At 55.1% G+C, this 57,291-nt stretch carries 58 protein-coding genes (1 of these 58 only partly in view); 30 read left to right on the top strand and 28 right to left on the bottom strand.

Annotated features, from left to right (window positions below; translation table 11 throughout):
• From pstB to FD744_RS20175, 3 genes are all read left to right on the top strand, one after another.
• On the top strand, nt 1-588 hold the 3' portion of the coding sequence (pstB, locus tag FD744_RS20185; protein ID WP_034830029.1) for a phosphate ABC transporter ATP-binding protein PstB. 186 nt of this gene lie to the left of the window's left edge; 588 of the gene's 774 nt are visible here — the last part of the coding sequence; its start codon lies beyond the left edge, outside the window; the stop codon is at nt 586-588.
• A gap of 14 nt (nt 589-602) precedes the next feature.
• On the top strand, nt 603-1,337 hold the full coding sequence (gene phoU, locus FD744_RS20180; RefSeq protein WP_038643963.1) for a phosphate signaling complex protein PhoU: 735 nt from the start codon (nt 603-605) through the stop codon (nt 1,335-1,337).
• A 119-nt stretch (nt 1,338-1,456) separates the two neighbouring features.
• Nucleotides 1,457-2,695: an MFS transporter gene (locus FD744_RS20175; protein ID WP_097118423.1), complete on the top strand. Its 1,239-nt coding sequence runs from the start codon at nt 1,457-1,459 to the stop codon at nt 2,693-2,695.
• A 229-nt stretch (nt 2,696-2,924) separates the two neighbouring features.
• On the opposite strand, the gene yieH is transcribed toward FD744_RS20175, so the two are convergent.
• On the bottom strand, nt 2,925-3,584 hold the full coding sequence (yieH, locus tag FD744_RS20170; RefSeq protein WP_160833305.1) for a 6-phosphogluconate phosphatase: 660 nt from the start codon (nt 3,582-3,584) through the stop codon (nt 2,925-2,927).
• A gap of 150 nt (nt 3,585-3,734) precedes the next feature.
• On the opposite strand from yieH, the gene FD744_RS20165 reads away from it, so the two are divergent.
• Nucleotides 3,735-5,048 carry an NCS2 family permease gene (locus tag FD744_RS20165; RefSeq protein ID WP_034830020.1) on the top strand — a complete coding sequence of 438 codons (1,314 nt, stop codon included), beginning with the start codon at nt 3,735-3,737 and terminating at the stop codon, nt 5,046-5,048.
• Nucleotides 5,049-5,079: 31 nt separating this feature from the next.
• On the opposite strand, the gene FD744_RS20160 is transcribed toward FD744_RS20165, so the two are convergent.
• Entirely contained in the window at nt 5,080-5,829 is a 750-nt protein-coding gene (locus FD744_RS20160; RefSeq protein ID WP_034830018.1) for a 4'-phosphopantetheinyl transferase superfamily protein, read from the bottom strand.
• A gap of 291 nt (nt 5,830-6,120) precedes the next feature.
• On the opposite strand from FD744_RS20160, the gene FD744_RS20155 reads away from it, so the two are divergent.
• Nucleotides 6,121-6,630 carry a flavin reductase family protein gene (locus tag FD744_RS20155; protein ID WP_034830017.1) on the top strand — a complete coding sequence of 170 codons (510 nt, stop codon included), beginning with the start codon at nt 6,121-6,123 and terminating at the stop codon, nt 6,628-6,630.
• Between the two features lie 43 nt (nt 6,631-6,673).
• Here the strand turns inward: FD744_RS20155 and FD744_RS20150 are convergent, their stop codons facing one another.
• The 7 genes from FD744_RS20150 to FD744_RS25390 form a co-directional block, all read right to left on the bottom strand.
• Nucleotides 6,674-7,264, bottom strand: a complete 591-nt coding sequence (locus tag FD744_RS20150) for a malonic semialdehyde reductase (protein WP_058961702.1) — start codon at nt 7,262-7,264, stop codon at nt 6,674-6,676.
• Between the two features lie 175 nt (nt 7,265-7,439).
• Nucleotides 7,440-8,804, bottom strand: coding sequence for a tRNA uridine-5-carboxymethylaminomethyl(34) synthesis GTPase MnmE (gene mnmE, locus FD744_RS20145; protein ID WP_160869110.1), 1,365 nt, complete (start codon nt 8,802-8,804; stop codon nt 7,440-7,442).
• Between the two features lie 141 nt (nt 8,805-8,945).
• Nucleotides 8,946-10,592: a membrane protein insertase YidC gene (gene yidC / locus FD744_RS20140; protein WP_038643953.1), complete on the bottom strand. Its 1,647-nt coding sequence runs from the start codon at nt 10,590-10,592 to the stop codon at nt 8,946-8,948.
• A gap of 2 nt (nt 10,593-10,594) precedes the next feature.
• Nucleotides 10,595-10,852 carry a membrane protein insertion efficiency factor YidD gene (gene yidD, locus FD744_RS20135; protein WP_007893564.1) on the bottom strand — a complete coding sequence of 86 codons (258 nt, stop codon included), beginning with the start codon at nt 10,850-10,852 and terminating at the stop codon, nt 10,595-10,597.
• On the bottom strand, nt 10,816-11,175 hold the full coding sequence (rnpA, locus tag FD744_RS20130; protein WP_034830013.1) for a ribonuclease P protein component: 360 nt from the start codon (nt 11,173-11,175) through the stop codon (nt 10,816-10,818). The genes yidD and rnpA overlap by 37 nt, the downstream gene beginning before the upstream one ends.
• Nucleotides 11,176-11,189: 14 nt before the next feature.
• On the bottom strand, nt 11,190-11,330 hold the full coding sequence (rpmH, locus tag FD744_RS20125) for a 50S ribosomal protein L34 (RefSeq protein WP_000831330.1): 141 nt from the start codon (nt 11,328-11,330) through the stop codon (nt 11,190-11,192).
• 191 nt (nt 11,331-11,521) lie between these two features.
• Nucleotides 11,522-11,698 carry a hypothetical protein gene (locus FD744_RS25390; protein ID WP_166933364.1) on the bottom strand — a complete coding sequence of 59 codons (177 nt, stop codon included), beginning with the start codon at nt 11,696-11,698 and terminating at the stop codon, nt 11,522-11,524.
• A gap of 232 nt (nt 11,699-11,930) precedes the next feature.
• Here FD744_RS25390 and dnaA point away from each other — a divergent pair, with 232 nt between their 5' ends.
• The 15 genes from dnaA (at nt 11,931) to FD744_RS20050 (ending at nt 30,138) form a co-directional block, all read left to right on the top strand.
• Nucleotides 11,931-13,331 (top strand): chromosomal replication initiator protein DnaA, encoded by a 1,401-nt coding sequence (dnaA, locus tag FD744_RS20120; RefSeq protein WP_034830012.1) that lies wholly within the window; start codon nt 11,931-11,933, stop codon nt 13,329-13,331.
• Between the two features lie 5 nt (nt 13,332-13,336).
• Nucleotides 13,337-14,437 (top strand): DNA polymerase III subunit beta, encoded by a 1,101-nt coding sequence (dnaN, locus tag FD744_RS20115; protein WP_034830010.1) that lies wholly within the window; start codon nt 13,337-13,339, stop codon nt 14,435-14,437.
• A 179-nt stretch (nt 14,438-14,616) separates the two neighbouring features.
• The gene (recF, locus tag FD744_RS20110; RefSeq protein WP_034830004.1) at nt 14,617-15,702 is read left to right on the top strand and encodes a DNA replication/repair protein RecF; all 1,086 of its coding nucleotides are present in this window, start codon (nt 14,617-14,619) and stop codon (nt 15,700-15,702) included.
• A gap of 17 nt (nt 15,703-15,719) precedes the next feature.
• Nucleotides 15,720-18,128 carry a DNA topoisomerase (ATP-hydrolyzing) subunit B gene (gene gyrB, locus FD744_RS20105; RefSeq protein WP_034830003.1) on the top strand — a complete coding sequence of 803 codons (2,409 nt, stop codon included), beginning with the start codon at nt 15,720-15,722 and terminating at the stop codon, nt 18,126-18,128.
• A 199-nt stretch (nt 18,129-18,327) separates the two neighbouring features.
• Complete coding sequence (locus FD744_RS20100; RefSeq protein WP_160869109.1) at nt 18,328-19,524, top strand: PfkB family carbohydrate kinase; 1,197 nt, start codon at nt 18,328-18,330, stop codon at nt 19,522-19,524.
• A 44-nt stretch (nt 19,525-19,568) separates the two neighbouring features.
• Nucleotides 19,569-20,492, top strand: a complete 924-nt coding sequence (locus FD744_RS20095; protein ID WP_160869108.1) for a dihydrodipicolinate synthase family protein — start codon at nt 19,569-19,571, stop codon at nt 20,490-20,492.
• Between the two features lie 72 nt (nt 20,493-20,564).
• The gene (locus FD744_RS20090; RefSeq protein WP_160869107.1) at nt 20,565-21,059 is read left to right on the top strand and encodes a YhcH/YjgK/YiaL family protein; all 495 of its coding nucleotides are present in this window, start codon (nt 20,565-20,567) and stop codon (nt 21,057-21,059) included.
• Nucleotides 21,056-22,345 carry an MFS transporter gene (locus tag FD744_RS20085; RefSeq protein ID WP_058961707.1) on the top strand — a complete coding sequence of 430 codons (1,290 nt, stop codon included), beginning with the start codon at nt 21,056-21,058 and terminating at the stop codon, nt 22,343-22,345. The genes FD744_RS20090 and FD744_RS20085 overlap by 4 nt, the downstream gene beginning before the upstream one ends.
• An 88-nt stretch (nt 22,346-22,433) precedes the next feature.
• Entirely contained in the window at nt 22,434-23,243 is an 810-nt protein-coding gene (yidA, locus tag FD744_RS20080) for a sugar-phosphatase (protein ID WP_034830000.1), read from the top strand.
• Between the two features lie 453 nt (nt 23,244-23,696).
• Entirely contained in the window at nt 23,697-24,395 is a 699-nt protein-coding gene (locus FD744_RS20075; RefSeq protein WP_034829999.1) for a FadR/GntR family transcriptional regulator, read from the top strand.
• Complete coding sequence (locus tag FD744_RS20070) at nt 24,392-25,267, top strand: 2-dehydro-3-deoxygalactonokinase (protein WP_160869106.1); 876 nt, start codon at nt 24,392-24,394, stop codon at nt 25,265-25,267. Before FD744_RS20075 ends, FD744_RS20070 begins: the two co-directional genes overlap by 4 nt.
• On the top strand, nt 25,251-25,868 hold the full coding sequence (locus FD744_RS20065; protein ID WP_045833469.1) for a 2-dehydro-3-deoxy-6-phosphogalactonate aldolase: 618 nt from the start codon (nt 25,251-25,253) through the stop codon (nt 25,866-25,868). Before FD744_RS20070 ends, FD744_RS20065 begins: the two co-directional genes overlap by 17 nt.
• Nucleotides 25,865-27,013 carry a galactonate dehydratase gene (dgoD, locus tag FD744_RS20060; protein ID WP_160869105.1) on the top strand — a complete coding sequence of 383 codons (1,149 nt, stop codon included), beginning with the start codon at nt 25,865-25,867 and terminating at the stop codon, nt 27,011-27,013. Before FD744_RS20065 ends, dgoD begins: the two co-directional genes overlap by 4 nt.
• 297 nt (nt 27,014-27,310) lie before the next feature.
• Entirely contained in the window at nt 27,311-28,603 is a 1,293-nt protein-coding gene (locus FD744_RS20055; RefSeq protein ID WP_034829994.1) for an MFS transporter, read from the top strand.
• Nucleotides 28,604-28,875: 272 nt separating this feature from the next.
• A complete protein-coding gene (locus FD744_RS20050) occupies nt 28,876-30,138 on the top strand; it encodes a DUF3748 domain-containing protein (protein ID WP_160869104.1) in 1,263 nt (420 codons plus the stop codon).
• Here FD744_RS20050 and FD744_RS20045 read toward each other — a convergent pair.
• The gene (locus tag FD744_RS20045; protein ID WP_034829992.1) at nt 30,116-30,463 is read right to left on the bottom strand and encodes a YceK/YidQ family lipoprotein; all 348 of its coding nucleotides are present in this window, start codon (nt 30,461-30,463) and stop codon (nt 30,116-30,118) included. The two genes, FD744_RS20050 and FD744_RS20045, sit on opposite strands and share 23 nt — an antisense overlap.
• A gap of 277 nt (nt 30,464-30,740) precedes the next feature.
• Between FD744_RS20045 and ibpA the strand changes: the two genes are divergently transcribed.
• Nucleotides 30,741-31,157, top strand: a complete 417-nt coding sequence (ibpA, locus tag FD744_RS20040) for a small heat shock chaperone IbpA (protein ID WP_034830093.1) — start codon at nt 30,741-30,743, stop codon at nt 31,155-31,157.
• 56 nt (nt 31,158-31,213) lie between these two features.
• Here the strand turns inward: ibpA and FD744_RS20035 are convergent, their stop codons facing one another.
• Genes FD744_RS20035 through FD744_RS20010 form a run of 6 tightly spaced genes read right to left on the bottom strand, consistent with a single transcriptional unit; the run spans nt 31,214 to nt 36,936 of the window.
• Complete coding sequence (locus FD744_RS20035) at nt 31,214-32,119, bottom strand: EamA family transporter (protein WP_160869103.1); 906 nt, start codon at nt 32,117-32,119, stop codon at nt 31,214-31,216.
• 23 nt (nt 32,120-32,142) lie between these two features.
• Entirely contained in the window at nt 32,143-32,643 is a 501-nt protein-coding gene (locus FD744_RS20030) for a YbaK/EbsC family protein (protein WP_160833310.1), read from the bottom strand.
• 27 nt (nt 32,644-32,670) lie between these two features.
• The gene (locus FD744_RS20025) at nt 32,671-33,471 is read right to left on the bottom strand and encodes a 2OG-Fe(II) oxygenase (RefSeq protein WP_097118435.1); all 801 of its coding nucleotides are present in this window, start codon (nt 33,469-33,471) and stop codon (nt 32,671-32,673) included.
• 5 nt (nt 33,472-33,476) lie between these two features.
• Nucleotides 33,477-34,187, bottom strand: a complete 711-nt coding sequence (locus tag FD744_RS20020) for a class II glutamine amidotransferase (RefSeq protein WP_160869102.1) — start codon at nt 34,185-34,187, stop codon at nt 33,477-33,479.
• A complete protein-coding gene (locus FD744_RS20015; protein WP_097118437.1) occupies nt 34,175-35,452 on the bottom strand; it encodes an acetyl-CoA carboxylase biotin carboxylase subunit family protein in 1,278 nt (425 codons plus the stop codon). Before FD744_RS20015 ends, FD744_RS20020 begins: the two co-directional genes overlap by 13 nt.
• A 17-nt stretch (nt 35,453-35,469) precedes the next feature.
• Entirely contained in the window at nt 35,470-36,936 is a 1,467-nt protein-coding gene (locus tag FD744_RS20010) for a hypothetical protein (protein WP_160869101.1), read from the bottom strand.
• Between the two features lie 182 nt (nt 36,937-37,118).
• Here FD744_RS20010 and FD744_RS20005 point away from each other — a divergent pair, with 182 nt between their 5' ends.
• Complete coding sequence (locus tag FD744_RS20005; protein WP_160869100.1) at nt 37,119-38,570, top strand: PLP-dependent aminotransferase family protein; 1,452 nt, start codon at nt 37,119-37,121, stop codon at nt 38,568-38,570.
• A gap of 408 nt (nt 38,571-38,978) precedes the next feature.
• Here the strand turns inward: FD744_RS20005 and FD744_RS20000 are convergent, their stop codons facing one another.
• From FD744_RS20000 to FD744_RS19960, 9 genes are all read right to left on the bottom strand, one after another.
• Entirely contained in the window at nt 38,979-40,220 is a 1,242-nt protein-coding gene (locus FD744_RS20000; protein ID WP_058961170.1) for a valine--pyruvate transaminase, read from the bottom strand.
• An 82-nt stretch (nt 40,221-40,302) separates the two neighbouring features.
• On the bottom strand, nt 40,303-41,277 hold the full coding sequence (ghrB, locus tag FD744_RS19995; protein ID WP_160869123.1) for a glyoxylate/hydroxypyruvate reductase GhrB: 975 nt from the start codon (nt 41,275-41,277) through the stop codon (nt 40,303-40,305).
• Between the two features lie 66 nt (nt 41,278-41,343).
• Nucleotides 41,344-42,624, bottom strand: a complete 1,281-nt coding sequence (locus FD744_RS19990; protein WP_160869099.1) for an MFS transporter — start codon at nt 42,622-42,624, stop codon at nt 41,344-41,346.
• 141 nt (nt 42,625-42,765) lie between these two features.
• Nucleotides 42,766-43,707, bottom strand: coding sequence for a sugar kinase (locus tag FD744_RS19985; RefSeq protein ID WP_160869098.1), 942 nt, complete (start codon nt 43,705-43,707; stop codon nt 42,766-42,768).
• Between the two features lie 7 nt (nt 43,708-43,714).
• Entirely contained in the window at nt 43,715-44,464 is a 750-nt protein-coding gene (locus FD744_RS19980) for a sugar phosphate isomerase/epimerase (RefSeq protein WP_097118442.1), read from the bottom strand.
• Between the two features lie 155 nt (nt 44,465-44,619).
• Entirely contained in the window at nt 44,620-45,645 is a 1,026-nt protein-coding gene (locus tag FD744_RS19975) for a LacI family DNA-binding transcriptional regulator (protein WP_058961163.1), read from the bottom strand.
• Nucleotides 45,646-45,703: 58 nt separating this feature from the next.
• Complete coding sequence (locus FD744_RS19970) at nt 45,704-46,708, bottom strand: LacI family DNA-binding transcriptional regulator (RefSeq protein ID WP_160869097.1); 1,005 nt, start codon at nt 46,706-46,708, stop codon at nt 45,704-45,706.
• Nucleotides 46,709-46,869: 161 nt separating this feature from the next.
• Complete coding sequence (locus FD744_RS19965; RefSeq protein ID WP_034829973.1) at nt 46,870-47,532, bottom strand: OmpA family lipoprotein; 663 nt, start codon at nt 47,530-47,532, stop codon at nt 46,870-46,872.
• A 110-nt stretch (nt 47,533-47,642) separates the two neighbouring features.
• Nucleotides 47,643-48,203, bottom strand: a complete 561-nt coding sequence (locus tag FD744_RS19960; protein WP_034829972.1) for a DNA-3-methyladenine glycosylase I — start codon at nt 48,201-48,203, stop codon at nt 47,643-47,645.
• A 142-nt stretch (nt 48,204-48,345) separates the two neighbouring features.
• On the opposite strand from FD744_RS19960, the gene FD744_RS19955 reads away from it, so the two are divergent.
• From FD744_RS19955 to FD744_RS19940, 4 genes are all read left to right on the top strand, one after another.
• Nucleotides 48,346-49,038 carry an autotransporter domain-containing protein gene (locus FD744_RS19955; RefSeq protein WP_160869096.1) on the top strand — a complete coding sequence of 231 codons (693 nt, stop codon included), beginning with the start codon at nt 48,346-48,348 and terminating at the stop codon, nt 49,036-49,038.
• Between the two features lie 92 nt (nt 49,039-49,130).
• The gene (dnaT, locus tag FD744_RS19950; RefSeq protein WP_160869095.1) at nt 49,131-49,667 is read left to right on the top strand and encodes a primosomal protein DnaT; all 537 of its coding nucleotides are present in this window, start codon (nt 49,131-49,133) and stop codon (nt 49,665-49,667) included.
• Nucleotides 49,667-50,407, top strand: a complete 741-nt coding sequence (gene dnaC, locus FD744_RS19945) for a DNA replication protein DnaC (protein ID WP_034829969.1) — start codon at nt 49,667-49,669, stop codon at nt 50,405-50,407. Before dnaT ends, dnaC begins: the two co-directional genes overlap by 1 nt.
• 16 nt (nt 50,408-50,423) lie before the next feature.
• A complete protein-coding gene (locus tag FD744_RS19940; RefSeq protein WP_058961153.1) occupies nt 50,424-51,557 on the top strand; it encodes an ROK family protein in 1,134 nt (377 codons plus the stop codon).
• Nucleotides 51,558-51,573: 16 nt separating this feature from the next.
• On the opposite strand, the gene FD744_RS19935 is transcribed toward FD744_RS19940, so the two are convergent.
• On the bottom strand, nt 51,574-53,037 hold the full coding sequence (locus FD744_RS19935) for a sugar porter family MFS transporter (protein WP_097118449.1): 1,464 nt from the start codon (nt 53,035-53,037) through the stop codon (nt 51,574-51,576).
• Nucleotides 53,038-53,440: 403 nt separating this feature from the next.
• Here FD744_RS19935 and FD744_RS19930 point away from each other — a divergent pair, with 403 nt between their 5' ends.
• Both FD744_RS19930 and FD744_RS19925 read left to right on the top strand, forming a co-directional pair.
• Nucleotides 53,441-54,433, top strand: coding sequence for a LacI family DNA-binding transcriptional regulator (locus tag FD744_RS19930; protein WP_034829964.1), 993 nt, complete (start codon nt 53,441-53,443; stop codon nt 54,431-54,433).
• A gap of 67 nt (nt 54,434-54,500) precedes the next feature.
• Nucleotides 54,501-54,965, top strand: a complete 465-nt coding sequence (locus FD744_RS19925) for an Rrf2 family transcriptional regulator (RefSeq protein WP_160869094.1) — start codon at nt 54,501-54,503, stop codon at nt 54,963-54,965.
• Between the two features lie 2 nt (nt 54,966-54,967).
• Here the strand turns inward: FD744_RS19925 and FD744_RS19920 are convergent, their stop codons facing one another.
• Entirely contained in the window at nt 54,968-55,345 is a 378-nt protein-coding gene (locus tag FD744_RS19920) for a DUF1360 domain-containing protein (protein ID WP_202403611.1), read from the bottom strand.
• 192 nt (nt 55,346-55,537) lie between these two features.
• Here FD744_RS19920 and FD744_RS19915 point away from each other — a divergent pair, with 192 nt between their 5' ends.
• On the top strand, nt 55,538-55,936 hold the full coding sequence (locus tag FD744_RS19915; protein ID WP_038643912.1) for a helix-turn-helix domain-containing protein: 399 nt from the start codon (nt 55,538-55,540) through the stop codon (nt 55,934-55,936).
• Here the strand turns inward: FD744_RS19915 and FD744_RS19910 are convergent.
• A complete protein-coding gene (locus tag FD744_RS19910) occupies nt 55,890-56,741 on the bottom strand; it encodes an AraC family transcriptional regulator (RefSeq protein ID WP_160869093.1) in 852 nt (283 codons plus the stop codon). The genes FD744_RS19915 and FD744_RS19910 overlap by 47 nt on opposite strands.
• A 474-nt stretch (nt 56,742-57,215) precedes the next feature.
• On the opposite strand from FD744_RS19910, the gene FD744_RS25655 reads away from it, so the two are divergent.
• Nucleotides 57,216-57,291 (top strand): transposase (locus tag FD744_RS25655; protein ID WP_237449432.1); only part of this gene is annotated, 76 nt, incomplete at its 3' end.

Below are 57,291 nucleotides of genomic sequence, written 5' to 3'. Positions count from 1 at the left end.
TACCCTGAGCAGCGTGCTGAAGGTGACATTCTGCTGGATGGCGACAATATTCTGGCTTCCCATCAGGATATCGCCCTGCTGCGCGCACGCGTTGGCATGGTGTTCCAGAAGCCAACGCCGTTCCCGATGTCGATTTATGACAACATCGCGTTTGGCGTGCGTCTGTTTGAAAAGCTGTCACGTGCCGATATGGACGAGCGTGTGCAGTGGGCGCTGACCAAAGCCGCGCTGTGGAATGAAACCAAAGACAAGCTGCATCAGAGCGGTTACAGTCTCTCCGGCGGTCAGCAGCAGCGTCTGTGCATCGCACGCGGTATCGCGATTCGCCCGGAAGTGCTGTTGCTGGATGAGCCATGCTCAGCCCTCGACCCGATCTCTACCGGTCGTATTGAAGAGCTGATCACCGAGCTGAAGCAGGATTACACCGTGGTGATCGTGACGCACAACATGCAGCAGGCCGCGCGTTGTTCTGACCATACCGCTTTCATGTATCTGGGCGAGCTGATCGAATTCAGCGACACCGATACACTGTTTACCAAGCCCGCGCAGAAGCAGACCGAAGATTACATCACCGGTCGTTACGGCTGATTCAGGAGACGCACATGGACAATTTGAATCTGAACAAACACATCTCCGGTCAGTTCAACGCGGAGCTGGAACACATTCGCACCCAGGTGATGATCATGGGTGGCATGGTGGAGCAGCAGCTTACCGATGCCATTACCGCGATGCACAACCAGGATGGCGAGCTGGCACGTCGCGTCATCGACGGTGATCAGAAGGTCAACATGATGGAAGTGGAGATTGATGAAGCCTGCGTGCGCATCATCGCCAAACGTCAACCTACCGCCAGCGACTTGCGTCTGGTGATGGCAATCATCAAGACCATCTCTGAGCTGGAACGTATCGGTGACGTAGCTGAGAAAATCAGCCGCACGGCGCTGGAGAAGTTCAGCCAGCAGCACCTGCCTCTGCTGGTGAGCCTGGAGTCTCTGGGTCGCCACACCGTGCAGATGCTGCACGACGTGCTGGATGCCTTCGCGCGTATGGATCTGAATGAAGCCATTAAGATCTATCGTGAAGATAAGAAGGTCGACAAAGAGTACGAAGGCATTGTGCGTCAGCTGATGACCTACATGATGGAAGATCCACGCACCATCCCAAGTGTACTGACGGCGCTGTTCTGTGCCCGCGCTATCGAGCGTATCGGTGACCGTTGCCAGAACATCTGCGAAATTATCTTCTATTTCGTTAAAGGTCAGGATTTCCGTCACGTTGGCGGCGACAAGCTGGATGAACTGCTGTCAGGTGACGACGGCAGCAATAAACCCTCTTAATTGCCGTTTCGGCTGCCTGTTGCCACTGTGGCTGACAGGCAGCCATCTTCATTTCTGATTGGTCTCTGCGATTCCCTCTCTTTATACTTGGCGCACTTTTTTCTGCCAGGTGCTGTTAAATGTCTTCCCCAATAACGAAAAAAAACGCCGTGACGCCGGCAAAAGCGATGGTTGCTGCCATTAGTGGCTATGCGATGGACGGCTTCGATCTGTTAATTCTGGGCTTTATGTTACCGGCGATCAGCGTCTCGCTGGCGCTCGATCCCTCTCAGGCCGGTTCGCTGGTCACCTGGACGCTGATCGGCGCGGTGATCGGTGGCATTGTGTTTGGTCATCTCAGCGATCGCTATGGTCGTATCCGTATTCTTACCGTGACGATCCTGATGTTCTCAATCTTCACCGGGCTGTGCGCGGTGGCGCAGGGCTACTGGGATCTGTTGGCCTATCGCACGCTGGCGGGCGTGGGCTTAGGCGGTGAGTTTGGTATTGGCATGGCGCTGATTGCGGAAGCCTGGCCGAAGGAGAAGCGTAATCGCGCCTCGGCATGGGTCGGCATCGGCTGGCAGCTCGGTGTGCTGCTGGCGGCGTTTATTACTCCGCCGCTACTGAGTGTGATCGGCTGGCGCGGCATGTTCCTGGTGGGTTTACTGCCCGCGCTGGTGTCCTTCGTGATTCGTCGCAGTATGGGGGAGCCGGAGGGTTTCACACGCCATGTTGAGAAGACGCCACAGCTGTCATTCGCCGCGCGCATCAAATTGCTGTTTGCCGATCGCGCCACCAGCAAAGCCAGTCTCGGGATTTTCATCCTCTGCTCAGTGCAGAACTTCGGTTACTACGGTCTGATGATCTGGATGCCAAGTTACCTCTCATCCAGCTTTGGTTTTAGCCTGACCAAATCCGGCTTGTGGACGGCGGTGACCGTGGTCGGCATGACCTTTGGTATCTGGCTGTTTGGCGTATTGGCCGATCGCTTCGCGCGCTGGAAGATTTTCCTGCTGTACCAGTTTGGCGCGGTGGTGATGGTGGTGGTGTATGCGCAGCTGCGCGATCCTACTGTGATGTTGTTCACTGGTGCGATCATGGGGATGTTTGTGAATGGCATGATTGGCGGCTACGGTGCGCTGATCTCCGACACCTTCCCACCGCAGGCGCGTGCCACTGCGCAGAACGTACTGTTTAACCTCGGACGCGGTGTTGGCGGCTTTGGTCCGCTGGTGATTGGCCTGCTGGCGGCGCAAATCTCGTTTACCGCGGCGATCACGCTGCTGGCGCTGATTTACCTGCTGGATATTGTTGCCACCCTGTTCCTGCTGCCGAAGAAGCAGAGCAACGAGGATTCACTGGGCGCGATTGGCTAAGGCGTTTAGGTTACCTGGTGCGCATAAATGCGCACCCTATTAGATCTGCGAACAGATCAAAATCGCACATCGGCCTCTGTAGAGGCAGCACCAGGTTCCACCGGGCACAGAGGTAACAGATCAGACCGACCACAGAGGTAACACTTTTGGGGTCAGTCGATTTGCATCCTGCATTGCCCGGACATCGTGCGCCGGTTTCTGCAGGGGCGACATTCATGCCGCCCTGGGTTTAGACCAAATCCCAACCCCGTGCGCGCCACAGTGCGGGCAGTTGCGTCATATCATCAAAGCGCGTCACCAGCGGATGATCCAACTCCGGATTGTGCGCATCAGCGCAGTAGTAAAATACCGGAATGCCCGCCGCGATCCCCGCACGCGCACCGGCTTCTGAATCATCCACCAGAATGCACTTCTCAATCGGCACCTGCATTTGCTCCGCCGCGTGATACATCAACTCGGGATCGGGCTTCCAGTGGTTAATGTCATAACCGCTGTACAGCCGACCTTCGAGGTAGGGCAGCATGCCGGTTAAACCCAGCGAGTGCTGCATCTTCTTCACTGTCCCGTTCGAGACCACGCACATCGGCACTTTCACGCTTTCCACCAGCGCTTTGGCACCGGCAATCGGCTTCAGGTCGAGGTCAAACAGGCGGGCCACATCCGCGCGATACGCCGTTTCGAACTCGTCTAACGGCACCTCTTTCTGATGCTGCGCCAGTACATCCCGCACGATGTCATAGAGCTTTACCCCTTTGTACTGCTCAAACATCTGCTGCAAAGAGAGCTCAATACCGTATTGGGCAAAGGTGTTGACGTAGGATTGCGTACAGATCACTTCACTGTCGACCAGCGTACCGTCGCAATCGAAAAACACACATTCAACTGACATCGCACATCATCCTTTTATTAAACAACCAGCTGACACTCTAGCGCACTGAGCGCAGAAAGCGACCCCGGCAACCGTTTGCGAATAATCAGTGTTTTGCTGCGCTAAAATCTATAGGATACGCGGCGATAAATTTTTTTCCGGGACAGTTGAATGAACAATCAGGGCTTGTTGCAGCGCATCTTTAAGCTGCAGGAACACGGCACAACCGCGCGCACCGAAGTGATCGCCGGTTTCACGACTTTCCTGACGATGGTGTATATCGTCTTTGTAAACCCGCAAATTCTGGGCGCCGCAGGCATGGATACTCAGGCGGTGTTTGTCACCACCTGTCTGATAGCGGCCTTTGGTAGCATCCTGATGGGGCTGGTGGCGAACTTGCCGGTCGCGCTGGCACCGGCGATGGGGCTGAACGCCTTCTTCGCGTTTGTGGTGGTCGGCGCGATGGGTTACTCATGGCAGGTTGGTATGGGCGCGATCTTCTGGGGCGCACTGGGTCTGCTGATCCTCACGCTGCTGCGTGTGCGCTACTGGATGATTGCTAATATCCCGATGAGTCTGCGCGTCGGCATCACCGCCGGTATCGGCCTGTTTATCGCCATGATGGGCCTGAAAAACGCCGGTATCATCGTGCCGAATGCCGACACCATTGTGACGGTCGGGAACCTGACCTCGCATAGCGTACTGCTGGGGGCGCTGGGCTTCTTCATTATCGCGATTCTGGCCTCACGCAATATCCACGCGGCGGTGCTGGTATCGATTGTGGTCACTACGGCGATTGGCTTAGCCATTGGCGATGTGAAATTCAGCGGTGTGTTTGCCGCGCCGCCGGCAGTGACATCGGTGGTGGGTCAGGTCGATATTAAAGGGGCGTTCAACATCGGCATGGCGGGAGTGATCTTCTCCTTTATGCTGGTCAACCTGTTCGACTCTTCCGGCACGCTGATCGGTGTCACCGATAAGGCCGGATTGACCGATGAAAAGGGCACTTTCCCGCGTATGAAGCAGGCGCTGTATGTTGATAGCATCAGCTCGGTGACCGGTTCGCTCATCGGCACCTCTTCAGTGACGGCGTATATCGAAAGCTCTTCCGGCGTGGCGATTGGTGGCCGTACCGGCTTGATGGCGGTCATCACCGGGATTCTGTTCCTGCTGGTGATGTTCCTGTCACCCCTGGCCGCGATGGTGCCTTCTTATGCGGCTGCAGGTGCGCTGATCTATGTGGGAGTCTTGATGACGGCGTCACTGTCACGCGTGCGCTGGGACGATCTCACCGAAGCGGTCCCGGCGTTTGTCACGGCGGCGATGATGCCATTCAGCTTCTCGATCACCGAAGGTATCGCGCTGGGCTTCATCTCGTACTGTGTGATGAAGCTTGGCACAGGACGCTGGCGTGAAATCAGCCCGTGCGTGGTGATTGTTGCCCTGCTGTTTGTGCTAAAAATCGCGTTTATCGACGCGCACTAAAAACAACAGGCCGCGATTGCGGCCTGTTTTGTTAGAGATGTCCGATTTCCTGGGGTGTGGGAGTGAGGCTGGTCAGACGCAGCGAGCGCGGGCCAATATTCGGTTTGCTCATTTCAACGTCGCGCAATGGCTGCCATTGCTGTTGTGCATCAATCTCCCACAGGCATAAGCGCTCAGTGCCCGGAGAGAGCGCGCACGACCACACCAGCATCGGCTCGGCATCACAGACCGCCTGAATATCCGGAAACACGCTGGAGCGCAGACGGCCGGCAGCAGGGTGCAACTGCAGCGAACCGGCACCGTTCTCACTTTCACCGGTTAATTTGAGGATGCTCTGGCGCAGCGTCCAGATTTGCGTCACCGCTTCCATAAAATCCTGCTGCGCGTTGATCCACGCTTTCTCACCCGATGAGAGATCCTGCGTGAGCGTGTCCTGCGTCTGACGGCTGTGGGCGCGGACAATCTCCATATCCAACCCCGCACGTCCGCCTTCTTCCGCCAGCAGCACACCGACCATATTACCGGCGTACGCAATACTAAAGTCAGGGAGGTTAGGATCGGCAAAGCAAGGTCGTCCGCTGCTGGTGGTCACAAGCGGCGGGAGTTCACGAATGCCATAGACGCGCAGCATCAGCTGAGCCAGCAATTCGCGTGCGGCGAGAAAACGGCTACGGCGCTTGTCAGGGAAGCGCTCGGCGCTGTTAATCACATCCTGTGGAACCCGAAACAGCTCCGAAGAGAGCGGCGAGTTACCCATCCAACGTACAAAATGACTAGCCATCTGTCGCTCCGTGAAAATGGTCAGATAATCATCAGCGCTATTGTAGGAATTTTCTCAGTGGTTTGCATCCGGCATAACATCTAATGACCAAAAATCAGATAAGACCGAAGCGGCGGACATTCCCATTCTGCGACTTTGCATATAACGCTTTTGCTGAATTCGTTCAGATAGGGTGATGCAAAGCGTGATGTGGTGTAGGATTTGGGCAGCAAAACAGCACATCGAAGTGCGCAAACAATCCACCTCAAGTCATCGTGCTCATCGCAAACAGAGGCACGTCGGAGTTTTTTTATGTCAGTAACTTCACTTACTCGCCAGGAATCAATCTCACTTGATGAATTTCGTCATGGTATGCGCCGCTTGACCGCAGGCGTTTCTTTAGTGACCACTGAGTTTCAGGGCGAAAAGCTGGGTCTGATTGCGACCTCCGTTAGCTCACTGGCTGCCGAGCCGCCAAGCTTGCTGGTGTGTGTTAATCGTAGTGCATCCAGCCACGACGCATTTGTGAATGCTGGCCATTTCGCTGTGAACGTCTTGCGTGAACAGCATGACGATTTATGCGCGCAGTTCAGTCAGTCTGCACGTCGCGCAGAACGCTTCCAGAGCGGTGAGTGGCAAACGCTGAACACCGGTGCACCGGTGCTGGCTGATGCATTGGTGAGTTTTGACTGCCAGCTGGAGAAAGTGGTGGAGTGGAATACGCACAGCGTGCTGCTGGCGCGCATCGTTGGCATTTCACTGCCAGGTGAAGCGGCGGAGCCGATGGTCTATTTCAACAGCGGTTTTCACTCGCTGGGTTAATGTGAGTGACAGGCGTCGTGCAATGCCCGACGCCTGGAATCAATCAGGCAAATTTGCAGGCTTCATCAAAGCCGAGACGCGGTAAACGCGCATGCAGTTTGCTGGCTTCGCCGTAGCCCAGATTAATCAGTAAATTCACCTGCCATTTGCTTTCGCTAAAGAAGGCTTCATTGACTTTTGACGGGTCAAAACCGGACATCGGGCCGGCATCCAGCCCCAGCGAACGCGCCGCCAGAATTAAATATCCTGCCTGCAGGCTGCTATTGCGGAAAGCCGTCTCTTTAGCCAAATCCGGGCTGCTGGTGAACCAGCTACGCGCATCACCGTGCGGGAAGAGTTTGGGCAGCGCTTCATAGAACTCAGGATCCCACGCCACGATCACCGTTGCCGGTGCTGCCATGGTTTTGTCCACGTTGCCGGAGGAGAGCGCAGGTTTCAGCTTCTCTTTGCCTTCCTGCGAAGTGACAAACACGAACCGTCCTGGTGAACAGTTGGCTGAAGTCGGGCCGAGCGCGGTCAGGCTATAGAGTTGCTGCAGCACATCGTGAGAAATCGGTTTGTCCTGCCAGTAGCTGTGGGTGCGAGCGTCATTGAACAGCGCGTTCAGCGCCACGCTGTCGAGCGGTGTACTCATGTTTCTCTCCTGTTCAGGCAGCAACTTGCGCCTAATGTTTAGCATGAATCGTGGGTGAGGCCGATACGCTTTAGCACGGGCCAGCGATCGTTATACTGCAAAGGAGAGGGGGTGCCAAATAACAAAGACGCATGTTTCCCCCAACCAAACAGTGATGGGGGAAACAGGGTGAAGACTACTTACCAATACAGAAGCTGGAGAAAATCCTGCCGAGCAGGTCGTCGGAGGTGAACTCACCGGTGATCTCGCTCAGTGCTTGCTGCGCCAGACGCAGCTCTTCCGCCAGCAGTTCACCGGCCCATGCACCCAGCAGCTGGTTTTTACCCTGCTGTAAGTGAGTGGCTGCTAACTCTAATGCCTGCAGATGGCGTCGGCGTGCCAGGAAGCCACCTTCCATATTGCCAGAGAAGCCCATGCTCTGTTTCAGATGGTCGCGCAGTGCATCCACGCCTTCCCCCGTCCGCGCAGAGAGACGAATCAGTGAGTGATCATTCACTTCTGTCAGACCCAGCACTTCCCCGGTCATATCGGCTTTGTTACGCACCACAGTAATCGGCAGTTGTGCCGGTAAACGTGCGACAAAATCAGGCCAGATTGCGGCCGCTTCGGTGGCGTCGGTGGTGGTGCCATCCACCATAAACAGCACGCGATCGGCTTGCTCGATTTCCTGCCAGGCGCGTTCAATTCCAATTCGCTCAACTTCATCACTGGCTTCACGCAGCCCCGCAGTATCGATGATGTGCAGCGGCATGCCGTCGATATGAATATGCTCACGCAGCACGTCACGCGTGGTGCCAGCGATATCGGTGACAATCGCGGCTTCACGACCGGCGAGGGCATTCAGCAAGCTGGATTTACCGGCATTAGGACGACCAGCAATCACCACTTTCATTCCTTCGCGCAGCAGGCTGCCCTGACGCGCTTCGGCGCGCACGTTATCAAGATCGCCGATCACCGCATTAAGCTGACCTTCGATTTTGCCGTCAGACAGAAAATCGATCTCCTCATCCGGGAAGTCGATAGCGGCCTCCACGTAGATGCGCAGGTGAGTGAGTGCTTCCACGAGTGTATTGATGCGCAGGGAAAATGCGCCTTGCAGTGAATTCACGGCGGAACGCGCGGCCTGCTCTGAACTGGCGTCGATCAGGTCGGCGATCGCTTCCGCCTGCGCCAGATCGAGTTTGTCGTTGAGGAACGCACGTTCGGAGAATTCACCCGGCTGAGCGATGCGTACACCCGACAGCGCCACGATGCGTTTCAGCAGCAGATCCAGAATCACCGGGCCGCCGTGACCCTGCAGCTCCAGCACATCTTCGCCGGTGAAAGAGTGGGGGCCTGGAAACCACAGCGCAATCCCCTGATCCAGCACGCTGCCATCCGCATCGCTGAATGGCAAGTAGTCGGCATAGCGCGGTTTCGGCAATTTGCCGAGCACGGCTTGCGCGACGTCAGCGGCTTTGGCGCCGGAAATACGCAGAATGCCGACGCCGCCACGGCCGGGAGGTGTCGCCTGGGCAACGATAGTATCGCTGTGGCTCATGATTCTCTCTCTTACCCGTCATACTTCAAGCTGCAGCGGCGTTGGCTGCGCTCGAATTATTCAGGGTACAAATTTTGAAAAAAAACAGGGCGACATAAATGCCGCCCCTTGAGTATACGCTGCTGCTGTTGCAGTCAGACGTTACGCTTTCTTCTTGTCGCGGCTGTGCAGACCACGTTTTTCCAGCCCGCGATAAATCAGCTGTTGCTGGAGGATGGTCACCAGGTTACTGACGATGTAGTACAGCACCAGACCCGCAGGGAACCACAGGAAGAACACGGTAAAGATAACCGGCATGTAGGTCATGATCTTCTGCTGCATCGGATCGGTCACGGTGGTCGGTGACATCTTCTGGATGAAGAACATGGTGATACCCATGATAACCGGCAGAATGTAGTACGGATCCTGCGCGGAAAGGTCATGAATCCACAGAATGAACGGTGCATGACGCAGTTCAATCGAACCTGACAGCATGTAGTACAAGGCCAGGAAGATAGGCATCTGGATAACCAGCGGCAAGCAGCCACCCAGCGGGTTCACTTTCTCTGCTTTGTACAGCGCCATCATTTCCTGGCTCTGCTTCTGCTTGTCATCGCCCAGACGCTCACGCATTGCCTGAATCTTCGGCTGCAGCATGCGCATCTTCGCCATGGAGGTGTACTGCGCTTTGGTCAGCGGGTACATGATGCCACGAACGATGAAGGTGATAACGATAATCGAGAAGCCCCAGTTACCGATAAAGCTGTGCAGGAACTTCAGCAGCTTAAACAGTGGCTGAGAGATGAACCACAACCAACCGTAATCTACAGTCAGATCCAGGTGAGGCGCGATAGCGGCCATCTTGTCCTGGATTTCTGGCCCCAACCACAGGGTTGCGCCCAGGTCTTGCTGTGCGCCTGCTGCCACGGTCACCGGTGAAGATTTATAACCGATTGCCGCAACGCCGTTACCGAGGTTGCTGGTGTACAGGGTGTTGTTACCCTGAGTACGCGGCACCCAGGCGGTAGCGAAGTACTGCTGCAGCATCGCCACCCAACCATTGCTGGTGGTGGCGTTCAGGTTCTCGTTATCCGCGATGGTATCGAATTTGTATTTTTCGTATTTCGCTTCGCTGGTCGAGTACGCTGCGCCACGGAAGGTGTGCAGGGCAAAGTTATTGCTGCCGGTATCACGGTGCTTCGGCAGATCAATGGTCTGCTTCAACTGACCGAACATCGACACTTCCAGCGGCTGCTGCGAGGCGTTATTGATGTTGTAGTCAACGTTAACCGCGAAGTCGCCACGCTTGAACACGAAGGTTTTGGTATAAACCACACCTTTTTCATCGGTCCAGGTCAGTGGTACACGCAGCTCGGTCTGGCCATCGGCCATCTCGAAGTGATCCTGAGTGGTGGTGAACAGCGGACGAGCGCCATTGTTCGGGTTATCCGGGCCATTACGACCGGTTAAGCCACTTTGCGCCTGATAAACGAAGGCGGGGGTGGTTTCCAGCAACTGGAACGGTGCGTCTGAACCCAGTTTGTCCGGGTAAGTCAGCAGCTGTGCCTGCTCAATATCGCCACCGCGAGTATTGATGCTGAGTGACAGGACATCAGTCTTAACGGTGATCGTTTGGCCCTGACCGCTAGCCGGCACGCCGGAAGAGGCGGCATCACCCGCTGCGCTGCTTGTGTTCTGCGTGGTCTGAGTCTGCTGTGGCTGCGGAGCGTGGTCCGTCTGCCAGGCTTGCCAGATCATAAAAGACACGAACAGAAAAGCGATGAGAAAGAGATTGCGTTGCGAATCCATCGTTAATGTTCTCTGGTATCAAAGGTTTTTGGCGGCACAGGATCGTCACCACCCGGGTTCAAAGGGTGGCATTTTAATACGCGTTTTATCGTCAACCAACTACCTTTTACGACGCCGAAACGACGTAATGCCTCAATCCCATACTGCGAGCAGGTGGGATGGAACCGACAATGAGGTCCAAGTAGTGGGCTGATGGCGCGTTGATAAACGCGTATCAGGGCGATCAGGAGCCGCGAGCCAGGCGACAGTGACGACGCCATAATTTCTCCAACGCTTCCGTTAACGCACGGTTATCGAGGTCAGCAATCCCCTTTTTCGCCACGATGACAAAATCCATCGCAGGCAGCTCATGTTGGCGCAGACGAAAGCTTTCGCGGGTCAATCGCTTGATCCGGTTGCGTTCATGGGCGCGTTTCACATGCTTTTTGGCGACGGTAAGACCGATGCGGGGATGCCCCAGCGAGTTAAGGCGGCCGAGGATGGTGATTTGCGGCGTACCGGCTCTTTGTGGCTGCTGGAAGACGAAAGTGAAATGAGTGGGAGTTAACAAACGTAACTCCCTGGGAAATGCGAGCTTAACCACGAGGGTTAGCTTTATTACTTAGAAACGGTCAAACGAGCACGGCCTTTAGCACGACGACGTGCCAGAACCTGACGACCATTTTTTGTTGCCATACGAGCACGGAAACCGTGTGAACGGTTGCGCTTCAGTACGGACGGTTGAAAAGTGCGTTTCATGGCGATTTCTACCTAAACTTGAAAATTTTCACTGGGTGACGCGTTTTCGGGCCAGTAAATCGACCTACGCCTCAATGTGTCTTTAATAAAGAGGCGGGATTGTAATAATTGTACAGTCCAGAGTCAATTTACTTCGCAGTTCGCGGCACCTGGAAACCAGATACAGCCCGCTGATTCCGGGCATCAAGGCTTCACGCAATAATGCCGGGTGGGGAATTATACGGGCTATAGGGTAAAGCGCAAGGATCGCGCAGGATCTTCTTGCGATCAATTTGCAGATTTATTGCGCGGAAACGAGAGGCGACCAGAAAAATTGCCTCTTTCAGCAAGATCACCGCTCGCTTTTTCCACAGAAAGCGTAAACTCATTAGCGCTTCACTAGCCTGTGGATAAATTGGATCAAAACTGTGTAGAAAGGGAAGATCTCTGTGCCGCTTTGCGCTATGATCCGCCCTTCCGCTGACGATCCTCACTGCGATCGCCAGGGATGACTACCGCGGATAGCGGTCGCAGGCGCTTTCTGATCGCCTGTGTCAAAAAAGACAGTTTCTATTATTAGCGCCTGAAATTCTTATCGATTTTGTACGAGTGGAGTCCGCCGTGTCACTTACGCTTTGGCAACAGTGTCTTGCCCGTTTGCAGGATGAGCTTCCTGCCACCGAATTCAGCATGTGGATTCGTCCGCTGCAAGCTGAATTAAACGACAATACGCTGACCTTGTATGCACCAAATCGGTTTGTACTCGACTGGGTTCGGGATAAATATCTCAATAGTATTAATGGGCTGCTGAATGAATTCTGCGGTCCGAATGTGCCTTTGCTGCGTTTTGAAGTGGGCACGCGCCCGGCTGCGCAGGTTGCAGCCAGCCAGCCAGCCATGGCGGCTTACAGCACCCCTGCTCCTGTTGAAAACCGTCCTGCTCCGGCGCAAATCTTGCGTCCAAGCTGGGACTCAGTGCCCGCCCCGGCGGATGTCACCTACCGCTCAAATGTGAATAACCGCCATAACTTCGATAACTTCGTTGAAGGTAAATCTAACCAGCTGGCGCGCGCGGCGGCACGTCAGGTGGCGGATAATCCTGGTGGGGCTTACAACCCGCTCTTCCTTTATGGCGGAACCGGTTTAGGTAAAACTCACCTGTTACATGCAGTGGGAAATGGCATTATTGCGCGCAAGCCGAATGCCAAAGTGGTTTACATGCACTCAGAACGTTTTGTGCAGGACATGGTAAAAGCGCTGCAGAACAACGCCATTGAAGAATTTAAGCGTTATTACCGCTCCGTCGATGCACTGTTGATCGATGACATTCAGTTCTTTGCCAATAAAGAGCGCTCGCAGGAAGAGTTTTTCCATACCTTTAACGCCCTGCTGGAAGGCAATCAGCAGATCATTTTGACCTCGGATCGCTATCCTAAAGAGATCAATGGTGTTGAAGATCGCCTGAAGTCGCGCTTTGGCTGGGGATTAACCGTCGCGATCGAACCGCCTGAGCTGGAAACGCGTGTGGCGATCCTGATGAAGAAAGCGGATGAAAACGATATCCGCCTGCCGGGAGAAGTCGCCTTCTTTATTGCCAAGCGTCTGCGCTCCAATGTGCGTGAGTTGGAAGGGGCGCTGAACCGCGTCATCGCCAATGCCAACTTTACCGGCCGCGCGATCACCATCGATTTCGTGCGCGAAGCGCTGCGGGATTTGCTGGCGCTACAGGAAAAGCTGGTCACCATCGATAACATCCAGAAAACGGTGGCCGAATACTACAAGATCAAAGTCGCGGATTTACTGTCGAAGCGCCGTTCGCGCTCGGTGGCACGTCCGCGTCAGATGGCAATGGCAATGGCGAAAGAGTTGACCAACCATAGCCTGCCGGAAATTGGCGATGCGTTTGGTGGCCGCGATCATACCACCGTGCTCCATGCCTGCCGTAAAATTGAGCAGTTGCGTGAAGAGAGCCACGACATCAAAGAAGATTTCTCTAACCTCATTCGAACATTATCTTCCTGACGCATATGAAATTTATTGTAGAACGTGAGCAGTTGCTGAAACCACTGCAACAGGTTAGCGGCCCGCTTGGTGGACGCCCGACCTTACCGATCCTCGGAAATTTACTGTTGCAGGTGAGTGAAGGCGTACTGCGTCTGACCGGCACCGATTTGGAAATGGAGATGGTGGCCCGCGTTGCATTAACGCAGCCCCACGAGCCCGGTGCGACCACCGTGCCCGCGCGTAAATTCCTCGATATCTGTCGCGGTTTGCCAGAGGGGGCGGAAATTAGCCTGACGCTGGAAGGTGACAGAATGCTGGTGCGTTCTGGCCGCAGCCGTTTTTCCTTATCGACGCTGCCCGCCACTGACTTCCCTAATCTGGATGACTGGCAGAGCGAGGTGGAATTCACCTTGCCACAGGCCACGCTGAAACGTCTGATTGAAGCAACCCAGTTCTCGATGGCGCATCAGGATGTGCGTTACTACCTCAACGGCATGCTGTTTGAGACCGAAGGTGAAGAGTTGCGCACCGTCGCCACCGATGGACACCGTCTGGCGGTATGCTCCATGCCGATTGGCCAGGCGTTGCCTAACCATTCGGTGATCGTGCCACGTAAAGGTGTGATTGAATTAGTCCGTTTGCTTGATGGCGGCGAGACTCCGCTGCAGGTACAGATCGGCAGCAGCAACATTCGCGCCCACGTTGGTGACTTTATCTTTACCTCTAAGCTGGTTGATGGCCGTTTCCCGGATTATCGCCGCGTATTGCCGAAAAACCCGGACAAAGCGTTGGAAGCGGGATGCGATCTGCTGAAACAGGCGTTTGCCCGTGCAGCAATTCTCTCCAATGAGAAGTTCCGCGGTGTTCGTATCTATATCACCGAAAATCAGCTCAAGATCACCGCCAATAACCCTGAACAGGAAGAAGCGGAAGAGATGCTGGATGTGTCGTATAGCGGCACTGAACTGGAGATCGGCTTTAACGTGAGTTACGTGTTAGATGTGCTGAATGCGCTGAAATGCGAAAACGTGCGTTTGCTGCTGACCGATTCGGTTTCGAGTGTGCAAATTGAAGACGTTGCCAGCCCAGCGGCGGCATACGTCGTCATGCCAATGCGCTTGTGATCTTATAGCGGGCTAACTTACTCGCTATTTTGCCCCCGGGCAGTGCTCGTCCCTGGTCACATACTTCAGTATGCTCCCAGGGCCTGCGCGCTGGCCGTGAGCAAACTAGCTTCGCCGTTAACGCCCTCGATGGCAGGGTTAGGTGAAAACCACTTCTTAATGCGCAGCTGGATTCGTTCATGGCTTTAACCCGCCTCCTGATTAAAGATTTCCGCAACATCGAGCAGGCCGATCTCACGCTGGCACCAGGCTTTAATTTCCTCGTGGGTGCTAACGGCAGCGGTAAAACCAGCGTGCTGGAGGCTATCTACACCCTCGGACATGGCCGCGCATTTCGCAGTTTGCAGGCTGGACGCGTCATTCGTCACGATCAGGATGCGTTTGTCCTGCACGGACGAATTGAAGGCAGTGAGCGCGAATTGGCCGTGGGGCTGACCAAAAATCGCGCCGGTGATAGCAAAGTGCGCATCGACGGCAGCGACGGTCATAAAGTGGCGGAGCTGGCGCAATTGCTGCCGATGCAGTTGATCACGCCGGAAGGGTTTACTTTGCTCAACGGCGGCCCCAAATACCGTAGAGCTTATATTGATTGGGGATGCTTTCACTCCGCACCCGGTTTCTTCAATGCCTGGAATAATCTACGGCGTCTGATGAAACAGCGTAACGCCGCGCTGAGACAAGTTTCGCGTTACAGCCAAATTCGCCCGTGGGATCAGGAACTGGTGCCGCTGGCCGAACAGATTAGCCAGTGGCGAGCCGAGTACAGTGCGGCGATCTCGAAAGAGATCATCGCTACCTGCAGTCAATTTTTACCAGAGTTTGAGCTGTCGTTTTCGTTTCAGCGCGGCTGGGATAAAGAGAGCGACTTTGCCGAACTGCTGGAACGTAATTTCGAGCGCGATCGCGCGCTCACCTATACCGCCAGCGGCCCGCACAAAGCGGATTTTCGTATCCGTGCGGAAGGCACGCCGGTGGAAGATTTACTCTCACGCGGTCAATTAAAGCTGCTGATGTGTGCACTGCGTTTAGCGCAGGGTGAATATCTGACGCGCAGCAGCGGACGTCGCTGTTTGTACCTGATTGATGACTTCGCCTCGGAGCTGGACGATTCGCGTCGTCGGTTGCTTGCCGAGCGCCTGAAAGCCACGCAGGCTCAGGTATTTGTCAGTGCCATTGGTGTCGAACATGTAATCGACATGAGTGACGAAAAGGGCAAGATGTTCCGCGTGGAACAGGGTAAAATAGCGGTTCAACCTGAAGATTAAATGAGCGAGAAACGTTGATGTCGAATTCTTATGACTCCTCAAGTATCAAAGTCCTTAAAGGGCTTGATGCGGTACGCAAACGCCCGGGTATGTATATCGGTGATACCGATGACGGCACCGGTCTGCATCACATGGTATTCGAGGTCGTGGATAACGCAATCGACGAAGCGCTCGCGGGTCACTGTAGTGACATCGTCGTCACCATCCATGCGGACAATTCTGTGTCTGTTCAGGATGATGGCCGTGGTATTCCGACCGGCATTCACCCGGAAGAGGGTGTGTCTGCGGCAGAAGTGATCATGACCGTGTTACACGCCGGCGGTAAATTCGACGATAACTCGTATAAAGTGTCCGGTGGTCTGCACGGCGTGGGCGTGTCAGTGGTTAACGCCCTGTCGCAGAAGCTGGAACTGACCATTCGCCGCGAAGGTAAAGTGCATCAGCAGATTTATCAGCACGGTGTGCCGCAGGCACCGCTGGCGGTATCCGGTGATACTGAAACCACCGGTACACGCGTCCGTTTCTGGCCGAGCTACGAAACCTTCACCAATGTGGTGGAGTTCGAGTATGACATTTTGGCGAAACGCCTGCGTGAACTCTCCTTCCTGAACTCGGGTGTTTCAATCCGTCTGGAAGACAAGCGTGACGGCAAGAGTGACCACTTCCACTACGAAGGCGGCATCAAGGCGTTTGTTGAGTACCTCAACAAGAACAAAACCCCGATTCACCCAACCGTGTTCTATTTCTCTAACGAGAAAGACGGTATTGGTGTGGAAGTCGCGCTGCAGTGGAACGATGGTTTCCAGGAAAACATCTACTGCTTCACCAACAACATTCCACAGCGCGATGGCGGTACGCACCTTGCGGGCTTCCGTGCGGCAATGACGCGTACGCTGAACGCTTATATGGACAAAGAAGGCTACAGCAAAAAAGCCAAAGTCAGCGCCACCGGTGATGATGCGCGTGAAGGCCTGATTGCTGTGGTCTCGGTGAAAGTGCCGGATCCAAAGTTCTCCTCACAGACCAAAGACAAACTGGTTTCTTCTGAGGTGAAATCCGCAGTTGAGCAGCAGATGAACGAACTGCTGAGCGAATACCTGCTGGAAAACCCGTCAGACGCGAAAATCGTGGTTGGCAAAATTATCGATGCCGCGCGTGCACGTGAAGCGGCGCGCCGCGCCCGTGAAATGACCCGTCGTAAAGGCGCGCTGGACTTGGCTGGTCTGCCGGGCAAGCTGGCTGATTGCCAGGAACGTGACCCTGCGCTGTCTGAAATTTACCTTGTGGAAGGTGACTCAGCGGGCGGCTCTGCCAAGCAGGGACGTAACCGTAAGAACCAGGCGATCCTGCCGCTGAAAGGTAAAATCCTCAACGTGGAGAAAGCGCGTTTCGACAAGATGCTCTCCTCTCAGGAAGTGGCGACGCTGATCACCGCACTCGGCTGTGGTATCGGACGCGACGAATACAACCCGGACAAACTGCGTTATCACAGCATCATCATCATGACCGATGCCGACGTCGATGGCTCGCACATCCGTACGCTGCTGTTGACCTTCTTCTATCGTCAGATGCCGGAAATTGTCGAGCGTGGTCATGTGTATATTGCTCAGCCGCCACTGTACAAAGTGAAGAAAGGCAAGCAGGAACAATACATTAAAGATGACGAAGCGATGGATCAGTATCAGATCGCTATCGCACTGGATGGCGCAACACTGCACACCAACGCCAGCGCACCGGCGCTCGGCGGCCAGCCGCTGGAAAATCTGGTGGGTGATTTCAACAGCACCCAGCGCATGATCAAGCGTATGGAACGTCGCTTCCCAACGGCAATGCTGCGTGGCCTGATCTACCATCCAACCCTCAGCGATCTCAGCAATGAAGCCGCAGTTAAAGGCTGGATTGAAGGTTTAGTCGCATACCTGAGCGAGCGCGAAGCGCACGGCAGCAGCTATATGGCGCACGTACGCACCAACAGCGAACTGAACGTGTTCGAACCGGTATTGCGTGTGCGTACGCACGGCGTTGATACCGACTATCCGATGGACAGCGAGTTCATTGATGGACCGGAATACCGTAAAATCTGTGGTCTGGGCGAGCAGCTGCGCGGTCTGATTGAAGAAGATGCGTTTATCGAACGTGGCGATCGCCGTCAGCCAGTGACCAGCTTCGAGCAGGCAATTGAGTGGCTGGTGAAAGAGTCGCGCCGTGGTCTGTCAGTCCAGCGCTATAAAGGTCTGGGCGAGATGAACCCAGAGCAGCTGTGGGAAACTACCATGGATCCAGACAGCCGCCGCATGCTGCGCGTCACCATCAAAGACGCCATCGCGGCTGACCAGCTGTTCACCACGCTGATGGGCGATGCGGTTGAACCGCGCCGCGCCTTCATCGAAGAGAACGCGCTGAAAGCCGCTAACATCGATATCTGATTTGTCACATCAACCCTTCCCAATCGGGAAGGGTTTTTTATTCCCCCTATTTTGTTATCCGCCTGACAATCTTCTTTTTCCTTGAAAAACATCTGCATTCGCTTTTGTTTGCTTCCGTTTTTTCCCGAGTGCTGAGATCCGCATCACTTTCATAAACAGTTGTCTCCCTTACGCTTGCGAGCGAAACGGAGGGAAACGCATGTTTTTGGAAGAACGACGTAGCCAGATTTTGCAATGGCTGGATGAGCACGAACGGGTCACGGTTAATGGATTGGCAAGCCAGTTAGGCGTGACACGAGAAACCATTCGTACCGATCTCAGTGCACTGGCACAGCAGGGCTTAGCGCAGCGCTGCTATGGTGGAGCGATTGCGTTACGCCGCAATTTGCAGGAAAAGCTCATCAGCGAAAGCGGCAACTTTGAGGTGTTGCTACAACGCCTGCAGTCACGTAAAGGCCAGATAAAGTCATCCGGTAAGCAGGGGAAAGTCTGCATTCTTGGTGCTTTTAACGTCGATATCGTGGCGAAAGTGGCGCAGTTTCCGCAAAGTGGCGAATCACTGATGGCGTTAGGCAGCACGCTGGGGCCTGGCGGTAAAGGCGCCAATCAGGCGATGGCCGCTAGCTGTGCGGGTACGCGCGTCCATTTTGTGGCCAAAGTCGGTACCGATCAATTCAGCCAGTTTGCGTTCGATCATCTCTCCGCTTCCGACATTCACTCCTTTCGTCTCTATCAGACCGATACCGAACCCACGGGCAGCGCCATCATTTATGTCTCGCAAGAAAATGGCGAGAACATGATTGCCATCTATTCGGGTGCCAACAAAACCATTACCGACGAAGAGATTGCTGAACTCACGCATGAATTAACCGATGCGGATGTGATGCTACTGCAGTTGGAAAACAACTTTGAAGCTACCCGCAGCGCCATCCGTCTCGCACACACCATGGGCGTGCGCGTCATTATGAACCCTGCGCCATTTTCCCCTGACGTGGTGAGCTGCCTGCCGATGATTGATGTACTCACGCCGAATGAAACCGAAGCTTCGCGTCTGTCTGGCATTGAAATCCATGATGTCCCCAGCGCACGCGCGGCTGCTCAGGCCATTGTCGCACTGGGCGCGCGGAGGGTGATCATCACCATGGGATCGCGCGGTGCACTGCTGTTTGATAACCAACAATTTCACCATATTCCGGCATTTCCTGCGCTCAGCGTGGATACCACGGGCGCGGGCGATGCCTTCAACGGCGCGTTGGCGGCGGCACTCGCTCAGGGCCAAAGCTTGCTGCAAGCGGCGACCTGGGCCTCTGCTTTTGCTTCGCTCGCTGTTGAACGAGAAGGGGCAAGCAACATGCCCGATCGTCAGCAGGTGCTGACCCGACTTCAACAACGATAAACCAGATAACTAATCACAGCGGCCTTTCGCTGGCAGGAGAGATGATGAAAAAGATTGAAGGCATTGTACCGGTCATGCTGACCCCGTTTACCCCAGATAACCAGATTGATTATCCCGGCCTGGAAAAGCTAATTAGCTGGTACTTAAAAGAGGGCGTGGATGCGCTATTCGCGGTGTGCCAGTCGAGTGAGATGCAGTATCTCAGCCTTGAGGAGCGAGTAGAACTGGCTCGCTTTGTGGTACAGAAAGTAGAAGGCCGTGTGCCCGTTATCGCCTCAGGCCATATCAGTGATGATCTGGCAGAGCAAACTAAAGAGCTGCAGGCTATGGCCAATACCGGGATTGATGCTTTGGTCCTGGTGACCAACCACCTCGATCCTCAAAATCAGGGCAGCGAAGCATTCTATACCCATCTCAATCATCTGTTGGAATCGTTACCCGCAGACATGCCATTGGGGCTTTATGAGTGCCCGGCGCCATATCGTCGACTGTTGAGTGATGAAGAGTTCAGTTTCTGCGCCAATAGTGGCCGTTTTGTGGTGCTGAAAGATGTGAGCTGCGATCTGCCAACTGTTGAGCGCCGCGTCAAACTGGCTCAGGGCACGCCACTGGCCATTATCAATGCGAATGCCGCGATTGCCTGGCCGGCAATGCAAGCGGGATCCAAAGGTTTCAGCGGTGTGTTCACCAACTTCCATCCGGGCTTATATCACTGGCTTTATCATCATGGCGCACAGCAGCCGGAAAAGGCCCATGAACTGTCGCTGTTCCTGTCGCTCAGCGCTGTGACTGAAACGCTCGGCTATCCAAAAAACGCCAAGATTTATCACCAGCGACTGGGCACGTTCTCCAGTGAGCACTGCCGCGTAAACAAAGACAACGTGCTGGAAAAATTCTGGGGATTGAGCGTGCTGCTCGATCAAATCCGTGATGGCAGTGCGTTGTGGCAGCCACGTGTAGCCAAATAACACCTCTCGGGGAGGATGCTTATCCTCCCGCTGTACCTAAACCCTCTAACGATAACGACACGGGAAGACATCATGATTGTATGCGATCGACTGGACTGGACGCGCGAGCGCCACGCTTTTCATCCCATAGTTGACCAGGCTATTCGCTGGATTGCGGATACCGATTTCAGCCAGCTGGAAGCAGGGAAATACGATTTACTGCCCAACAACCAGATGTTCTGTCTGGTGCAGGAAATGGAGACCGAGCCGGCGAGTGCGCGCCGTGCGGAGTCGCACTTTAACTATGTTGATATTCAATATTTACTGGAAGGACGTGAAAATATCGGCGTGGCGCGTGCGCATCCGCAGCATGTCATTACTGAAGATTTGCGCAATGAACGAGATGTGGTGTTTTATCAGGACACCATCAATGAATCGATGATTACTTTAACGACTGGCCAATTCGCGCTGTTTTTCCCGCACGATGTGCATCGCCCATGCTGTGCCGCGCCCGAAGTACAGCGCATTCGCAAAGCAGTGATTAAAATCCATCTCGACCTGTTTACTGCACCGCAGGAGGCGTCATGAAACCTTCTGCGCATACCTTATCTGATGCGACCATTACCCAGCCGACAACCATAGGTAAACTGCGCTGGGGCATCGTCCTCCTTCTGTTGTTGGCAGCGGTGGTTAACTATCTTGATCGCGCCAACCTGAGCATTGCCAACACCACCATTGCCGCTGAATTTGGTTTCTCTCAAACGGAAATGGGCTTGTTACTTTCCGCGTTCCTCTGGCCTTATGCGCTGGCGAATTTACCCGCTGGCTGGCTGGTGGATAAGTTTGGCCCGAAGAAAATGTTTTCATGGGCGCTTGGCTTATGGTCCACGTTTACTGTGCTGGCGGCGTTTGTGAACAGCTACAGCTTCTTCTATGGCTTACGCATGATGTTAGGGATCGCCGAATCGCCGTTTTTCACTTCGGGCATTAAGATCACCCATCGCTGGTTTGGTGATAACGAGCGAGGCTTACCCACGGCGATCATCAATACCGGTTCGCAAATCGCAAATGCGATTGCCCCTCCGATTCTGACCGTACTGTTGCTGACATTCGGCTGGCGCGGCATGTTTGTCGCCATTGGCTTAATGGGGATCCCATTACTGCTGGCGTGGTGGAAGTTTTATCGTGATCCAGAAGCGCGTGAAGATGCTTTGCTGCATGCCGGGCAGCGAAGTGTCGCTGCACCAGAAGAGAAGGCACAAGCCAGTTGGGGCGCACTGTTCCGCCATAGCACCACCTGGTTTATGGTGATCGGCAACTTCTCCATCATGTTCACTATTTGGGTCTATCTCACCTGGCTGCCCGGCTATCTGGAAAAATCCCTGGGTTTCAGTCTTAAAGCCACTGGTTGGATCGCCTCTATTCCATTCTTCGCCGGCATTTTAGGCGTGCTGGTGGGCGGTATGCTGTCCGATCGATTAGTGCGTCGCGGTGTGCGGGCCATCACCGCGCGTAAAGTTCCGATTGTGACTGGCGCAGCATTGGCCGCCTGCTTCGTGGCACCGATCCCCTTCGTGGATAGTACGCCGCTGGCAATCGGCCTGCTGGCCATGGGCTACTTCTGTTCGCAGATGCCACAAGGGGCACTTTGGACGCTGGCCAGTGATATTGCACCAAAATCTCAGGTTGCCTCATTGGGTGCGATTCAGAACTTTGGTGGCTTCCTCGGCGCAGCAATGGCACCCATTGTCACGGGCATCATCCTGGATACTACCGGAAAATTTACCAACGTGTTCTTGCTGGGAGCGGGCTTGCTGATGCTGGGTGCGCTGAGCTATGGCTTGTTTGTCCGCAAGCCGCTGACCGCAAAATAGCCTGAAGTGCCGTCCGTTGCCGATTAACTGGTCAATGTGAGCTGAATCGCGCTAGCATTAAACAAACTCTGACTTAACCGAGGATGTTATGGCGATAAAATTGATTGCGATCGATATGGACGGCACGCTGCTCAACCCGCAGCACGAAGTGACGGCGGCGGTGAAATCGGCGATTGGTCGTGCGCGTGATAAAGGCGTTTCCATTGTGCTGGCGACCGGTCGTCCGTTGGTCGGCATTGAGCGCTATCTGATGGAACTCGATATGCAGCAGCCCGGCCAGTATTGCATCAGTAACAACGGTGCGCTGGTGCACAGCGCGGATAGCGGCGATGTGGTGGCAGAAAAAACGCTGAGCTTTGATGACTATCTTTATCTGGAACAGCTGGCGCGCGACCTCGGCGTGCATTTCCAGGCATTCGACAAATCTTTCCTCTACACGCCAAATAAAGACATTAGCGAATACACCATCCATGAAGCCAGCCTGACCGGCATTCCGGTTCGCTACCGCGCGGTAGAAGAGATGGACCCGGCTACTCGCTTCCCGAAACTGATGATGATCGACAAGCCACATTTGCTGGATAAAGCGATTGCTGGCCTGCCTGCGCGTGCCCGTGACAGCTACACCATCCTGAAAAGTGCGCCGTACTACCTCGAAATTCTCAATCCACTGGTCAACAAAGGCTACGGCGTGAAAATGCTGGCGGACAAACTCGGCCTGCAGCAGTCGGAAGTGATGGCGATTGGCGATCAGGAAAACGACCTGGCGATGATTGAGTACGCGGGAACCGGCGTGGCGATGGGTAATGCCATTGATTCAGTCAAAAACATTGCGCAGTTCGTGACCAAAACCAATATGGAAGATGGCGTCGCGCATGCCATTGAAGAGCTGGTGCTGTAATCCTTTCTTTTGCGGGCAGCGTGCTGCTGTCCGCCTCTCTGAATTCATTCTGCAAATGTCCATCGGTCGCCATCAATGCCGACACGACGAATGATCGTTACGGTTTCCGTGAAGCAGCTATTCATACTTCATAAATGATGAACCCGCGAACGATCAGTCCCGTTTCCACCCGGAGCGCATTGCTTCACCATGAATGATCACCCAACGAGCGAGCTTCTAAGTTTCTGCCTGGGGCACACTGATCCGTCATAAGTGATGCCCCAACTCACACTCAGCTCGATTTAATCGGGTGCACATTTATGCGTCGATGAATTGTCTATTATGTGATCCAGATTGTAGTACAACTTGCTTGGTTAGTACTACAATCTGCGTCGTGACGTGAGGTGTCTGTTAGTTTTCACGCGTCGAAAGCAGTAATCTGATGGGCTACCGTCTTTCACTGAATGGAACATCATGACGCAAGAACAATTAAGCAAAACCGAGCGCATCATCCTGACGCTGGGTGAAGAAATTGTAGCAGGGAAGTATGTGCCGGGCGCCGCGTTGCCAGCCGAAGCAGAGTTGTGTGAACGGTTTGGCACCTCGCGAAACATCATCCGCGAAGTATTTCGCTCGCTGATGGCAAAGCGGTTGATGGAGATGAAGCGTTATCGTGGGGCCTTTGTCACCCCGCGCAATCAGTGGAATTACCTCGACAGCGATGTCCTGCAATGGGCACTGGCGCACGATCAAGATCCCAGGCTGATTGCCGCCATGAGTGAAGTGCGCGTGCTGGTGGAGCCGCAGATTGCGCGCTGGTCGGCGGAACGCGCGACCTCCAACGATTTGGCGGCGATTGAGCAGGCTTATAACGACATGGTTGCCCATCATCTCGATCGGGAAGCATTCAATGAGGCGGATATCCGCTACCACGAAGCGGTGCTGGCTTCGGTGCACAATCCGGTATTGCAGCAGCTTAATGTGGCGATCAGCCAGTTACAGAAAGCGGTGTTTGCGAAAACCTACATGGCGGATTCCGGCAACATGCCGCGCACCTTAGCCGAACACAAGGCGCTGTTTGATGCCATCCGACATCAGGATGGTGATGCGGCGGAGCAGGCGGCAAAAGCGATGATCGCCAGCTCCACCGCCCGACTCAAGGAGATTATGTGACCAGCTATATCGCGATTGATTGGGGTTCAACCAATCTGCGTGCCTGGCATTATCAGCAGGGTAACTGCGTTGATGAGCGCCGGTCAGAAGCGGGCGTCACGCGTCTTGGCGGACGCACGCCTGCAGAGGTCTTTGCCAGTGTGACAGACGGCTGGCCAGTGAATGATGTGCCGGTGGTGATGGCGGGCATGGTCGGTAGCAATGCAGGCTGGCTTACGGTGCCTTATCTGGCCTGTCCTGTGGCGTTGGACCAACTCAGCAGCCGCCTGACCCGCGTTGAAGATAAAGCGTGGATCGTGCCGGGATTGAGCGTCGAACGTGCTGACAACTACAACGTGATGCGCGGTGAAGAGACACAGTTGCTGGGTGCCTTCGCGCTGCAACCCGCTATGCAGTATGTGATGCCTGGCACGCATGCCAAATGGGTGCAGGCGGAGCAGCAGCGTGTGCAGGACTTTCGCACGGTGATGACGGGTGAACTGCATCATCTGCTGCTGAAACAGTCGCTAATCGGTGCGGGTTTACCCGAACAGGAAGAGAATGCCGCCGCTTTCCGTGAGGGCTTAGCGGTCGGCAGCCACGACGCATCGATCCTTTCCAGGCTGTTTGAAGTGCGTGCTTCTCATGTATTGGGCGCACGCGATCGCCGCCATATCAGCGATTTCCTATCCGGCCTGCTGATTGGTCATGAAGTGGCGCTGATGACGGAACACGCGGATCGCCGCCAACCGATCATCATTATTGCTGGAAATGCGCTGGCGCAGCGTTATCAGCAGGCGCTGCAATTTATCGGCATGGATTCAGTCACCCTGGAAGGCGACCGCGCGTTCCAGCATGGAATAAGGAGTATTGCAGATGACTTGGCACACTAAATTGCCATTGATCGCCATCCTGCGTGGCATCACGCCAGACGAGGCCGAAGCGCACGTGGGTGCCCTAATTGAAGCGGGTTTCGATGCCATTGAGATCCCGCTGAATTCCCCGGAATGGGCCAAAAGCATCGGCGCGATGGTGCAGACTTTCGGCGATAAAGCGCTGATCGGTGCGGGCACCGTGTTGCATCCGGCGCAGGTCGATGAACTGGCCACGCTTAACAGCAAGCTGGTGGTGACGCCGAATACCGATGCGGCAGTCATCCGTCAGGCCGTGGCGAAAGGGATGATTGTTGCAGCGGGTTGCGCCACCGCCACCGAAGCCTTCACTGCACTGCAAGCGGGCGCCCAGGCGCTGAAAATCTTCCCATCGTCGGCGTTTGGTCCGGGCTACATCAAGGCCTTGAAAGCGGTGCTGCCGCCGGAAGTGCCGGTGTTTGCGGTGGGCGGCGTGACGCCAGAAAACCTGCATGAATTTTTGGCCGCGGGCTGCATTGGCGCAGGTTTGGGCAGCGATCTCTATCGCGCTGGCCAGCCGCTGTCGCGCACTGTGGAGAAAGCTCGCGCATTTATTGCTGCTTATAAGGATGCTGTACGATGAAAATTACCAAACTGACCACTTATCGCCTGCCGCCGCGCTGGATGTTCCTGAAAATCGAAACCGACGAAGGCATCGTTGGCTGGGGCGAACCGGTGATTGAAGGGCGCGCGCGCAGCGTCGAAGCGGCTGTGCATGAGCTGTCGGAATATCTGATTGGTCAGGACCCGGCACGCATCAACGATTTGTGGCAGGTGATGTATCGCGGTGGATTCTATCGCGGTGGTCCGATTTTGATGAGCGCCATCGCCGGTATCGATCAGGCATTGTGGGATATCAAAGGTAAAGCGCTGGGTGTGCCGGTGTATCAGCTGCTTGGTGGTCTGGTGCGTGACAGCATCAAGGCCTACAGCTGGGTGGGCGGCGATCGTCCGGAAGAAGTGGTCGACGGCATCAAGAAACTGCGCAAGATTGGCTTCGACACCTTCAAGCTGAATGGATGCGAAGAGATGGGCATTATCGACAACTCGCGCAAAGTGGATGCAGCGGTGAATACCGTGGCACAGATTCGTGAAGCCTTTGGCAAAGAGATTGAGTTCGGCCTCGATTTCCACGGTCGCGTCAGTGCGCCAATGGCGAAAGTGCTGATCAAAGAGCTGGAGCCGTATCGTCCGCTGTTTATTGAAGAGCCAGTGCTGGCGGAGCAGGCGGAATATTATCCGCGTCTGGCGGCACAAACCCATATTCCGATTGCGGCAGGCGAACGTATGTTCTCGCGCTTCGAGTTCAAACGCGTGCTGGAAGCGGGTGGCCTGGCGATTCTGCAACCGGATCTGTCGCATGCGGGCGGTATCACCGAGTGCTACAAAATTGCCGCGATGGCGGAGTCTTACGATGTAGCGCTGGCACCACACTGTCCGCTCGGCCCAATCGCGCTGGCTGCCTGCCTGCATGTCGATTTCGTGTCACGCAACGCGGTGTTCCAGGAGCAGAGCATGGGCATTCACTATAATCAGGGCGCTGAACTGCTGGATTACGTCATCAATAAAGATGATTTCAAAATGGATGATGGTCACTTCTATCCACTGAATAAACTGGGTCTCGGCGTGGAAATTAACGAAGAGCTGGTGATTGAAAGAAGTAAGAATGCACCAGACTGGCGTAATCCATTATGGCGTTTCCCAGACGGAACCGTCGCTGAGTGGTAATACTCGTCATAATTTAAGCGACAGATGCGCTGGCTATGCTTACTCACCTTAAGTAAGCTCTTGGGAGTGTATTCCCATGCCACCATTCTGCACGTCGAATTATTTAGGGTATAAGAATTTATAAAATCTTTTAGATAAAGATATGCCGGTGAAATAAGGCATAGGGCCTCGCTCAGCCTTTTTCCCGGCAAATGACATTTACCGCCTGTGCGGTTTTACCTTCACTATCCTTACCCTGCATTTGTAGCGGCGGGCATCGTCACGCCTGAACTACAAATATGATTACGGAGACACACCATGGATCTCTCTGCTGTTCAGGCCAAACCCACCCGGCGTCGTTACATTACGCTGCTGATGATCTTTATTACGGTAGTGATTTGCTATGTCGACCGCGCTAATTTAGCGGTGGCCTCTGCGCATATCCAGGAAGAGTTCGGCATCAGTAAAGCGGAGATGGGATATGTCTTCTCTGCCTTTGCCTGGTTATATACGCTGTGCCAGATTCCCGGCGGCTGGTTCCTCGATCGCGTCGGTTCCCGCCTGACCTATTTTATTGCCATCTTCGGCTGGTCGGTCGCCACGTTATTCCAGGGTTTTGCCAGCGGATTATTATCGCTGATTGGCTTGCGTGCCATCACCGGCATCTTTGAAGCGCCTGCGTTCCCGACCAACAATCGTCTGGTCACCAGCTGGTTCCCGGAGCAGGAGCGTGCCTCTGCCGTGGGCTTTTATACCTCGGGTCAGTTTGTCGGTCTCGCTTTTCTCACACCGTTGCTGATCTGGATTCAGGAACTGTTGAGCTGGCACTGGGTGTTCATCATCACAGGCGGCATCGGCATCATCTGGTCGCTGGTGTGGATCAAGTTCTATCAAGCCCCAAGCCAGAGCAAAGGCATCAACCAGGCGGAACTGGACTATATCCGTGAAGGGGGGGCGATGGTGGACGGCGATGCTCCCGCGGCGAAAAAAACGCGCACCAAACTCACCGCCGCCGACTGGAAACTGGTGTTCCATCGCAAGCTGTGCGGCGTTTACCTTGGGCAGTTCGCTGTTACCTCTACGCTGTGGTTCTTCCTGACCTGGTTCCCGAACTATCTGACGCAGGAAAAACACATCTCCGCGCTGACAGCAGGCTTTATGACCACCGTGCCGTTCCTCGCCGCCTTCTTTGGTGTGATTCTTTCTGGCATCGTGGCCGATCGTCTGGTGCGCAGCGGGCGTTCCCTTGGTTTTGCGCGTAAAACGCCGATTATCTGTGGATTGCTGATCTCTACCTGCATCATGGGTGCCAACTACACCAACGATCCGGTGTGGATTATGACGCTGATGGCCATCGCGTTCTTCGGCAACGGCTTCGCCTCTATTACCTGGTCGCTGGTGTCGTCGCTGGCGCCGGTTCGCCTGATCGGTTTAACCGGTGGAATGTTTAACTTTATCGGTGGATTGGGCGGCATCACGGTACCGCTGGTGGTGGGCTATCTGGCACAGGATTACGGCTTTGCCCCGGCGCTGGTGTATATCTCCGCCGTGGCCTTGGTCGGTGCGCTCTCCTATATCCTGCTGGTTGGGGATGTGAAGCGGGTTGGGTGATCGATAACGTGCGATAAATGGCACCGCTACAACGCCCTGCGATGCGTAGCGGCGCCATTCATTGCGTGTCTGTTCACGATTTATCACGCAATCTGTCAGCCATTCATTGCGCAATCTGTTCATGATTTATCGCGCAATCTATCACTCATTCCTGACGTGATCGATTCGTATTGAATTGCGCCAACTGTTCGCAAATTATTGCGCTGTGACTGCTGCACCTCACCCCATAATCGCGTACTTTGTTCGGCAACTGTTGGATGTAAGGTTGCCTCATGTCAGAAAAACAACTCACCTTTGCACAGCGTCATCATCAGCTCACCAATATCAACGTCTGGACCGCAGACAGCCAGTGGCTGGCGTTTGATGTTCGTCCGTCGGGCGCGTCCTTTACCAGTCTGACCATCGAACGCGTCAACGTCGCGAGCGGTGCGGTCGAGGTGCTGTATCAGGCACGCGACGGTGCGCATGTCGGCGTGGTGACCGTCAGCCCGGATCTGCCGCCGCGCTATGTATGTATCCATGGCCCGGAGCATCCCGATGCACACTGGCATTACGATTTCCATCATCGTCGCGGCGTCATTGTGCAGCAGGGCAATGCGGAAAATCTCGATGCCTGTGACATTACCGCACCTTATACGCCCGGCGCATTGCGCGGCGGCTCGCATGTGCATGTATTCAGTCCAGACGGATCGCGCCTCAGCTTTACGTATAACGACCATGTGATGCATGAGAAAGATGCGCGTGAGGATTTGCGTAATGTCGGCGTGGCTGTGCCGCTGCATCCGGTGTGTCCACCGAAACAGCATCCCCGTGAATACGATGGCAGCCATTACTGCGTGCTGGTGAGCCAAACCACGCGCGATCCCCAGCCGGGCAGCGATCAGATTGACCGCGCTTATGAAGAGGGCTGGATTGGCGAGCGCGGATATCAAAAACCAGATGGCAGCTGGCAGCGTTGGGCGCTGGCGTTTATCGGTGATACGCGTGCTGCCAACGGCGATAAAGTGCCGGAAGTGTTTGTGGTGGATTTGCCCGAGGCGCTGAGTGATTACGCCAAACCCGGTGCATCACCGTTACAGGGCACGGCGGATAAACTGCCTGCACCGCCTGCCGGTGTGCAGCAGCGCCGCATCACGCACAGTAAAGGGTTAGCATTGCAGCCACGTCACTGGCTGCGCGCGTCGCCGGACGGCAGCACCATCGCCTTCCTGATGGCGGATGAGCAGGGCGTTGTACAGCTGTGGCGTGTGTCGCCTAACGGTGGTTCACCGTGTCAAATCACGCGGCTCAGCAGCACTATTCAGTCGGCATTCAGCTGGCAGCCGTCAGGCGAGGCAATCGCTTTTATTTGCGATAACAGCGTGATGCGCTGTGATGTGACGACCGGGCACGTCACGCGCTTAACCAAACGCAGCGAGCAGCCGCCTTCCGGTGATGCGGTAGTGTGGTCACCGGACGGCAAACAGATCGCTTATATGCGGGAAATTGAGGGCTGGCGCCAGCTGTTCTGCGTCAGTGCGACGTCGATGGCATAGCGGCGGCAGTCGCCAGGCTGGCGTCAGTGCCAGCCAATTTTTCGCTTTGCAGCACACGGTCATGCGCCGAATCTTTGTCAGTGCGGAAGTAATCCCACGGCAACAGAATCGTATCCAGTACGGCGGAGAAGGGCAGATCGATCACCGCCAGCGGCTTTATCGCCCAACTGGTATTGTCATCGGCAATCATATCTGCGCTGGCGCGAGTGCCGGGATAATAACCCTGGCTGGCGCCAGTGTGAGACATGACGCTGGAGCAACCCGAAGTAGTCAAAACGCCGCAGACCAGCAGGCCGGTGAGCGGAAAGCTTTTCATCATTTTCATTTCATCATCCCTACAGCCATCACTTCTGGCTGGAGTGTGTCTCCTGCTGCAGCAAAGCTCTGTGGCGATGTCATGCAATGCAGGCGAAGAATTTCTGAGTGTATGCTATTTCGTCAAAATTGCTGTAAAAAAATACGCATTGCCCTTGAAAGCGATCAAAGCGCACCCATTTTTACTGCACGGTCGCGTTGCTGTTGCCGACAGGGACAGCAGCGGGCCGCACAACCTGTCCATGGTGGAAGGTTGCCAAAACTTGCTGATTTTCAGGAGTCTTTTTATGCGTAACTTTGATCTCACTCCGCTTTATCGTTCTGCTATTGGTTTCGACCGTCTGTTTAGTCTGCTTGAGTCCAATCAGAACCAGGCCAATGGTGGCTATCCTCCGTACAACGTTGAGCTGGTGGATGAAAACCACTATCGCATCACCATTGCCGTTGCGGGCTTTGCCCAGAGCGAGTTAGATATTACCTCACACGACAATGTGCTGATTATTCGCGGTGCGCACCCCGAAGAGCAACCGGAGCGCAAATACCTGTATCAGGGTATCGCCGAACGTAACTTTGAGCGCAAATTCCAGCTGGCCGATCACATCGTGGTGCGCGATGCGCGTCTCGAACTGGGCCTGCTGAGCATCGATCTGGAACGCATCGTTCCTGAAGAAGCGAAACCGCGTCGCATTGAAATCCTGAATTAAGGATATTGTGTTGAGAAGAAAACGCCGCAGAAATGCGGCGTTTTTGTTTCTGCGGATCAGGTGCGCACCCATAATCGCTGGCTCACCATCCCGCCGAACACGTTCACCAGCAGGCCGAGAATAATCACTGACGCACCGAGAATTTCCTGCGCTGACAGGGTTTCGTCGAGTACCAGCGCAGCGCTAAGAATGCCCACCACGGGCACCAGCAGTGACAGCGGCGCCACGCGCCAGGTCTCATAGCGTCCGAGCAAATTGCCCCAGATCGCGTAGCCGACAATAGTGGCTATAAACGCGAGGTAAATCAGCGCCAGCACCGTCTGCAACGAGATATTCAGCAGGCTGGTGACGATCGCTGCCTCGCCATCGAACCACCATGAGCAGACGAAAAAGGGCACTACCGGCACCAGCGCACTCCACACCACCAGCGACATCACCGGCACCTTACGATTACGCAAAATGATCTTGTTGGTGATATTGCCCAGTCCCCATGACAGCGCCGCCGCCAGCGTCAGCATCATGGTAGTGAGCGTAATCCCGGCAGTGGTTTGCCCCTGCATGCCCGCCGTTGCCAGCATAAACATGCCAAGTGTCGCCACCAAAATCCCGGCGATGTGGTTCCAGCGCAGTTTTTCCGCCAGCAATAAAGCCCCCAGCAGCAGCGTAAAGAACGCCTGCGCCTGTAACACCAGTGAGGCCAGTCCTGCTGGCATGCCGAGTTTGATCGCCAGAAACAGGAAAGCGAACTGACCAAAGCTGATAGTCATGCCGTACACGATCAGCCAGCGCAAAGGGATCTGCGGCCGCTTCACAAAGAAGATCGCCGGGAACGCCACCAGTGCAAAACGCAATCCCGCCAGCAGAAACGGCGGCATATCGTGCAGACCCAGTTTGATCACCACAAAATTCACGCCCCACGCCACCACTACGCACAGGGCTAACATCATATCTTTTACTGACATACTCGTTCCTTACTACAGCCGTTTCAGGCAGTCGCCGTCATCGGAGTGGCAATGTCTGCACAACAGTCATCGCCGATAACACGAAAAAAATCATCCACATTCAGCGCCATGGAACGCTCCAGCGCGCCGGCGTTAAACCACAGCGTGCCGACATCACGCAGGCGCGCATCGACGCGCAACGCCAGTCGGTCATCAAAACTAAAGGGCGGCACCGCGCCCATCACACACTGCGTCAGTTCCTGTGCTTTCTCTGGCGCGGCAAAGCTCGACTTCTTGCCACCAATGGCACGTGCGGCACTTTTGAAGTTGATCTTGCAGTCGCCCGGCACTATCGCCAGCAGGTAACGCGCATCGGCACCGTCAGGCATCGTCACTTCCAGCACCATCGCTTTGGCCGCCTGATTGAGATCGTTGCCGCGAATGCCGCTGATCACATCGGTCTGACCGATGGCCTCATGCTCCACCACGCGATAGTCTGCGTGGTGTTGATCCAGCAGGGCGGTGATTTTTTCATAGGTATTCATCTTCATCTCCTCGTCGAAGGCCCGGTATTAACTCCAGGCAATGGCGTGCTTCATTTTTTTGTCGGTCAGGCCAAAGAAAAAGCCCATGGTGATGCGCGTGTCGCCTTCCACGCGATCAATCTCGTGATAAAACGCAGGATTAAACAGATAGATGTCACCGCTGCGTGGGGAGAACTCACACGCCTCGCTTTGCTCAATCACGCCAGTCTGATAGCCGAGTTCACCCGGCGTTTTGAAGCGCTCATCCACCGGATGCCACTTCTTGTTGAATATCCGCAGTTCCCCGCCCGCGTGACACTCCTGCAAACAGACCACACAGCTCAGTTGATGCAGGATGTGGGTGACGGCCAAACCACTGCCTGCGGCATCGCGTACGATGTTGTCGTTATGCAGTGGATTGGCGACGCCATTGGCATGAAAGCGCACAATCGAACCCGCATAATCGCCCAACTCCGGCTCGCGGGCAGTGTGCAGACTCTCCAGACGCAATGAGTGCTTCACCCAGTTGTAAACCTGATCGCGCAGGCAGTGCAGTGACGCTGGCAGTGCAGGCTGGATGTCGCGCAGCTCGGTGAAGTAATTTTCGGGTGCGCGAGTGTGTTTAGCCAGATAGGGGCCGAGCGTGGTCAGTGCGCCATTTGGATAGCGCGAGACGCGCACCTGATCGCGGCACTGTTGCAGATCGTCCACCACCGCTTCGCGCACTTCAGGCGTCAGGAAATTGCGCAGCACCAACAGCGGCACGCGCGCGGTCACGATGTCATCCAGCCAGGTGCTTTCGACGAACATTTTTGGATGGATAACGCGTATCTGATTGAAAATGGCCATGCTGATCACTCCCCAAGTGGAAATTCATGAAGTTCATGGTTGTTCATGCGACGCCAGTCAGACGCCGTGCCCAGTGCAGCAATAGGTTCAGAAGAGATAAAAGTGGTGCTGTTATTTTGATAATGATGCAACGTGAAATAGTCAGGATAAGGGGTGTCATCGGGATGCCACTGCCACGCCCAGGCTTTATCCCGGGTGACAAAAATCGCATTAGCCGCACTGCCACCCGGTGCCACGCGCGCCATCTTGCTGCGCAGGTAGTCACGGGTAAAATCGGCAGGCGTCACCTGGTCGACGATATATTCAAGGTATTCGGCGGAGTCAAAGCGCGATTCCGCCATGCCCAGTTGCGCATAGACCGTGGGTAAAAAGCCGTTGTGCATCATGTACCACTGTGTCGCGCCGCTGGTACGCCACAGCGGATGGGAAAACTCGATGCCGTGATTTTTGCTCAGCGTGGCGTGGCGGACATGTACCGCCAGAAAACGACTATGACGCAATGCATCAACATCAATACCAGGCAGCGCATCAGCAAAGGTGCCAGTGCCATGCAGGGTGCGAATCTTTCCCTGATCCAGCCACAAACAGCCCCAGCCATTCGGGTGCTGTTTGATCGGGCCGTCATGCGTGGCGGTTTCGCCACAGCTCATGGCGCGTGCGGCGTCCAGTACCGCTGCCGCATCAAACTGGCCGCTTGCCAGAATCATTCTGCACATAGAAGATCTCTCCGGGGGGCTAAGGACGGAACGTCGAGAATCTGCTGGAACACCGCTAACACATCGTCACGGCTGTCTGCGGCAAGACGGAAGGTGGCGAGGATACCCGCATGGCGGGTGAGATCGGCGTAGAGCGAGGATCGCGGCGAGACGGCCAGCGCGGGCAGATTGAGCGGTGGCAATAGTTGACCGCGCTGATGTTGGGCGATCCAGCGTTCCGCAGCGTCGTACTGCAGGCGCTGACGCAGGCGCAGGCGACCAATGGCCTGGGCTTGCTTAGGGAAGTGCAGCACTGGCAAACCCCGTCCGGCTTCAATCTGAAACGCCACCTCCGCCCAGTTAATGCCGGTAACTTCTTCGACCAGATTCACCACGCCCATGCCTGACAAACGGAAACCCATTTCAAGGAAGTGCGGTTCACCGTTCACCATAATGAAATCAATGTGGAAGGCGCCCTGGCGATAGCCAAAGGTCTCACAGCAAAAGCTCATCAAACTGGCAAAGGCAGCAGGCAGCTGTTGTGCAGCCATCGCCACATGGCCGGATTCGTAAAAGCTGATACAGCCTTCTGCATCGATGTGGTGCTCGATCACCTTCTGACAGCAGGTCAGCGCCACCGCGTGTCCGTTATCCACCACACCTTGTAGTGAATATTCGTCGCCCGGCAGCCAGCTTTCGACAATAAAGCCGCTAAAGCCGCGCCCGCCGTAGTTCATGGTCTCCACCAGCTTGCCGATCACCGCATCGAGCTGGCTGGCCTCTTCCACCAGCCAGATCCCTAATCCGCCGCCGCCATCTACCGGTTTGATCACGCAGGGATACAGCAGTGCATCACGCGCGTCACGAATGCTCAGCGGTGAGGCAAAGAAGCGAAACTCCGGCTGTGGAAAGCGTGGCCAGGCTTTACGCAAGGCCATGCGCTGTGCGTACTTATCCGGCGGAATAAAGCAAGGTCCGGCATCCGGCCCGGCCAGCAGTTCGCGTACGCGACCGGCGCTGGCGTTGTAGGCTTCAAAGCCTGCCAGCACCACCTGAGGATGTTCCAGTAAGCCCGCGCGCAGACAGGCTTGTAACACATCCCACGGATTTTCCGGGCGATCGAGACGCACAATCAGATCGAACGGCAGCTGAATGCTTAAGCTTTGATAGTCGACAAAGTCTCCCATCTCCGCCAGCACGGTAAAATAGCCCTCACGTTTTGCCACCGCACAGTACGGATTTTGCCCGTCACGCGTGGCACCAATCTGCAGGAAAATCTTTCTCATCGCGTCGCCTTACCGGGTTATCGCCCGGAGATCACTTCAGTGACGATGTCTTGCAAGGCACCGTTGTTGACCTGAATCACTGCTTTGTGCGGATCGAAACGCAGCACGCGTGAAAGCGCATCGCCGCGCGTGCCATCCAGCAGCGTATTGACCTGTGCACTGCGCCAGCACTGGCGCATCTGTGCAATCGTCAGGCCGGAGAGCTGCTCAAGCTGCTGTGCCAGCAGCAAATCATCGCTATCGCCGCATAGCAGCACCCGCACCGCCTGTTCATCAGGTGCCTGATCGAGCTGTTGTAGCCAGACATTGAGCTGCTGGCCCTGCGCGATAAACGGCGAATAGATCATGCACACCAGCTGGGTTTCGTTGAGGCCAAACGCCTGTTCGGCAAACTGCGCTGCACGCTGGCGAGCACGTTCAATCGCCGCATCGTCCTGATAACGCGCCGCCATTTCCACAATCAGTTGCGGCGGGAAATCTTTCTTCTCCATCAGGCCGAGCGCAAAGCGCACATATTCGCGAATGCCTTCGGCGTAGCTACGCTGCATCAGCGTCTCCGCTCGCAGACCGCGAATATGTGCCATTAACGTCGGGTTGCCGCAGTCCGATTCAGAGAAGCTGAACATCAGCTCATCAAAGCGGAAGTGCATGAACTCGGTGAGTAGCGACCAGTGCGCACCCGCTTCATAGGCGGTGTCCTGATAGATGTTGAAGAACAGCGGATCGCGTGCCAGCTGCCAGGTGATGCGATGGGCCGGGGTAACCTGATCGGCGCCGTAAATGTCGGCGAAATAGCGTTCTGCCACGCCATCAAGGGTTTGCAGAAAGCCGCTAAAGCCGCGCGATTTGTCGGCGACAGGCGCCTCAAACAGGCGTGAAAGATGGCGTGCCCAGGCGAGGTAAGCGGTCTGCTCCTGCGGCGAATCACCGGTGATGATCACATCCACGCCGCCCTCGTAGTGCGCGGCAAGGCCAAACGAGTTCACCATGCTGAGGTTGCAGGCGTTACAGAAAGTGGAGCGCGCATCGGCACGAAAGCGATGGCCATTCATCAGCACATCGTTGCGATTCTGCTGGCGCACGCTGTCGGGCATCGGCAGATGACGTTCGAAGTGGCGGATTTGCAAGCCATCAGTCACCAGGCATTCGGTAAAATCATCGTTGTGGATCTGCAATGCGCGGTACACACGGTCGATATTCTCCATCACGCTGTCGTTCATCGCCGCGTGGCGGTTAGTGCTGATGCGTAGCTGAAAAGTGCTGCCCTGCTGCTGCCAGATCAGCCCCTGAATGTAGCGCACATACGCCACCATATAGCTGCTGTCTTTACCGCCGCCATAGGCGAGTAGCACGCGATTGTTAGCGGGATTGTCGCTATCGGGAAGGGCGGCAAGTAAGCGTTGAGAACAGCGTTGAGCAGAATCGATAATCGCGGGCGTGAGATAACCTTCAATTTCTCTCATCATGGTGGACAGATTATTCATTTTTCACTTCATCCTTTGGCTAATAAAATCGCCGTTACCGTGCTGGCGGCAACGGGCAGGAAAAGGGGCCACGAAGTTGCAACGGAATGAATGTCTGAGGCTGAATTAACAGATGCAGCCTAAAGTACTTTGAATGTAATCTGATGGATACGCACAGATCAGCACGATATAGGGTGGAACAGATGGCGGATGGAACGGGTGAACAGGAGAGTCAGAGTAGTCGTTACCGTCAGATTGCAGAGCAGATAAAACAGGCGATTCACAGCGGATCGCTGCCGCCTGATAGCCGTTTACCGTCGGTGCGCACGCTGGCGACGCAGTACAGCGTCAGCATGACCACCGCGCTGAAAACATTACGCACGCTGGAGGATGAGCACTACGCGGTGGCGCGTCCTAAGTCCGGCTTTTTTGTGGCACCCCTTAAGGTTCCGGTGACGTTACCGGCAGCGATCAACAGCGAACAGCCGCGTGAAGTCGCCCCGCTGGATGAACAAACCGAGCTGCATCTGGCCATGCTGGGCTCCGATTGTCGTGTGCGGCTGGATCTGGCGAATGGCGATATCTCGCTCTATCCGGTCAAGAAAATTGGATTGCTGATGCGCCAGATGGGCTACAGCAAACCGGCACTGCTCGGCAACACGGTGAAGGGCACCGGCTATGCGCCGCTCAAAGCCGAGATTGCACGCCGCGCGGTGGATTATGGCTGCAATATCAGCGCCGATGACATCCTGATCACCAACGGCTGCATCGAAGCTATCTCACTGGCTTTGCGCGCCACCACCCGCCCCGGTGATATCGTGGCAGTGGAATCGCCGTGCTACTTCGTGCTGTTGCAGATGCTGCATAATCTCAATCTGCGCGTGATTGAAGTGGAAGCCGGGCCGGAAGGTTATGTTAACGTCAGCAAACTCACCGCGCTGTTTCAGCGTAAAGCGGTGCAGGCCTATCTCACCATCAACAACATCAATAATCCGCTGGGGAAAAGCATTCCCAACGAGCAGAAAGCCTATATTGCGCGTCAGGCTGATGAGAATGATGTGGTGATCATTGAGGACGATATTTTCGGTGATACGGCGTTTGGCGATCGCCGTCCGTTCCCGATGCGCGCCTTTAGCCCGAATGCCATTCTGTGCAGCGGCTTCTCGAAAACGGTGGCACCCGGTATCCGTATTGGCTGGGTACACAGCAGCAACTACATGCGCAAAATCGCCTCATTGAAATACACCACCAGTATGGGTACTTCGGTGCTGTCACAGGCGGCGATTGCCGAACTGCTGCGCAGCGGCGGCTACGACGCGCATCTGCGCAAACTGCGCCGTGAGTTGAAGAATCAGATTCACCATATGCGCCAGGCGGTGCTGCGCGACTTCCCTGCGGGCACGCGCGTGTCAGATCCGGAAGGCGGCTATGTGTTGTGGGTGGAAATGCCTGTACAGGCGTTAAACGTGCGCGCGCTGTTTCTTAAAGCGCGCAACGCGGGCATCGGCATCGCGCCGGGCCACATCTTCGCTACCGATCACCGCTACGACCACTGTTTCCGACTGAACGCCGGTTTTGGCTGGAATGCGGAAGTGGAGGAGGCGATCAAACAGCTGGCGCAATGGTGCCAGCTATCGCTGGTGGCGGATAAATAGAGATTATTTGGAAGTAGTTCACAAATTTAAATAAGCATCGGCTTTTTTGTTTATTATTCGCTACCAGTTAATGGAATCGCTAATTTATTCTTGTTTCACATGGTTTATATTCCAGGCCAACGTGTAGATGACAAGGATTAGTGATGAAAATTTTGGGGTGGGATTATCCTAAGCGTAAACTCATTAAAGATATACTTTGGTGCATTACTTTTGTTCTGCTATCAAGTGAATCTTTACCATTTAGCCCAATCCACATACCAGGATTTCTCGGGACTGTAATTTGGATATTTATGGTAATGGGAATTTACACCTTTTATTCAAGCCTGTTCCGCTTTTACGACTGGTACAATAATAATTAATAAATCAACGCCTCTCGATCTTATTCGAGAGGCGTATTAAGAGATCGGTTTAGCCAATCTTCTCCAGCTCTTCCGCCAGAATCTGCACCGCGCGTTCAATCTTCTCCGCATCCGGTACATAGTTCATGCGCATACATTGATGTGTATGCGGCCATTCCTGTTCCAGACCTGGGAAGAAGAAGTGGCCCGGCACCATCAGCACGCCGCGCGCTTTCAGGCGCTGATACAAGGCTTCGGTGCTGATCGGCAGATCGCGGAACCACAGCCAGAGGAAAATTGCCCCTTCGGGTTTGTGGATCAGGCAGCGATCTTCCGGCAGATAGCGGCGCAGAATGGCAATCGTCTCGCTTACCTTGGCCTGATAGAACGGCTTGATCACCTCTTCCGACAGACGCAGCAAATCGCCACGCACAATCATCTCAGTGGCGATCGCCGGGCCAATGCTGCCTGGCGCTAAGCTGATAATCCCATTCATGTTACCAATCGCGCTAATCGTGCTCTCATCGGCGACGATAATGCCGCAACGTGCACCCGGCAGGCCGAGTTTCGACAGGCTCATGCACAGAATGGTATTTGGGTTCCACAGCGGACGGGCTTCGCTGAAGATAATGCCGGGGAAGGGCACACCGTAGGCGTTATCGATCAGTAATGGCACGCCGTGCTGCTGTGCCAGCGCATCCAGCTGCATCAGCTCGTCATCGGTGATCACGTTGCCGGTCGGGTTGGTCGGGCGCGACACACAAATCAGGCCCACGTCCTCATTCAGCGGCAAATGGTCAAAATCGACGTGATATTTGAACTGCCCCTCTGGCAGCAGCTCAATGTTCGGCCTGGCGGAAACAAACAGATCTTCTTCCAGCCCGGCATCGGCGTAACCGAGATACTCCGGCGCCAGCGGGAATAGCACGCGCTTTTTACTGCCGTCGGCGCGACGACCCGCGAACAGGTTAAACAGATAGAAGAACGCGCTCTGGCTGCCGTTGGTCAGCGCAATATTTTGTGCGGTAATCGGCCAGCCCAGCTCGTCACGCAGCATGTTCGCCAGCGCATCCAGCAGCAGCGTTTTGCCACGCGGACCGTCGTAATTGCACAGCGCTTCGCTCAGTTTGCCGTCCTGATGCATCTGCAGCAGCAGCTGGTTGAAGTAGTCATTAATGGCCGGGATCTGCGCCGGGTTGCCGCCGCCAAGCATAATGGTGCCGGGCGTGCGCAGGCCTTCACCCATGTCTTCCATCAGACGTGAGATGCCGGAATGTTGAGTAAATTTGTCGCCGAACTGAGAAAAGGACATAGGAAGTTAAAACATTGTAATCGGGAATGGGCAACCACCATAGCGCCCGCCACGGGCAGGCGCAATGGCTAAAGCAGCAAGCTTAGGCCTGGATTTGCGGGTTAACGCAGTTTTTCTCGACTTTGCCGCTCAGCGCAGCAATTAGGTTATCCACCGCATCACGTGCCATACCGTAACGCGTTTCATGGGTGGCTGAGCCGATGTGCGGCAGCGCTACCACGTTCGGCAACTTAAGGATCTCCGCATCGGCAGGCACCGGCTCCACTTCAAACACATCCAGACCGGCTGCGTGAATCGTGCCGTCCTTCAATGCCGCCGTCAGCGCCTGCTCATCGACCACCGGGCCACGACCTGCGTTAATCAGGACCGCGCTGGGTTTCATCATCTTGAGCTGTGCAGCGCCAATCATATGGTGCGTCTGCTCGGTCAGCGGCAGGCTGATGCAAACAAAATCACTCTCTTTCAGCAGCGTTTCAAGATCACAGGCACGTGCACCGAAGCGGGTTTCCGCCTCTTCATGCTGACGGCGTGCGTTGTAGAGAATGTTCATGCCAAAGCCGAAGTGCGCACGCTGCGCCAGCGCCAGGCCGATACGGCCCATGCCAAGAATCCCCAGGGTTTTGTGATGCACGTCGATGCCGAAATGTTCTGGTCCGATGCTTTTCTTCCACTCACCGGCCTTAACCCATTGATCCAACTCGGTGACGCGACGGGCGGTGCTCAGCACCAGCGCCATCATGGTATCGGCCACGGTTTCGGTCAAAACGGTTGGCGTGTGCATCAGCAGTACATTGCGCTGATTTAAGGCTTCGACATCAAAGTTGTCGTAACCCACAGACACGGTGGAACAAGCGCGCAGTGCGGGCATCTTTGCCAGCAGATCGCCATTTACCTTTCCACCAGAACCCAGCAAACCCTGTGCTTCCGCAAACTGTGCGGCATGCTGTTGCACGGTTTCGGGGGAGACGTCATGCACTTCGGTGACGGTAAAATGGGCATCCAGTTTAGCGCGCAGATCGTCTGGCAGGCTCTTATAAAGAATCACAGCAGGTTTCATCATTTGCTCCCTGTAGAACGTGTGACGGGCGGCCTGAGCCGCCCGGGAAAGTCATTTCTTACGCTTTCAGGCGTGCTTCGCCCCATGAATCGGTGCTGTCTTGTTCTCCGCGGGCTTGACGATTAACGTCAGCCACACCGAGACCAGCAGCGCGGCACCCATAAAGATATAAGAGGCAGCAGGACTGCCGGTTGCGCCATTAAGATAGCCTACAATCCACGATCCGATGAAGGAACCGAGTGCGCCCATGCTGTTAATCAGCGCCATGGCACCGCCAGCAACGTTGCGTGGCAGCATCTCAGTAATCAGGGCAAAGAACGGGCCGTAAGGGGCATACATCGCGCCACCGGCAATCACCAGCAGCGCATACGACAGCCAGAAGTGGCTGGAACCGACCAGATAGGAGCCAAGGAACGCCAGCGCCCCAATCAGCAGCAGCGGCCAGACAAACAGCTTACGGTTTTGCTTTTTGTCAGACGCCCATGACACCACGACCATCGCAATGGTCGCCACCAGATAAGGCACTGCTGAAAGCCAACCCGCCTCTACCATGCCCATCTGTGTGCCGTTACGCAGAATCGAAGGCAGCCACAGTACGAAACCGTACACGCCAATGCTCCAGGCAAAATATTGCATGCACAGAATGATCACATTGCGATTGCGGAAGGCTTCGCCATAGTTACGCACCGCTTTGATGCCTTCCTGCTCTTTCTGCAACTGCGCCTGCAGTGCTGATTTCTCTTCGTTGCTCATCCATTTGGCTTGTGCTGGCTTGTCCTGCACCAGGAACCACCAGGCCACGGCCCAGATCACCGCCGGGATGCCTTCGAAGATAAACATTTCACGCCAGCCGAAAGCATTAATCAGATAGCCGGACACCACCGACATCCACAGCACCGTGACCGGATTGCCGAGGATCAGGAAAGTGTTGGCGCGCGAACGTTCCGACTTAGTGAACCAGTTACTGATGTAAATCAGCATCGCCGGCATCACCGCCGCTTCCACCACGCCGAGCACGAAACGAATCGCTGCCAGCATCGGAATGTTGCTTACCACGCCGGTTAATGAGGCACAGCCGCCCCACAGAATCAGGCACCAGAAAATCAGCTTCTTCACGCTGCGGCGTTCGGCATACACCGCGCCGGGGATCTGGAAGAAGAAATAGCCAAGGAAGAACAGGGCACCCAACAGCGATGACATGCCTTTGGTGATGCCGAGATCGTCATTAATCCCTGCGGCAGAGGCGAAGCTAAAGTTCGCCCGGTCCAGATACGCCAGACTGTAGGTGATAAACACGATGGGCATGATAAACCACCAGCGTTTTGGCGCGATTGTCTGCGATTTCATGGGTGACTCCTCTGTTTTGAGGCGGGCACATTCAATGGATGCGCCTCGAAATAATCGGGTTGTGTAGAGACAGACTGTTTCACCAGGTACGCGTTAATGCGTACCCGACCTGCAGGGTTGCCAATGAAGGCAACCGCTTGATTAAAAATCGCCCAGTGCCGCGCGCGTCGGCAGGCCTTCACTGTCGCCGGCGACCTGAATCGCCAGCGAACCAATCTTGTTACCGCGCAGAATCGCCTGTGGCAGCGATTTGCCTTCCAGCAATGCGCTGATCAGGCCCACGGCAAAACCATCGCCCGCGCCGACGGTATCCACCACGTTATCGACGAGAATCGGTGCGACATTGCCCTTTTCACCATCGGCGGTTTTATACCAGGCGCCGTCGCAGCCGGTTTTGATCACCACAGCCCGTACACCTTTATCCAGATAGAAATCGGCGATGGCTTCTGGCTGACGATAGCCGGTCAGAATGAACCCTTCTTTCTCACCCGGCAGCACCCAGTCTGCATACTCTGCCAGCAGATTCAGCTGCTTACGCATTTCCTCCTCGCTGCGCCATAACACCGGGCGCAAATTCGGATCGAAGGAGATGGTTTTGCCGCGCGAACGCATCTCTTTGGCCGCATGTTTGGTCAACTCAAGCGAGCTGTCGGAGAGGGCGGCGGCCACGCCGCTCAGGTGCAGGTGACGCGCGCCACCAAAATAATCCGCATTAAAATCGTCTGGTGACAGATGGCTGGCGGCGGAGCCTGCACGGAAATATTCCACTTCAGGATCGGAACCGTCATCGACGCGCGACTTGAGCTGAAAACCGGTGCGATAGCGGGTATCGGTGGTCACACAGTGATGATCGACCTTCTCTTTCGCCAGCTGTTGCAGCGTAAAACGGCCGAAACTGTCATCGCCGACGCGGCTGACCCAGCCGACCTGTAAACCAAGGCGCGCCAGGCCGATGGCTACATTCAGTTCGGCACCGGCAATACGTTTGACGAAGCCCTCTGCGGCGGCGAGATCCCCGCTTTGCTGAGCGATAAACATCGCCATCGCTTCGCCAATCGTGACCACATCCAGTTGCTTCATCATCGACTCCTTACAGCGCACGCAGCAATTCAACGTAATGGCGTGTCACGGCCAGCAGATCTTCGCCTTCGAGTGGGAACTCGATGCCGCGCGGCGCATCAGCAGGCAGTGCGTTAAGCAATGTGCGCCAGCTGCCGTCGGTTTCGTCCAGCGCCACCGCACGGAAGCTCTCGCCATGTGGCACCGCGGCTTTCACGTGAATGTAGCTGACGTAACGGCTGAGCTGCGCTGCGGCCTGCAAAGCGTCTTCGCCGGTCCACTGCCAGTTGCCCATGTCGAAGGTCATATCCAGCGGCAGGGCGGCATCGCAGGCACGATGGAAGAAGGTCTGCATCGGGGCCAGTTTGCTGTCTGGCGTTTGATCGTTTTCCACCACCACGGTTACTGGCGATGCGGCGAGTACCTCAACCAGCGCAGCGTCGGAGAGATCGACAAAATGGCCGAGGGCGATTTTCAAACGCTTAGCGCCAATCTGTTCGGCTTCCAGCAGGAACTGCCCCAGACGAGGGTTGAGCGAGCCATCTTCCAGCCACAACGCTTCCGGCACCGAGTAGCTGGCACTGAGCTGCTGTTGAGCAATTGCCTCGTTGAGCGAATGCAGTCTCAGCAGATCATCTTCGCTGAATAGCTCACGACGGATTTCTACGCCATCCGCGCCAGCGGCTTTGATCAGCGGCAGCAGGGCGGTTTGACCACCTAACTCAGCGACTTTGTGCGTGCCGTAGGCGGCGGTGACCACGATGATTTCCGGATGTGCCATGTTGTCTCTCCATTGAACTCGGAAGGATGCGGTCTGAGCCGCCCGTTGTTTTAAATCGATGTCTTAAAAAAAACCTAAATGGAACCGGTTCCAAATGAAAGGAAGAGAGTGTGGAATTATGATCCTGCTCACGAAGTGAGCCAGAGAAAAGGGGATTAGCGCAGCGGCTGGCTGGAGCCGCGCACAATGAGCTCACCGGGGAAAACCTGCTCATTGATCGGCTGCTCATTACCGTCAATACGTGAGATCACCTGTTCCAGCGCCGCATAGCCAATTTGCCAGGTGGGCTGTTTCAGGGTGGTGATGCCCACGCCTGCCAGTGCAGCCCACTCCAGCTCATCAAAACCAAGCAGGCCAATGGTTTCACCCCAGCGCTGTTCGAGACGCTGCAAGGCGCGCGCCACCTGTAAGGTCAGCGCACCGTTAGCGGCCATCACCGCGCAGCGTTTGTCACTGTGGCGTTGCTGGAATGTCCGCAGCACCTGCTCCAGCTGTTCAGGCTGATGCAGGGGGACTTCGGCGTTTTCCGCCATCACGCCGGCGTGGGCTTTGCTGGTGTCATAGAATGCGCCAAGGCGTTCACGGCGGGTGTTGACGCTACCTAAGGGTTCGCTGAGGAACAGCAGGGCATCGTAACCGTTGTCCAGCAGATGCTGGGTGGCAATTTGCGCGGCTTCGGGGTTATTCAGGCCAACCACATCACAGGCGAAGTCAGGGATTTTGCGGTCGATCAGCACCATCGGCAGCATCGACTGCTGCAGGCGCTTCAGCACCTCTTCGTGCATCCCGACCGCGTTCACCACGATGCCCTCAACCTGATAGCTGCTCAGCAGTTGCAGATAATACTGCTCGCGATCGACTTCGTTGTTGGTGTTACACATCAGCAGCGTAAAGCCCTGCGCACGGCAGGCCGCTTCGATACCGCTCAGCACATCCACGGAATAGGGATTGGTAATATCCGCGATAATCAGGCCAATCAGCCGCGTGCGGCCACGCTTCAGGCCGCGTGCCATCTGGCTGGGACGATAATCGAGGTCGGCAATCGCCTGTTCAATACGGGCTTTGAGATCGGGCGAGAGCAGATTCACTTCGCCATTAAGATAGCGGGAAACGCTGGTTTTACCGGTTTTTGCCGTGCGGGCAACGTCACTGATTGTGGCTCGTGGCGGCCTGGTCTTCATCGCGTACACCTGAATAATAAAATCAGGCGAAGACTATCACAGCGCGGCGCGCACGCAATCATTGTGCATCAGAAGTGAGGCGCAACATCGGTTGCCACAGCGTCTGGAGCTCCTCAAGCGGTGCACCTTCCAGCAGTTGCAGCACCATTTCGGCCACGCGTTCGCCAATGCGCTGCTGCGATAGCTGCAAAATCGCGTTCACCGGATGATCGATAATGGAGTCATGCGGCAAGCCATCGTAGACATAGAGGGGGATCGCCCGCGCGCCGCTTAAACGGTCGGCCTGCTGCAACGCGATGGCCGCGCCTTCACCCAGCGGCGCACAATCCGTGATGATGGCTTGAGGCGCGATATCCTGCGCCAGCCAGCGCTGTGTTTGCTGGTAACCGGCACGACGTGTCATCGGCAGCGCGGCCAGCATCGTTGGCGCGATAGGTGGTTGATGCTGTGTGAGGGCATCGATAAAGCCGTGGCGACGATCGAGGATATACGTGCAGGGCTCGTTGCCGCCAAGATAGGCAAGCCTGGTCAGCCCTTGTTGCAGGCAGTGTTCAGCGGCCAGCAAGGTGCCTGCATGATTATCGTAATCAAACCAGGCATAAGGTTGCGGCAGCTGGCTGCGGCCCAGCGTGAGAAAGCGATAGCCTTTCTGCTGCAAACGCTGCAGACGGATATCATGCGGTTGGGTATGGGTGAGAATCAGCGCATCCAGCGCGCCACTGCGCAGCAAGCGCATCAGCGTGCGGTGCTTATCCTGCGGTTTATCCGGCAGAATCATCAGATCAATTTCATGCTGAGCGAGGCGTTGATCCAGCGTCAACAGCATTTCACTGTAATAGCTGTCATTCAAAGAGGCGGTGCTGACCGGGAAAACCAGTCCGACGGCATTGGCGCGGCCGGTCTTCAGACGGCGCGCGGCATCATTCGGACGATAGCCGCGGGAAGTGGCTTCTTCTTCAATACGTTTACGCGTGGCGGCCGCAACATCGTCATAGCCATTTAGCGCACGACTCACGGTGGTAACAGAGAGGCCGAGGGCAGCGGCAATGGCTTTGAGCGACATGATGACGTTTTCCACTGATCAAATTTTGATCACGCTAGCATAAAGTATTTCACGGCTCTATTGGTTGACGATTATAGAGCGTTATCTGATACAAAAAGCGTCAATTGCGGTGTAAAAACGTGCGGAAAAGCCGATCTGCAGAAACAGATCGGCGAGCGGGATTAACCCAGTGGACTCAGCGTGATCTCGACGCGGCGGTTTTGTGCTTTACCCGCTTCGGTGCTGTTGCTGGCCACCGGATTATCCGGGCCCATGCCCTGCGTGCGCAGACGGTTCTGGGCTACGCCTTGCAGAATCAGGCCGCTGGCCACACTCTCCGCACGCTGTTGCGACAGGCGCATATTCAGCGCGCGCGTACCGGTGCTGTCGGTGAAGCCCACCACATTGACGGCGGTTTTAGGATACTCTTTCAGCACCATTGCGACACCTGTTAACGTGTTGGCGCCTGCCGGTTTGAGGTTGCTGCTGTTGGAGTCAAAAGTGACGTTATTCGGCATATTCAGCACGATGTTATCGCCCTGACGCGTCACGCTGACGCCAGTACCGCGCATTTTGTCGCGCAGCTTCGCTTCCTGCACATCCATGTAATAGCCGACGCCACCGCCCAGCGCCGCACCGGATGCGGCACCAATCAGCGCGCCTTTGCCGCGATCTTTCTTCGACGATGACAACACGCCAACGCCTGCACCCAGCACGGCACCTAAGCCCGCGCCGATGCCGGATTTCCCGGCCTGCGATTCGCCGGTATAAGGATTGGTGGTACAACCGGACAGCACAACGCTGCCGCTGAGTAACAAGGCCAGCGTCAAACTACGCTTTTTCATTGAAAATCCCTCACAAAGTCACACGGGTAAAATGCCCCAAAACGGCACTATTATGCCGTTCAATAATGGGGAAATGCGTGAGGGTCAGTCTTAAAGTGTAAAGTTTTGCGTTAAAGATTATCGGGATGGCAGAAACAGCTGGTTTGATGATCGTTAATCAGCCCGCACGCCTGCAAAAATGAATGGCATGTTGTGGGACCGACGAATTTAAAACCACGCTTCTTTAACGCTTTAGAGAGCGCGATGGCAGGCTCGGAGGTGGTGGGCGCCAGCTTGTAATCGGCGAAACGGTGCAAAATCGGCTGATTATCGACAAATGACCAGACAAAGCGTGAAAAGTCCTCGCCTTCCGCTTCCAGCGCCAGCATGGCTTTGGCGTTATTGATGATCGCCTCCAGCTTGCCGCGATGACGAATTAATCCGCTGTCTTGCAGCAAGCGCAGCATGTCGGCCTCATCCATCAACGCCACGGCCTGAGGATCAAATTCGTGGAACGCGCGACGATAGTTCTCACGTTTCTTGAGCACGGTGATCCACGACAAACCCGCCTGTTGTCCCTCAAGGCAGATCATTTCAAATAAGGCCCGCTTATCAGTTTGCGGCACACCCCACTCATTATCGTGGTACGCCAGATAGAGTGGATCCTGTGTTACCCAGCCACAACGTTGCATATTACTCTCCCTAAGCATGAGGAAAATACAGTTAATCCCTTGACGTATTACAGAATCGATTAATAGTTAATCAATGGGTGCCGATAATCAATAAACCTGAATCTTAACGCCCGTTTCCTTTCTGGCTCGTCAGGAGTCTTTCATGTTGCAGAAAAGTGAGTGGACAGGCCAGCACAATCTCATGCTGGCTTTTGGCAGTGTGTGGCTGTTATTTGCGGCGCTGCCGGCTTACGCCTGGGATGAATCAGGCGCGGATTATGTGCCGGATTACAATGCGATACTTGCTGAAAAGATTTCCAGTCATCACCTGATGTTGACAGAAGATCGTGACATCAGCCTGATGGATGCCGCGCTTAATTCACCGGATGAGAGCGCGATGGTGCTGCACAGTGAAAAAGCCAGCGTGGGGAATGCCCCCTTTGCTAACCGCTATTCGGCAGGCTGGCAGATGCCGATGAGTGCGACGCTGCGCACCGGTCCGGTGGCGCAATTCGCGGTGGATGATTCGCGAGTGAGTTGCCCGAAGTGTGAATTTGTCGATGGCAATCACGCCGGACATATTGCCTCACTGGGCTGGCGTCTTGATTCCACTCTTGACTGGATTTCACCCTGGGCACAGGTTAGCTACAGCCATCAATTGAGTGATGAAAATGCGTCATCGCTGCGCGATCGCCCCGAGGAGATCGGCCATGAAAGCAACTGGGTGGATGTCAGCGTGGGCGCCAATGTGCCGTTTGGGCAAAATATGGCGGCTTTCGCTTCCTTCTCGCAAACCGGGGCGGTGGTCAGCGGTGAGCAGTTTATTTACAGCCTTGGCGTCAGCGCCAGCTTCTAAATCCTGCGCGATCCATCGCATTAAAACAGGTACACTGACCGCTTAGCGCTGAATCTATCGGCGCTCCGGGTTGGTCAACGTCAGGTTTCTTCATGTCAGTTAAAATCTTATCTTCAACGCTGGTGGGGCTGGATGGCTTTTGCCAGGATCCGCTTGCCGTGTTGCAGCAGGCCGATAACGGCGTGCTGGCGGTGTTGCACAATAATGCGCCCGCTTTTTATGCGCTGACACCGCAGCGTCTGGCACAGCTGCTGGCGCTGGAAGCCGCAGCGCAGCAGCCAAATGATGTCACGCTGGATGACAGCCTGTTCCATGCCGATGCGGCACCGATTGCCACACCGGTAGGCAAGTTTGCCATGTACGCGGGCTGGCAGCCGGATCACGATTTTCAGCGGCAGGCCGCCATTTGGGGTGTCGCGCTGAGTGAACCGGTGACCGCAGCCGAACTGGCCGCCTTTGTGGCTTACTGGCAGGCCGAAGGCCGACTGTTCCATCATGTGCAGTGGCAGCAGAAACTGGCGCGCAGCGTGCAAATGAACCGTGCCGCCAATGGCGGTCAGCCGAAGCGCGATGTCACCCAGATCAGCAATACTCAATATGATATCCCCGATGGATTCCGAGGTGAGTGATGAAAACGCCGAACGATCTTTTCAGTCGCCTGAAAAAATTTATGCCTGCGGATGTACAACCGAAATTTAAAAACGGTGAAGAGCTGCTGGCGTGGAATCAGGAACAGGGCCGCCTGCGCTCTGAAGCCATCGTGCGAGAAAACCGCGCCATGAAAATGCAGCGTATCATGGGGCGTTCCGGTATCCGTGAGCTGCACATGAACTGCTCGTTTGATAACTATCGCGTCGAGAATGACGGTCAGCGCAAAGCACTCGCGCTGGCGCGTGAGTATGCCGCCGGGTTTGACAACAGCATCGCCAGCTTCGTGTTTTCTGGCCGCCCTGGCACCGGAAAAAACCATCTGGCCGCCGCCATTGGTAACGACCTCATTCTGCGTGGCAAAAGCGTATTGATTGTCACCGTGGCCGATTTGATGTCGAGCATGAAAGGCACCTTCAGCGGTGGCAGCGACATCACCGAAGAGCGCTTGCTGCAGGATCTCAGCCATGTGGATCTGCTGGTGATCGATGAGATCGGCATGCAGAGCGAATCCCGCTACGAAAAAGTGATCATCAATCAGATTGTCGATCGTCGCTCATCGTCAAAACGCCCAACCGGCATGTTGTCGAATCTGGACCCGGCGGGAATGAACGGCTTATTAGGTGAGCGCGTGATGGATCGTATGCGTCTCGGCACCAGTTTGTGGGTGCGTTTCGATTGGGAAAGCTATCGCAGCCGTGTACGCGGTGATGAGTATTGAGTCAGGTGGGCGCGCGATGAAAGCAGCCGGTAAAGGCCCCGCATTACTTCGATTAAACAACCTTAAGCGCGTGATGACGCAACTGCGTAGCACACGTATTACTTCCCGCCAGGATATCGCGCTGGCACTGCAGCTGAGTAAAAACACCGTATCCCTGATTGTGGATGATTTGCTGGCGCAGGGCCTGATTCACGAACTCGGCCCGGTGAGCGTGGCAGCGGCTGGACGCCCAAAAATCGAAATTTCGCTACGCGCGGAAAAGCTAAAAAGCGCCGGCATCATGGTGGAGCGCAACGCCATTCACTGGCGCGTCTGTGATTATTTCTCGCAGGTGATTGCGGAACAGACCTGGCAAACGGCGACCGCCGATCCTGAGCAGCTGTTGCGTGAGCTGGAGGAAGTGTGCCAGACATTGCACGCTGCGCATCCTGAGTTGCTGGGCATCGCCGTCGGCTTTCCCGGCATTATCGATCCACAGCGCGGCAGGGTGCACTTTTCCGCCCATCTTGGCTGGCAGGATGTCGATGTTTTGACGCCGCTGGTCAGCGCCTGCCGTTTGCCGCTGCGCATTATGCATAACGTCAAAGCCGCTGCGCTGCTCTCGGTGGAGCAACTCGATCTGGATAGAGCACAAAGCCATTTTTATCTGCGTATCGGTGAAGGGGTTGGCGGTGCGCTGGTGGAACAGGGCGAAGTGTTTGTCGGCAGCAGCTGGACCGCCGGGGAGATTGGTCATTTGCAGGTGCAACCGAAAGGGTTGCGTTGTAGCTGTGGACGTTCAGGCTGCCTGGAAACGTTGATCAGTCAGCCCGCAATTCAACAGCAGTTGGGGCAGCGTAAAACAGGACTGCGCTGGCAGAATGCCGCCAGTGAACCGCAGATCGTGAGTGAAGTGATGGCGTTAACCGGTCAACATTTGGGCCACGCCCTGAGCCATGTGATGCAGCTGGTGAACCCGGCGAGCATCATTATTGATGGGCCGTGGAATACGCATCCTGCCTTTATCCAGGCGGTTGAAGAAACGGCGCAGGCCAGCACGCTGGCCTTTACCTTCTCCCACACGCAGCTGCATTTCCTGCCGCAGCGTATTGATCCTGCCAACGGTTTGGCGCTGGCGGTGATTGAACAATATGAGCGCGCCATCTCATAGGCGCGCGCTCATCACATTAATGCCGTGGAATATCAAATGACTCGCTGGATTTGGTCGTTGAGGTGCTCTGCGGCAAATCCGCTTCGACGTTAAACTTCTCCAGCACCAGCCCATGAATTTTCTCCAGCGACACGCCCGCGGTCTCTGGCAGGTAGCGGAAGGTAAAGAAGTACATTCCCAGAGAGAAAATCGCGAACAGCAGCAGAGGGAAGCCGCCGTGGAACAGATCCAGCAGCATCGGGCTGCTGTTCATGATCGGGAAAGTACTGCTGATCACAAAGTTCGCCAGCGACATGGCACAGATGGAAATCCCGACGCAGATCGAACGAATTTCGGTAGGGAAGATTTCGCCCAGCACAGTCCAGACAATCTGGCCCCAGGTCATGCCAAAGAAAATCATATAGGCAAACAGACCCACCACCGCCAGCATACCCGGCAGGTGATAATAGAACGCGATGAACGAGTAAGCGAGGCAGATGCAGGAGGTGATGGCCCCCAGCAGCAGCAGCTTACGGCGGCCAATTTTATCAATCACCATCATGCCCGCCAGCACGCCAATAAACTGACAAATCGACAGCCAGAAGGTCTGCAGCAACGCCGAATCGGTGCTGCCCGCCACGTTCTTCAGCAATGTCGGACCGAAGTACTGAATGACGTTAATGCCGCTGATCTGGTTACCGACCGCCAGGCCGATACCGATGATCAACAGCGGAATGGTGGTTTTATCCAGGCGCAGGCGCGATTTATGTTGGTGTGCGGTTTTGTCTGAGAACGAGTGTTTGATTTCATTGAACACGCTCTCGGCATGCTCGCGGTTGGAAATTTTGGTCAGCGTATCCAGCGCTTCATCGTATTTGCCCTTGAGCACATTCCAGCGCGGAGATTCCGGGATAAAGGCGATGAAGAAGATGAACAGTGCACAAGGCACTAGTGCAGTAGCCAGAATGTAACGCCAGCCCATGTTGATCATCACCTCAGGCAGCGTCGATTTGGTGATGAAGTAGTTGGTCAGTAACACCACCGATTGTCCACCGACACAGCATACCGCATAGAGTGCAGTGGTACGGCCGCGAAACTTCGAGGGCGACAGTTCCGCGAGGTAAATCGGCGAAATCACCGAGGCGAGGCCAATCGCCAGCCCACCAATGATGCGGAACAGCACAAACACCGTGAAGTTGTGGGCGATGGCGGTGCCGATCACCGAAACGGTGAACAGCAGTGCGGTAATGGCGAGCGATTTTTTGCGTCCGAGTTTGTCGCTCAGTCGCGGGGCAATAAAGCAGCCCACTAAGCTACCCAGCAGAATGTTGGAGACGGCCCAGCCGGTTTCTGCGGGGGTTAACTGGAAATATTCACTTAAAGGTTCGATTGCACCGGAGATAATTGAAGAGTCATAGCCCATTAGCAGTCCGCCAAATGCCGCGACGGTACAGCAGAGTATGACGTACTTCATGTTGTAGCGTTTTTGCCTGGTATCCATTGTTATAGCCCCTTGTCTCTACGGCCTGAACGTTACGTGTTCAGAAAGAGGAGTGGTGTAGGTTATCGATGTTCAGCGTTTTTCACTCAAGGTCATCATGTTGGAATATATGTTCTAAATGATGGTTTTTGGATCATTTTTTCCAGAAAGTGTGAACGACGTTGCGAAAATTGCTGATGGCAATATTCACGGTAGGGCCATATTTGGCTGAAATGATAGGTTTTTTATCAGAGGCGAGAGGCGTGATATGACTATTCTTGTTTTTTCTTGCAACGGTGTGAAATTTTTATTCTGTAATGTGACGCTGATTTCTCTCCTTGAGGGAGGTTAAGCGTAGGTTTCATTTTTTTCCGGGCAACGGGCATAATACGTTGATTGACAGGCCATCTTTGCGGACGTCGCAATGAAAACGCAGCGCATCACTCTGGACGATATTGCTACCCTGGCGGGCGTCACCAAAATGACGGTAAGCCGTTATTTACGTACCCCGGAAAAGGTTAAAACGGAAACGGCGGAGAAAATTGCCAGCGTCATGGCTGAAATCGGCTACGTCCCCGATAGCGACAACACCACCGCAACCAAACAGAGTCAGCCGCGTATTGGCGTGCTGGTTCCTTCGTTTAACAACCAAATCTTTGCCGATCTGCTGGCGGGCATTGAGTCGGTCACCAGTGCGCACGGCTATCAGACGCTGGTGGTCAATTACGACTACAACGCCCAGCGTGAAGAGGAGCAGATCGCTACCGTGCTGGCGTTTAACATCAAAGGGCTGATCCTCACCGAATCCGTGCACACGGTGCGCGCCGAGAAATACCTCAATGCCGCCAATATTCCGGTGGCGGAAGTGATGGGGTTGACGGAAGCCAGCGGGCGGATCAATGTCGGTTTTGATAACTATCGCGCCGGTTACGATATGACCTCGATGCTGCTGGCCAGCGGCAAACAGCGCGTCATCTATTTTGGTTCGATGTCCGATCGCCGCGATGAGCAGCGCTATGCGGGTTATCGTGATGCGGTGGAAGCGGCGGGCTTCCCGGCGGGAAGAATTGTGCCGAACAAGGTCTCTTCAGTATCGATTGGTACGGGCATGATGACGCTGGCACGCCAGCTCTATCCGGAAATGGACGCGATTCTCTGCACCAATGATGATTTAGCTGTCGGCGTATTGCAGGAGTGTCAGGCAGCCGGAATTGCCGTGCCACAGACGATGGCGATTGCCGGTTTTCACGGGCTGGAGATTGGCCAGGCCACCACGCCGCGCTTAGCCAGCGTGATCACGCCACGTTTTGAGATGGGTAAAGTCGCCACCGAGATTGTGCTGAAGAAGATTAACCAGCAGCCGACTATTGAACAGGTCAATCTGCATTATCGACTCTCGATGGGAGCGACTATCTAGACGACCGGATAAATTGTTGCTACCGGGCGGCTTTGCTACAGTGTCGTGAACTTTAGAGGAATGATCCATGCCCCGCGACAACCGAATGTCCCGCTCACTGCACGCCTTAATTCATCTTGATCGGCACGTTAAACGCGCCACTTCGGAAGCGATGGCGAAGATGTTGGGCACCAATCCGGTGGTGGTACGCCGCATGATGTCTGGCCTGCGCGAAAAAGGCTATGTGGTCTCGGAGAAGGGGCACGGCGGCGGTTGGGAGCTGCGGGTGGAACTCAGCGCGATTACGCTGCTGGATGTGTATCAGGCGATTGGGTCGCCTGCGCTGTTCAGTATCGGGCCTGCTGCCGATCCTTCGCCGTGTTTAGTTGAACATGCCGTCGATGAGCGTCTGGATCAGGCGCTCCATGAAGCGGAAGTGCTGCTGCTTCAACGCTTTAGCCATATCACCGTGGCTGATATTGCCGATGATTACCTCAACAAAATGGCAAAACTGGGGCTGGAATCTGAGCCCCATCCGCTGTGCAGTGAATAACCTCAATCCTGCTTCTGCAAAGTGATCTGCGCATTGTGCTTCATCACATGCGTGGTGACCGCTGCCTGGAACACTTTGAACATCAACCCGTTGATAAAGGTGGTCAGGGTTAAGGTAATGAACGCTGTCATCACCCAATCAACGAATGCCATATCGCTGTGCAATAGCGCAGGGCGATAAATCACCATGCCCGCGAGCACCGTCCAATGGCTCATGCAGTAAAAGCAGTGGAACAGATGGCCGAGCAGCGCGTGCTTTTTGGCGGTCCACGCGCGTAAGCCAGCAAACAACTCGGTTTGCGTGAGGGTCATCGCGATACTGGCCGCTGCCAGAGCTATCGCGACACAAGTTCCCACGTCTGAAGTCATCCAACTATTCATACATTCTCCTGTCAGGCATTTATCATGTAACTTACAATATTACATGATGGTGTAAGCTGCAAGCGTCGGGTCAGAACGACAGCCATGAAAGTTTGGCGAGATATCGTTATTTATTGGCTTTAACGCTAAACATAGCCAGCTGAGGCTTTTTTATAATACTGCTGACTTTTTAATCCGCCATCAGGAGGAAAGATGGATATTCAGGCAGCTTGTATGCATCAACTGATGCTCTGGATCGAAGACAATATTGAACAGCGACTGACGCTGGAGACGGTCGCGCGTCGTGCGGGCTATTCGCAGTGGCATCTGCAACGCATGTTCCGCCACCATACTGGTATCGCGCTGGGCAGCTATATTCGCGAACGTAAACTCACGGCATCAGCGATTGCGCTGATGAACGGTCATATGCCGTTGATGGAGATTGCGATTAAGTATGGCTTTGAGTCGCAGCAGACGTGGTGCCGCACCTTCCGCCGCATGTACGATCTGCCGCCCGGCGCGTTTCGTCGCAAATATCATCACAGCCTGCCAGCGATCGATGGCCCTACGAGTCTTCTGATACTGCAACCGCAGACGCGTCAGGCGGCGTAAAGTATTTGCCGGGCGTCGAACCAAAGGCGCTACGAAACGCGCTGATGTAACTGCTCACGCTATCAAAGCCGACCTGCCACGCTACCTGCTGCACACTTTTGCCGTCGGCCAGTCCTTCCAGTGATTTCAATAGCCGCGACACCTGGCGATAGCGCGAGAGGCTCATGCCCACCGCACTGGCCCAATGACGGCTCAGACTGCGTGGACTCAACCCCGCCCACTGTGCCAGTTCGGGGCCGGTGCGGGTATCCGCCGGATTGTCCATGAGCAGGCGCGCGATCTGCCGCAGGCGTGGCTCTTCGGGGAGTGGCAGCGTCAGCGCATGCTCGGTGGACTCATACAGCTCATCGAGAAACACATCGCATAACCGGTTATAACGATCGCTGCCCCAGCTATCCGGCGACAAACTTGCCAGCCGCTCAGCCAGCGGTTCCAGCACCGAAGGGCAGGAGAGTAGCACCGGATGTTTTGGCAGCGGTGCCGTCAGCGCTTCATCCACCAACACCGTCCAGCCGAGCACGCGACCTGGCCCGATAATTGCATGTTCGAAGTGTGGCGGAATCCACCCGACCAGGCGCGGCGGATTGGCGAAGATGCCCGAGGGCGTGTTGACCGTCATCATCCCTTGCTTCAGACAGTAAAGTTGTCCGGCGGCATGTCTGTGGGTGCGGCTTTCTCGATCAAGCTGTTTCGATAATGACGCCGCAATCACTTTGGGTGCATTGGGTTGCAGCAGTTTTTTGCGCAGCTCATCCGCACGCGGATCGCCGGAGAAGGTCAGGTTGTCGGTGGGATGGATGAGCATGGGTGATTCCGCAATAGCCAGCGTGAAAGACAGTTTAGAATCATGAACAAGCTGATTTTTAAACAGAGCTCAGTTGTTCGGTTTTACCGAATAACTGCATTGTGCAGGCGAGGTAAAGAGATTGGAACAAGTGGTGGAGAATAGTGCAGAAGTAAAGTGCCAACCTTGCTCTACATCCTCAGGCTGAAATTTTCCAACTTGTAATGATGACTTACAGGTTGCCTAAGCCAATCATTTAGAAATGAGTAACAGTAAGAGGAAGGTGGCGATCACAGGAGTCGTATTTGTTGAGTTTGTGCATTGATTTTAATGAGTATTTTTATATTCATTTAAATCATGTACCCCCATTTATGCCCCCAGGTGAATTTCCTTGGCTATCAAATGACGCCAAAATGTGTGATTTCTCATCCCTGACCCGCCACGGGTTTAACAGACACCTCTGAGTCATTTAAGATGACTTAAAGAGAGGTGCCCATGAGCGGTAAGCGTTATCCTGCAGAGTTTAAAATTGAAGCAGTCAAACAGGTTGTTGAGCGTGGTCATTCTGTTT

It is taken from the genome of Pantoea sp. Taur (genome assembly GCF_009830025.1).
In the GTDB taxonomy this organism is placed as follows: domain Bacteria; phylum Pseudomonadota; class Gammaproteobacteria; order Enterobacterales; family Enterobacteriaceae; genus Pantoea; species Pantoea communis.
This window is presented reverse-complemented; position numbering and strand designations above follow the sequence as displayed.

Coding starts and splice junctions, on each gene's coding strand:
- phoU (WP_038643963.1), top strand. CDS start 603: ATGGACAATTTGAATCTGAACAAACACATCTCCGGTCAGTTCAACGCG.
- FD744_RS20175 (WP_097118423.1), top strand. CDS start 1,457: ATGTCTTCCCCAATAACGAAAAAAAACGCCGTGACGCCGGCAAAAGCG.
- yieH (WP_160833305.1), bottom strand. CDS start 3,584: ATGTCAGTTGAATGTGTGTTTTTCGATTGCGACGGTACGCTGGTCGAC.
- FD744_RS20165 (WP_034830020.1), top strand. CDS start 3,735: ATGAACAATCAGGGCTTGTTGCAGCGCATCTTTAAGCTGCAGGAACAC.
- FD744_RS20160 (WP_034830018.1), bottom strand. CDS start 5,829: ATGGCTAGTCATTTTGTACGTTGGATGGGTAACTCGCCGCTCTCTTCG.
- FD744_RS20155 (WP_034830017.1), top strand. CDS start 6,121: ATGTCAGTAACTTCACTTACTCGCCAGGAATCAATCTCACTTGATGAA.
- FD744_RS20150 (WP_058961702.1), bottom strand. CDS start 7,264: ATGAGTACACCGCTCGACAGCGTGGCGCTGAACGCGCTGTTCAATGAC.
- mnmE (WP_160869110.1), bottom strand. CDS start 8,804: ATGAGCCACAGCGATACTATCGTTGCCCAGGCGACACCTCCCGGCCGT.
- yidC (WP_038643953.1), bottom strand. CDS start 10,592: ATGGATTCGCAACGCAATCTCTTTCTCATCGCTTTTCTGTTCGTGTCT.
- yidD (WP_007893564.1), bottom strand. CDS start 10,852: ATGGCGTCGTCACTGTCGCCTGGCTCGCGGCTCCTGATCGCCCTGATA.
- rpmH (WP_000831330.1), bottom strand. CDS start 11,330: ATGAAACGCACTTTTCAACCGTCCGTACTGAAGCGCAACCGTTCACAC.
- FD744_RS25390 (WP_166933364.1), bottom strand. CDS start 11,698: ATGAGTTTACGCTTTCTGTGGAAAAAGCGAGCGGTGATCTTGCTGAAA.
- dnaN (WP_034830010.1), top strand. CDS start 13,337: ATGAAATTTATTGTAGAACGTGAGCAGTTGCTGAAACCACTGCAACAG.
- recF (WP_034830004.1), top strand. CDS start 14,617: ATGGCTTTAACCCGCCTCCTGATTAAAGATTTCCGCAACATCGAGCAG.
- gyrB (WP_034830003.1), top strand. CDS start 15,720: ATGTCGAATTCTTATGACTCCTCAAGTATCAAAGTCCTTAAAGGGCTT.
- FD744_RS20100 (WP_160869109.1), top strand. CDS start 18,328: ATGTTTTTGGAAGAACGACGTAGCCAGATTTTGCAATGGCTGGATGAG.
- FD744_RS20095 (WP_160869108.1), top strand. CDS start 19,569: ATGAAAAAGATTGAAGGCATTGTACCGGTCATGCTGACCCCGTTTACC.
- FD744_RS20090 (WP_160869107.1), top strand. CDS start 20,565: ATGATTGTATGCGATCGACTGGACTGGACGCGCGAGCGCCACGCTTTT.
- FD744_RS20085 (WP_058961707.1), top strand. CDS start 21,056: ATGAAACCTTCTGCGCATACCTTATCTGATGCGACCATTACCCAGCCG.
- yidA (WP_034830000.1), top strand. CDS start 22,434: ATGGCGATAAAATTGATTGCGATCGATATGGACGGCACGCTGCTCAAC.
- FD744_RS20075 (WP_034829999.1), top strand. CDS start 23,697: ATGACGCAAGAACAATTAAGCAAAACCGAGCGCATCATCCTGACGCTG.
- FD744_RS20065 (WP_045833469.1), top strand. CDS start 25,251: ATGACTTGGCACACTAAATTGCCATTGATCGCCATCCTGCGTGGCATC.
- dgoD (WP_160869105.1), top strand. CDS start 25,865: ATGAAAATTACCAAACTGACCACTTATCGCCTGCCGCCGCGCTGGATG.
- FD744_RS20055 (WP_034829994.1), top strand. CDS start 27,311: ATGGATCTCTCTGCTGTTCAGGCCAAACCCACCCGGCGTCGTTACATT.
- FD744_RS20050 (WP_160869104.1), top strand. CDS start 28,876: ATGTCAGAAAAACAACTCACCTTTGCACAGCGTCATCATCAGCTCACC.
- FD744_RS20045 (WP_034829992.1), bottom strand. CDS start 30,463: ATGAAAATGATGAAAAGCTTTCCGCTCACCGGCCTGCTGGTCTGCGGC.
- ibpA (WP_034830093.1), top strand. CDS start 30,741: ATGCGTAACTTTGATCTCACTCCGCTTTATCGTTCTGCTATTGGTTTC.
- FD744_RS20035 (WP_160869103.1), bottom strand. CDS start 32,119: ATGTCAGTAAAAGATATGATGTTAGCCCTGTGCGTAGTGGTGGCGTGG.
- FD744_RS20030 (WP_160833310.1), bottom strand. CDS start 32,643: ATGAATACCTATGAAAAAATCACCGCCCTGCTGGATCAACACCACGCA.
- FD744_RS20025 (WP_097118435.1), bottom strand. CDS start 33,471: ATGGCCATTTTCAATCAGATACGCGTTATCCATCCAAAAATGTTCGTC.
- FD744_RS20020 (WP_160869102.1), bottom strand. CDS start 34,187: ATGTGCAGAATGATTCTGGCAAGCGGCCAGTTTGATGCGGCAGCGGTA.
- FD744_RS20015 (WP_097118437.1), bottom strand. CDS start 35,452: ATGAGAAAGATTTTCCTGCAGATTGGTGCCACGCGTGACGGGCAAAAT.
- FD744_RS20010 (WP_160869101.1), bottom strand. CDS start 36,936: ATGAATAATCTGTCCACCATGATGAGAGAAATTGAAGGTTATCTCACG.
- FD744_RS20005 (WP_160869100.1), top strand. CDS start 37,119: ATGGCGGATGGAACGGGTGAACAGGAGAGTCAGAGTAGTCGTTACCGT.
- FD744_RS20000 (WP_058961170.1), bottom strand. CDS start 40,220: ATGTCCTTTTCTCAGTTCGGCGACAAATTTACTCAACATTCCGGCATC.
- ghrB (WP_160869123.1), bottom strand. CDS start 41,277: ATGAAACCTGCTGTGATTCTTTATAAGAGCCTGCCAGACGATCTGCGC.
- FD744_RS19990 (WP_160869099.1), bottom strand. CDS start 42,624: ATGAAATCGCAGACAATCGCGCCAAAACGCTGGTGGTTTATCATGCCC.
- FD744_RS19985 (WP_160869098.1), bottom strand. CDS start 43,707: ATGATGAAGCAACTGGATGTGGTCACGATTGGCGAAGCGATGGCGATG.
- FD744_RS19980 (WP_097118442.1), bottom strand. CDS start 44,464: ATGGCACATCCGGAAATCATCGTGGTCACCGCCGCCTACGGCACGCAC.
- FD744_RS19975 (WP_058961163.1), bottom strand. CDS start 45,645: ATGAAGACCAGGCCGCCACGAGCCACAATCAGTGACGTTGCCCGCACG.
- FD744_RS19970 (WP_160869097.1), bottom strand. CDS start 46,708: ATGTCGCTCAAAGCCATTGCCGCTGCCCTCGGCCTCTCTGTTACCACC.
- FD744_RS19965 (WP_034829973.1), bottom strand. CDS start 47,532: ATGAAAAAGCGTAGTTTGACGCTGGCCTTGTTACTCAGCGGCAGCGTT.
- FD744_RS19960 (WP_034829972.1), bottom strand. CDS start 48,203: ATGCAACGTTGTGGCTGGGTAACACAGGATCCACTCTATCTGGCGTAC.
- FD744_RS19955 (WP_160869096.1), top strand. CDS start 48,346: ATGTTGCAGAAAAGTGAGTGGACAGGCCAGCACAATCTCATGCTGGCT.
- dnaT (WP_160869095.1), top strand. CDS start 49,131: ATGTCAGTTAAAATCTTATCTTCAACGCTGGTGGGGCTGGATGGCTTT.
- dnaC (WP_034829969.1), top strand. CDS start 49,667: ATGAAAACGCCGAACGATCTTTTCAGTCGCCTGAAAAAATTTATGCCT.
- FD744_RS19940 (WP_058961153.1), top strand. CDS start 50,424: ATGAAAGCAGCCGGTAAAGGCCCCGCATTACTTCGATTAAACAACCTT.
- FD744_RS19935 (WP_097118449.1), bottom strand. CDS start 53,037: ATGGATACCAGGCAAAAACGCTACAACATGAAGTACGTCATACTCTGC.
- FD744_RS19930 (WP_034829964.1), top strand. CDS start 53,441: ATGAAAACGCAGCGCATCACTCTGGACGATATTGCTACCCTGGCGGGC.
- FD744_RS19925 (WP_160869094.1), top strand. CDS start 54,501: ATGCCCCGCGACAACCGAATGTCCCGCTCACTGCACGCCTTAATTCAT.
- FD744_RS19920 (WP_202403611.1), bottom strand. CDS start 55,345: ATGAATAGTTGGATGACTTCAGACGTGGGAACTTGTGTCGCGATAGCT.
- FD744_RS19915 (WP_038643912.1), top strand. CDS start 55,538: ATGGATATTCAGGCAGCTTGTATGCATCAACTGATGCTCTGGATCGAA.
- FD744_RS19910 (WP_160869093.1), bottom strand. CDS start 56,741: ATGCTCATCCATCCCACCGACAACCTGACCTTCTCCGGCGATCCGCGT.